Source organism: Vibrio sp. J2-4 (genome assembly GCF_021728155.1).
Lineage (GTDB): Bacteria > Pseudomonadota > Gammaproteobacteria > Enterobacterales > Vibrionaceae > Vibrio > Vibrio diabolicus.
The window spans coordinates 921,248-975,654 of the sequence record NZ_JAKKCN010000003.1; the positions used below are offsets into that span (position 1 = coordinate 921,248).

Here is a 54,407-nt window from a genome sequence, read left to right on the forward strand (position 1 = left end):
GAGTTAGAGCCAGGCCAAGCCTATCTGGATGCATTGAAAGAATACTTCGGCATTGAACTTGATGCGCAGTACGGCGATCTTCGTCCGTTGCCTGATGCGTAAAATTCTCCCGTTTTCAAAGCGTAGCGCGACGAGAACATTTTCATCACTATTTGTCTAAAAGAGGTCGACAGGAATACAGCATGGCGAATTGGGAAGGGGTCAGCGAATTTGTTGCTGTGGCGGAAACCAACAGTTTTACCGGAGCAGCAGCTAAGCTGAAAACATCGGTGGCACAAATCAGTCGTCGGGTATCAGCACTTGAAGAACGACTTGCGGTGAAATTGCTGCATCGCACGACGCGAAAAGTCTCCCTGTCTGAAGCCGGACAACTCTATTACCAGCAGTGTAAACATTTGGTGGAAGGGTTAGAACTGGCCGAGCTTGCCGTAACGCAAATGCAGACCGAACCGCGCGGTTTGCTGCGCGTGACGGCTCCTGTGACGTATGGGGAAATGAACCTCGCGCCGCTTTTGCATCAGTTTTTGGAAAAGTACCCCCGTGTAGATCTTGATTTAGTGCTGACCAACCAAAAGCTGGATTTGATTGAGCAAGGTGTGGACGTGGCGATTCGTCTTGGCCGCTTGCAAGATTCCAGCATGATCGCCAAGCGCCTTTCCTCACGTCAAACCTACGTGTGTGCCAGTCCGATGTATTTGGAGCGTTTTGGTGAGCCACATACGTTGTCGGAATTGGGACGGCATCAGTGCTTGGTTGGCTCGGTCGACTATTGGCACTTTAAGGAAAATAAACGCGATAAATCTTTACGCGTGTCGGGACGAATTAAATGCAACAGCGGTTTTGCTTTGGTGGACGCAGCGAAACGCGGTCTGGGTTTAGTGCAGCTGCCGGATTACTACGTTCAAGAAGCGTTAGACAGTGGTGAGTTGGTCGAAGTGCTGACCGATTACCGCGACGATCGCGAAGGCATTTGGGCGCTGTATCCGCAAAGTCGCAATTTGTCGCCAAAAGTGCGGTTATTGATCGACTTTTTGGCGCAAGAGCTTGTTGATTAGCGGTTTAAAGTGCCTCATTACAAGGTATGTTGCTAAAACGCCCGGTGATGCCGGGCGTTTTTATTAGGATGAGAGCTGGAATCGAATAGACATGAACCACTATTGGTTGGATTCCGCGTCTTCACGTTTAATCACTTTGTGCCCATCTTCAGACACGCCTTGCTTCCAATAGCTGCTGATGTAGATATTCTCGCGATCGACTTCTTTCTCATTGCGGAAATATTGGCGCAGCGCACGCATTGAATCGAACTCACACGCACACCATATCGAAGCGTTACCATCTAACCACTCGAGTTCGCGAACGCTATCAGCCAAGGCTTGCCCTTCGGTTAACCAAATCAACTCCATGCCTGCTGGCGCATGTAGGGGTTGGATGTCGGCTGGAGACATCACGCTGATCACTGCATAGCCTTTGGCCTCTTCTGGCAACGTACGAACTTTCGCAGAAAGCGCTGGAAGTGCCGTCATATCGGCAGCCATGAAGAACCAATCCGCCTCCGTATTTAAGTTGGAGATGCTACCCGGCCCCACGATGCTGATCGTGTCGCCTTTTTGCGCGGCCATTGCCCAACGTGCTGCAAATCCGCATTGCAGATCTTGCGTTACGTGTCGGACGAAATCCACTTCGATTGAGCTGGTTTCTGGATGAAAGCGTCGAATTGTGTAAGTGCGCATGATTGGTCGGTCGTCTTCTGACAGGATGCTCAGATCCGAGCCACCCATATCGTTAAACAGTAATTTGATGTAACTGCCTTCGCAGTCACGAGGAAAGTGGCTCAGCGCCTCACCTTGCAAGGTAATGCGCTGCATGTTTGGAGTAATTGTCTCTGTGTCTGTGACAACAATCGTTTTAGGTTGAGGCTTCTTCTTCATCTTTGACTCTACTCGATAATTATTCTCTTTCTCATTTAAGGTTATCAAGATCTCTCATAAGAGGGTAGTGTCTTTATATAAATTTACACTGTGAATTGAGCTGGATTATTGGAGTATTGCAGTGGTACTGGGGGCTGGGGCGAGCAAAATACGTAGAAAAAATAAGAAAGGGCACGCCAACATGCCCTTTCGAACTTAACGATGTAAAGGCTTACTGAGTCTGCTCAAGTAAATGTGTTTTTAGGAATCTATCCATCGCTTGGTAACCATCAAGACGGTTCTCCAAAGAGCGGAATCCGTGCCCCTCATTTTCCTTCACGATGTATTCGACCTCGACGCCTCGTTCGCGCAGTGCATCAACGATTTGGTCTGACTCGCTCTTCACCACGCGTGGATCTTGTGCACCTTGTAGGACCAATAAGGGTGCCTTAATTTGGTCGACATGGAACACTGGTGAGTAGGCTTTCATCATTTTCGCATCTTCAGGATCATTCGGATTGCCTACTTGCTCGTGTAACATTGCAAGGAATGGTGCCCAATAAGGTGGAATGGAGTCCATAAAGGTAAATAAGTTAGATACGCCAACGTAGTCGATTCCGCACTTATATAAATCAGGAGTGAATGTCACCCCCGCCAGAGTTGCGTAGCCGCCATAAGAGGCACCATAAATACATACGTTGCCATCTTGTGCGTAACCTTGTTCGGTAGCCCATTTGACACCGTCGGTAATGTCATCCTGCATGGATTGTCCCCATTGCTTAAACGACTTCTCCCAAAACTCGCGACCATAACCAGTTGAGCCCCTGAAGTTCATTTGCAGCACTGCGATACCGCGGTTAGCGAATAATTGCACCTCAGGCTGAAATCCCCAGTGATCACGAGCCCATGGACCACCGTGCGGGAGCACAAGCAAAGGCAGATCTTTGGCTTCTCGACCCTTCGGCAGCGTTAGGTACCCATGAATGGTATCTCCATCGCGAGCGGTGTATTGGATAGGCGTCATCTTCGCCATATGTTCTGGCTTATGCCATGGAGCGTTTTCTGCCAATTTCTCCAATTTGTCTGCTTTACGATCGTAGAAGTAGTAATTTGGTCGATCGACATCGCTGTAGGTGACGACAATCATTTTACTTTCATCTCGCGTCGCACTGGTTACAGAAATTTCTACATTTGGCAGTTTCTCTGAGAGGCGTTCGAAGGTTTGTTGGTAGGAATCATCTAAGAAGTGATAGTGGTTTTTATCTGTCACGTAAGAGACTGAAACCAGCTTATTAAGCGCTTCAGAGTAATGAGCGCTATTCACGTCAACTTCCGGATGAGAGAAGATTTCTCGTATTTCTTTATTGGCTTTTACATCGTATTCAACGATGGCTGATTTATCACGCGTAATTCGTGATGCCACATATAAGTTTTTGTTGTCCGGCGTGAATGAAATGGGGCTAAAGCTCTCTTTGAAAGTGAGATTCTTTAGCGGCTTAAATTCATCTTCAACCGTATCGCGATATAAAACGGAGGTATTAACACCATCTGATGTGGTGATGACACGAATGTTGCCATCGTGATCGGTACCCCATGAGCGCACATTGCCCGGGTTTTGCGCGACGAGAGTATTTTCGCCTGTTTTTAGATTATGTCGATAAACATCAAAGACTTGTGGGTTACGCTCGTTACTCGAAATCAAAATGTCATCGGGTTGATTGTCTAGCGTGTCGATAACGTATGCCACAACACCGGATGTCGGTGTGATGGTTTTCTCTTCGCCTGTTTTGACATTAACCGTCACGAGATAAAAGTTCTCATCTCCTCCCGTATCACGAGAGTAAATTACGGTGTCTTCGCCAACCCAGTAGTAGTATGCGATGTCGCGCCCTGTTACGGATGTGACGCGTTTTATCTGATCGGGGTTATCTGTGGGATAAACAAAGACGTTCTTACGGTCTTGCCATGGCTTCATCATTGAGATGTAGTCACCAGCAGGAGAGATTTGATAGCTAGAAACTTCGCTGTTTTTAAAGAAATAATCCACTGGATACTCGGGTGGAATCATTTCAGCATTGGTTGTGGTGGATGTTTGACTGCAACCCGCCAATAATAATCCAAAAGTGGCAGCAAGAATAAGCTTGCGAGTGTGCATTGTGTAACGCTCCTTGTGTAAAGGGCCTTAAGCTCATGAGCTTTTGGCCAGGGTGATAGATTCATCGCAGTTACTGCGAGCAAGCAACGAACATTAAAATAGCTGTGGCTTATGATTAGTGTGCTTTTAATAAATAGCGCATTGCTTCGCTACTATGACCCTGGCATTGTCCAAAAGTGGCGTTAGATTGTGATTATTGATTCAGTATCTACCTGAACTTTGTATTAGATCACGGTTTTACGGCTATTTTGTCTTCTATATCATTGGGATAGTCGACAGCAGTAAAAGCGCTGCCATCCCATAGTTAAACCCTTTTACACGCCTAGATGTGGTCAACCAGCGTTGAAGTTGCATGCCTGCCGCGGTCCAAAATGTTACCGATGGCAAGTTAGCTAAGCAGAAGATACCCGCGATAAAAGTCAGCTCTAGCCATGCGCCACCGCTGCTGTACACGGTAATAGCCGTTAACGCCATCGACCAACCCTTCGGGTTCACCCATTGGAATGCCACCGCCCCTAAAAAAGACATTGGGCGAAAATCGTGTTTTGCTTCGGTTTTGCCGCTCGTGGCGATTTTGTACGTCAAGTACAGCAAATAACTCAAGCTCAATACTTTCAAAATGGAGTGAGTAATCGGGTAAGCGTTGAAGAGACTCATCAAACCAATGCCTACTAAAATCAGCATGGCACCAAAACCGAAGGTAATGCCCAACATGTGTGGAATGGTGCGTTTAAATCCAACATTTGCCCCTGAGGTCATCAACATAATGTTATTGGGACCCGGCGTAAAAGTGGAGACAAAAGCGAACAACGCCAAAGCGCCCAGTTGATGATATTCCATAGATTGTTCCTTGAATCAGTTCTCGATAAGTTGAGAACAACTATAAGTAGAACTGAGGTCAATATTGTGCTTTTATTTGATGATTAGAAACTAAATAAGCAATGAAACATCATCATGGATAGATTTGACGAAAGAATATTGCAAGTGCTCAAACGAGACGGAAGAATCTCCAATGTGGAGCTGTCGGAACGCGTTGGTTTATCTCCGTCTGCAACCTTACGCCGAGTGCAAGATTTAGAGCGTAAAGGCGTGATCAAAGGCTACCGAGCAGTACTGGATAATCAGCAACTTGGCGTGGGTTTTGTCGCTTATGTGTCGATTGGTTTGGCCTCGCACTCTAAGCAAGCACAGCTTGGTTTTGAAGAACACGTGCGCTTTGTGGATGAAGTGGTGGAATGTCACAATATTACGGGAGCTAATGAATATTTAATACGCGTAGAAACGCAAAGTTTAGCCGCATATAAAGCGTTCCATGCCGATGTACTGGGTGAGTGTGAGCACGTCAAGTCGATCACAACCATGGTGGTAATGGACACACCGAAAGACGAACGTTAGTCGGTCAAGAGTGGCATGGTTTTGTGGCACATGAATTTGAAGTGACTCGAAAGAGTCAGTCGAGTATGAGATAAGTACACAACAAATGCTGGAAAGCAGATGGCACTCTTACAATTTCCACCTTTATTCTCACCTTCGAAATAATCTCATCCTGCTAGTTTTGCTTAAACCGCTTGTGTTCATGAGCGGCGAGTCAGCAAATTTAAGGATGAACGATGAAATCACATGTAACACTTCCTCTTTTGAGCTTAAGCGCTGTTGCCGCATTGAGCTCATTTAACGTCAACGCCCACGGCTGGGTAGAATTTCCAAGTGCTCGTCAGAATACGTGTTATCTAGACGGTGGTTTTTGGACCAATGAGATCCCCAACCAAGCGTGTAAAGCGGCTTTTGAAGAATCTGGTGCTTACCCGTTTGTGCAACGCAGTGAAATTGCAGCAAACGTACCAAATTACCGAGATATGGAGCATGTTAAAGCCGTAGTCCGTGACGGCGAACTGTGTTCTGCTGGAGATGCGGCTAAGAAAGGCTTGAACATTCCTTCTCCAAACTGGCAGCGCACCAATGTTACGCCAGATGCAAATAACCAGATTGAATTGGTGTTTTACGGCAAGGCGCCGCACAACCCATCATACTGGGAATTCTATCTCACCAAGCCGACCTATGATGATTCAAAACCGCTTACTTGGAGTGATTTAGAGCTGATCGACATCGCAGGTGATGTGTATGTTGATGCGGAAAAACGCTACCGTATTCAGGTGACTTTCCCAGCTGAGCGCTCGGGCGATGCGGTGCTTTATACTCGTTGGCAGCGCATTGATGTCGCTGGTGAAGGTTTCTACAACTGTAGTGACATTACGTTAAACGGAACAGGTACGACGCCGCCGACTGACCCCGTTGATCCAACCGAACCGGGTAATAATCTGACATCTCTGGGCTACTTTGTTCAGCAAGGTTTTGGACCAGTAGAAGCGGGTGACACCATCCGTTTCCGTACGTTTAATGCGACAGGCAATGAAATTGTTGATATTTCACTGCCAATCAGCGCAAACAATACGACGACTTGGGCGGCAGAAATTGCGGATCAATTTAACGCGCAGCAAACGGGCGATTGGTATGTGGGCATTTGGCATCAAGAGATGAACCACTACATGTTCGATAGTAAGAACGTGAATGCGAACCAAGTATTAGCGCCAAGCGCAGACTTCAGTTATGCGTTGTCACTGATCAAAGCGGATGTACCGCCACCAGTTGAACCAACCAACTTGTGGGACAAGACGGCTGTTTACGACCAAGGTGATGTGGTGACGCACAACGGTAAAGAATGGACTGCCCAGTGGTGGACGTCTGGTGAGGAACCAGGCACAACGGGTCAATGGGGTGTATGGCGTTAAGCCATTTATTCGGGCCCTGATCAATAAAACCCTTCTCATGTGAGAAGGGTTTGTTTTTTCAGTCTAAAACGACCACTTTGGTGGAGTGGTTGTCTTGAAAATCAGAGCACATATCGTTATTCGCTTGCTCTCCACTCGATCCAGTTGAGCATCGCGTAGTCTGCCAGTTTGAGCATCGGAATGTCTTCGTGTGTATCACCGTAGGCATAAATAGACTCAAACTCGTCGAGCGAAAACGCCGCCTTAACGCGCGAGACTTTTCTTTCTAAACTGCAATCACCTTGCTGGTAAAAGCCACTCAGTTTTGGCTGCTCTGAGATCAGTTCACTGCACAGCAAGTGGTAACCGTTCGCTTCACACCAAGGCTTGAGATACGCATTGAGTGATGCCGACACCACCACAATGGTATCGCCTCTGTGTTGATGCCAAGTCAACCTTTCCATCGCTTCTGGCCGTAAGTACAGCGGGATCACTTCATGGGCAAACTGAGCGCCAATCGCTTCAATTTGCTGCGTTTCTTTCCCTGAAAATGCAATAAAACTGCTGAGCGGACGCATAAGACGAGCGGGTAACACTCCGAGTTTGTACAGCGCATAAAATGGCATGATAGCGACCTTTCCTACTCGTTTGCGCAGGCCATAAGCAGAATAGTGGAGGAAAAGGCTAAACATATCCTCTCGGGTGATGGTGCCATCAAAATCAAACAGTGCCAGTGACGGCTTGGTAGTATCGAGCAAATTCAGCGCCTATTTTTCGATTTAAGATCGTTTTGTGTTTATTGATAAAACACTGCCAACCAAATGGTTTCTTGCGTTGGGTCAGTCCAGCTCACTTTGTGTTTGGTATGCGCTGGAATCGTAACGTGATCGCCTGCCTCAAGTCGTGTCACTACACCTGATTCAAAAGTCAGCTCTCCAGTTCCTTTAAGAACCAATACCCATTCATGTTCTTCTTGATCGTACCAGCCACTTTTGGGCGAGGTTTGCCCTGTTGAGACAATGCGTTCTATACGCAGGTTTTTGTGGGTCAGCAGGTCTTCGAACACTTCCTCGTCGAGGTTATTCGGTAAGTCTTTAAACAGGTTCATGGCCTTTCCTTAGATAATGATCAGTCCAAAAGGCGCAAGCAATTGCTCTTGTTGCCAATCACAAATTTTAACACCAAACAGAGAAACGCGGCGAACATCCAGCCCGTCTAGTTCGACATGAGTCAGATCACATTGCTCAACGTTAAAGGTTCCCCATTGTTCTGGCGAGAATTCGCAGCGAGATAAATCCGAGCCTTTAAGAGTTGCCCCCGCGAGGTTCGCTCCGTTCCAACGGTTTTCAAAGAGGTCACATTTTTCTAGTAACACTCGCTCGAAGTTACAGTAGGTGAGGTTGCAGCCAGTAATAAAAGCAGAACAGAAAAACATGGTGTTACTGACGCGATTAGCAAAGTTCGCACCTTGGAAGTTTGCCCCTTTGAGATCGCACTTACGCAGCTCCAAGCCCATACAATTTGCGCCGTTAAACAGGCTCATCGCCAACATACAGTTCGTGAAGCTGGCATCTTTTAAGTTCGCGAAGCGAAAACTACACCCTTCTAGCGCTTTGGATTCGATAAAGCGACAGTCGATGAACTTAGCATCGCGCAGATCGGCATGGTCGAAACTGCACATATAAAAGTGGCAGTTTTTAAAGGTGGCATTCTGAAAATCGTGGTGAGAAAAGTTTTCTCGTTCAAAAATGAGATCGGTTTTTAACATATCTTCTCCTTAGCTGCGAGCAGACTAGCACTCCAAGTGACTGATCTTCCAGAAAAATAACTTCTTGTATTTCAGTGTTTTACAAACCCCTCAAATCGCAATTTTAAGGGGTCAAACGAGCGTTTTAAGTGGGTTGTTTTTTGAAAATAGAAGACGTAGAGGAAGAAAAAAGTTTTTGCTGGCTACGAGCCCTAGCGAGAGGATTCGTGTTTTTGAGTAGGCATGGCTTCTCACACGCACAGTTTGCATTACAGAATTGTATCCGATTTGCATAATTTGTTGATCGGTATGGCGTTTCTCTATACAAAAAACCTATATTTTTCACAAATTGATTTCCATCAAAATAGTAGGGTTTCTATGTGCTAGATTGCGCGCAGCTCAAAAAAATATAGATGCCCGTGTGCTTCAAGGCGCTGAGTTTACTTGAAATCTAAGGCCAGTCAGCAGGCACACCTTTGGGTACGACATAACGAAGCCCTATAAAAGGAAATAAAAAATGAAAAAAACAATCTGCAGTCTAGCAGTGGTTGCTGCACTCGTGTCACCAAGTGTTTTCGCTCATAAACAAGGTGACTTCGTTCTTCGTGTTGGTGCGGCGTCTGTCGTTCCTAATGACAGCAGCGATAAGATTCTTGGTTCTCAAGAAGAATTGAAAGTGGATTCAAATACGCAGCTTGGTTTGACGTTTGGCTACATGTTCACAGATAACATCAGCCTAGAGCTTCTAGCAGCAACACCATTCAGCCACGATATTTCGACAGATTTGGTTGGTAGTGATATCGCGAAAACCAAACATTTACCACCAACGCTAATGGTGCAGTACTACTTTGGCGAGCCACAAAGTAAGTTCCGTCCATACGTTGGTGCAGGTCTCAACTACACCATGTTCTTTGATGAGGGCTTCAATAGCACGGGTAAAGGCGCTGGTCTTTCAGATCTTAAGTTGGATGACTCATTCGGTCTAGCAGCGAATATTGGTGTGGATTACATGATCAACGATCAATGGTTCCTCAACGCTGCTGCGTGGTACGCAAACATTGAAACAGAAGCAACTTACAAAGCAGGTGGAGCGAAGCAAAAAACCGACGTCAAAATTAACCCTTGGGTATTTATGATCAGCGGCGGTTACAAGTTCTAAGAAAAACCAGTAGTTACACGCACATTACTATTATTGGCATGACTTTGGGGGCGGTTACGGGGACTGCCCCTCTTTTTTATCCTCGTTTTGATTGCACATCATTTACTCAACTTAGCAACACGCAAAATTGGATCTTTACCTTGCAGATCATTTTATTGTCCGAAGATCGAAAAGTCCTACACTGATCACATAATTGAACAAGTGGACAATATAAATGAGCGACGACATCGCGAAGCATTCTTCCTCCAGATCTAAGCTGGTAAAAACTCTTTTCTTTACTCTCTGTGTTATCGCATTTGGTGCGATGTATTGGTCTTGGCAGTATTCAGACCGTCATCCAAGCACGGAAGATGCCTACGTTAGGGCAAAAATTTTGTCGGTAGCGCCTCAAGTCAAAGGCCAAGTGGTTTCTGTGGATGTCAAAGACTTCCAATCTGTTAACAAAGGTGACCTACTGCTGAAGATAGATTCACGTCCATATTTGTTGGCAGTGAAGCAAGCAAAAGCGGCATACCAATTGGCGGTCCAGCAACATGACGTTGCCGATAAGCAGGTAACTGAAGCTGTGGCGGGCTTAGATGCGGCGCGCTCTAACCTGACAGAAGCGCAAGTGGAGTACAAACGTACGGATTCTCTAGTGAAACGCAAACTGGCGTCGGACCAAGATTTAGATACGGCGAAAAACAAACTTGCTAATGCCCAAGCGAGCCTAGAGCAAGCGCGTGCGACGGTAGAAAAAGCCATTGCGAACCGTGGTGAAGAAGGCGTAGAGGCTGCGGTTGTTCAACAAGCGGCAGCGCAGTTAGCGCAAGCGGAGCTGAACTTGAGTTACACCGACATTACGTCACCAGTGGATGGCATTGCCGGAGAAATCAATACGCACGTGGGCTCGGTCGTTAGCGTGGGTCAAACGCTGTTCCCTGTGATTTTAAAAGACAGCTATTGGGTACGCGCGAACTTTAAAGAAACCGATCTTACGCATATCAAACCTGGCATGCATGCGGATGTGGTGATTGATATGTACCCAGACGTGGTGTGGAAAGCAACGGTAGCACAACTGTCGCCTGCGAGTGGTACATCGTTCTCCTTGATGCCACCAGAAAACGCAACGGGTAACTGGGTCAAAATCAAACAGCGTTTCCCTGTACGTTTGGCATTAGAAGTACCAGTCGATGCGCCGCAACTTCGCGTGGGTGCGAGCTCAGAAGTCACCATTGATTTGCAAAGTAGCGTGCAATGAGCCATCAAATTACGGCAGACAAACGGGGTATTGCCACCGTCGCCGTGATGCTTTCTGCCATCATGGTGTTAATCGATATGACCGTTGCGAACGTGTCGCTATCGCACATGATGGGCGCGTTGGGCGCAACAGCAGACCAAATTACTTGGGTGCTGACGGGTTACAGCATGGCGGAAGCGATCTTCATTCCGATGACCAGTTTCTGGGTGTCTCGCTTTGGTGAACGCAAAGTCATGCTGGTTGCTGTGATCGGTTTTGTGATTGCCAGTGCGCTTTGTGGGCAAGCACAGTCTCTTGAAGAGATGGTGCTATTTCGCATTATCCAAGGCGCTTTCGGCGCGTCGGTGATTCCATTGGCGCAGTCGACGTTAGTGCAGATTTATCCGTATGAGCAAAAAGGCAAAGCGATGGCAATTTTCTCCATTGGCATTTTGCTTGGTCCTATTCTGGGCCCAGTCGTGGGTGGCGTGATCACCGACAACATCAACTGGCGTTGGATTTTTTACATCAACTTGCCATTCGGTTTGATCTGTACCTCTTTGATTTATCGTTATATCCACATCGACAACAAATCCAAACCTAACTTTGACTGGTGGATCATCGGTTACATGGCGTTAGGTGTGGGCGCGTTGCAGTTTGTGTTGGATAAAGGGAATGAAGACGACTGGCTCGACTCACGCATGATTCAGACGGCGATATTGCTCGCAGTAATGGGATTGGTGATGTGGATCTATCGCAGCTGGAAAACCAAAAGTCCAATAGCGCCATTGTGGCTACTGAAAGACCGAAACCTTATGGTCTCGTCATTGATGATTGCCGTGGTGTCGATGGCGATGTTTGGTCTGACGACTCAACAACCGATGCTGTTGGAAAGCTTGCTGGATTATCCGGTCTCAACCACTGGCTTATTAATGGCACCGCGTGGGTTGGCGTCAGCGGCGATGTTAATTTTGGTGATTAAACTCAATCCGCAATTCGATCCCAGAATCAAAATAGTCTTTGGCTTGAGCTGCATCGGGATTGGTAGTTATTTGATGACGCAATACTCACTGCAGATCGATACATTTTGGATTGTGATGCCGAGTATGATTCAGGGGATGGGGCTTGGCTTAACCTTCTCGACGTTGTCCACCTTGGCGTATTTAACGATTCCGAAAGAGCAGTCTGTCGCGGCTGCGAGTATTTACAATCTGTTCCGTACCATTGGTAGTTCGTTTGGTATCTCTATCGCCACCACGTTCCAATATCGTGATAGTCAGCAGCAATGGCATGCGCTGGGAGAGGGTATAAATCCTTATAATCCTAACTTGCATGACTGGGCGGCCAATCAGGGGCTTTCCATTACCGACCCGGTTGCGTTAGACCAATACCAACAGATGTTGCAGCAGCAATCGCAAATGGTCGCGTTTGTGCACACCTTCCAGCTTGTGGGAGTAATGTTCGTGATCATGATGCCGATGCTGGTTTTCATCCGATCGCGTGAATAACAACAAGTTCAGGTGAACCGTGTAAGAGAACGCCTCTCAAGTTGTGTCAGCTTGAGAGGTGTTTTTTATTGGACGCTGTCAATGAAAGACGGACGTTTACTCAAACGTCACTTCGTCAAAATGCGGATTGGCTTTGAGCGCGCGCATTGCGACTAATTGTTCAGTCGGGAAGGCGGTGTGCTCGCCATCCATATCTAAAAACAAGCACTCTTGTCGCTGCATGTCGTAGCCTGTGTCGAACGCGTTGCCCTGATGAGTTTCACCATTTTTTAGCGTGATCTCGATAGGGAGCTTAAACATACAGGCGATTTCAATAAAATCGTATTGGCTGCAAGTCACCATAGTTTTCTCCTTTCAAACCGACGCAGTATTCAGAAGGTTTGAGAACCGTATCCTTAAATAGAAGACGTTTGATTGAAACTGAATCTTCATCTTACACCTCATTTTGGTCACGAAATAGACATACACGCACGTTTTAATAAACCTACTGTTGAGCGTTCGCAAGCGAGACAAAACTACGATATGTCTGAGACGATACTTAAGCGCACATACCTAACGAGTGAACAAAAGACACAAAAGCCAAGTTCACTGATTCCACCTCAAACCTACCATGCGCAGTTGGCGCACCGTGTTCACCACTCGCCTCAATTTGAAAACGGCCGCGTTAAAAACGAGATGCCAAATGTGCCTAGTCCGCAATCATTCTGGCAGGTGTGTTGGAGTTATCTTGGTGGTAGAACGCCGTTGAGTCCTAACCAACATCTGCCACATTCCCCAATTCAACCTACGCAGTTTGCGCAGCGAAGTGAATCGATGCGCCTTACTTGGCTGGGCCATTCCACTATGCTGGTGGAGGTCGATGGCATTCGAATTCTGACCGATCCGGTATTTGATTACGCTTCTCCGTTCATCGCAAAAGCGTGGTTTGAACGCAATATTCCCAATACTCACGCCAGAGATTGTTTGCCGATTCCTGAAATTATCGTGATTTCGCACGATCATTACGACCATTTAGAAGCGTCGACCATACGTTTCTACGCCGATAAACCCGTGACGTTTTATGTACCCTTAGGGGTTGGCAAGCATCTGATAAAGTGGGGCGTTTGCGCAGACAACATCGTGGAATTCGATTGGTGGGATAGCGTGCACTATGCCGGAATCGAACTGATTTGTACGCCCGCTAACCATAATTCGGGTCGTACTTATTTCGATAAAAACTCGACCTTGTGGGCTTCTTGGGTCATCAAAGGCAAAGAAGAGACGCTCTATTTTAGTGGCGATTCAGCTTACGACTCGCACTTTTCCGAGATCGCACAGCGATGTGGACCAATCGACATTGCCTGTTTGGAAGTGGCTGCTGATGTGAAAGGCCAAGGTTATCCGGTCGAAAACTGGGGGCACATGCAGGCTCATCATACCGTGCAAGCGTTTCGCGATTTAAATGCGAAAAAACTGTTGCCAGTACATTGGGCTACATACGAACTGTTTACTCACCGCTGGGACGAACCGATTTTAGATTTGCTTGCCCATTGTCAAAAAGAACATATAACGCTGCTGACGCCAATGCCGGGGGAGAGTTTTTACGTTCATCAAGAACATATAAATAAACAATGGTGGCGAGAAAAAGAAATATGTGAGCCAGATATAATTTTGACTTAATAACATGATCTTACTTCAATAATTATTTTATAAATTAACCTTGTTATTTTCAGAATATAACAAGGTTTTTACTGGTCATTGAAATTCAAAATTTCCATAGGTTCACTTTCCAATTGTGATCTCACGCTTTTATAAATCGATTGGTGTCATTTTTTGATACTTTTCATCTGAAAATTTGCGCTCTTATCAGAAAAGTTTTAGTAAAAATCTTTGCCATCTTAATTTTACTCTTCAAAACAATTATACTGACTATTATCTTGATAAGCCCATAGTGCAATGGCCATAACTTGTTCAGGGTGGGTAAAATGCGTCCAGTTAAAGAAAAGTAAAAAATTTTAATGGATAAGATATGTTTTACGCCAACAAGATAGAATATTGAGACCAAAATCACAAGAGTAGGACTCTCTTAAATTTATCATCATGGATGCTGAATAAATAAAATACAGGCATTGTTAGATGAATAATTCTGCAACGTATTTACTTGCTGCTTTACGAGAAAAAATAAAAGAAAAAGGCATTGGATATTCCGAGCTTTCTATTGGACTTGGAATCCCGCTTTCTACTATAAAAAGGCAGCTTCACAATACGTCTCTTGGTTTAGATAAAATCTTGTTGTACGCCACGCACCTTGATACGGATTTGGTTGAGTTATCCATGCGAGGTAAGCAGCTGCAGCAAGAGAGTGAACAGTTTATCACCGACACCAACAGTGAGATTTTTCATCAATATCCTCACTTATTTGATTTTCTTTATCTTTTGCGTCGACCTGAGTGGTCTTTAGAAGAGATCGCTCGGAGATACCAGCTGAGTGATACTTCCGTTGCGCTCTATTTACGTGCACTAGAAATGATGGATTACATTGAACTGAAAGGGGATAAAAACTATCAATTTAAAGATACAGGCCGCTTTATTTTTGAAGAAGGTTCACATTTAGACACGCTATTTGCACAGCGCTTTCGTGAAGAAGTGTTTAGCCACGATATTCGACCTCCAATTTGTGTTGGACGCATTGCGATTACCGAAGAACAAGAAGAAAAACTGGCAAATGAAGTGTACAACAAATTAATTGAGTTTGATGTTCAAAATAAAACCAGTGAAAACAGTCAACGCCTAAAAAACGTTTTACTCACTTTTACGCCTGGTAATCAGATATTTTTGGCTGACACAATTCCGAATATTAATGGCGATTTATTAAAAGCCATCACTGTCGCTAAAGAAAAATAAAAGAATAATTATCAGAAGCTTGTGCTTATTTAGTGCGAGCCGGGCTTCTGCACACTAAAAACACTCATTTATATAAATGAGAATATAAAAATAACGTAAATAATAGGGAAAAAGTATGTTTAAAAAGAGCACACTTGCCATTCTGATCGGGGCTACTATTTCGCTTGTTGGATGTGGTTCCAATGATAAAACTGAAATCCGTTTACCACAGGCGCCAACTTCGGAATTTACTAACGTGATTGATCGTACTGGTAATCCAACTTACCTGCGTGATTACGACAGTTATTCGAACCTGAAGTACAACGCGTTGACGGATAACGGCGCGTGGCATGGCCATTTGCTACCTGAAGATGCGGCGGGTTATGGCGCTTTCGGCGGTATTATGCAAGTGACGCAAGAGTACGCGCATTTTATGTCTGGCCAAACGTTCGACAAGCTCACGTTGACCGACAAAGTTAGTGGCCAAACTTACGACTTATCGAACGCAGAAGCGAAAGTCTATTCCATTCCAGGTGCGTTAGTGCAGGTGTTGGACTTGGAGGATATTCACGTGCAAATGGTGCTGCGCTTCGTAACTGATCGCTCTTCGCTGGTGGAAACGCTCATCACTAACAAAACTGATCGTGATATGAACTTGGCGTTGGAGTGGGACGGCGAGTTGGTGAAATACGCGCTGTCGACGCGCAAAGACCAAACCGTTGCGCAGTACTACCCAGATTACAAGCGCCAGATTTCGACCATCGAGAACGGCATTAAAATTAACTTTAGCGAGATGAAAGACAACTGGGCGATCCGTAATGACCGCGATGCCGAGTTCCGCATTACTCGTTCTCTACCGACGAAGACGTTCACCAACGAAACCTCATTCAGTTCTACCGCGGAGATGAGCCTACCAGCTGAGCAAACATCGGCGGTTTATACGGCGTATTCTAACCTGCATAATGCGAAAGAAGTGCAGTCAGAATCGTTGAAATTGCAAGATGTATTGGCGAATCCAACTCAATACATGGAAGCGTCGAAAGCGCGTTGGGACGGCTATTTAGCGAATGGTCTTATCAACAAAGAAGCGACAGCAGACCAAGCTCGCGTAGCGGTAAAAGCGATGGAGACCCTAAACGGTAACTGGCGCTCTGCGGCGGGCGACATTGAACAAGCGACAGTCACGCCATCGGTCACTGCGCGTTGGTTCTCTGGTAACTTAACATGGCCGTGGGATTCGTGGAAACAAGCGTACGCGATGGCGCATTTCAACCCAGATGTTGCGATGGACAACATTCGCACGGTATTCCAAGAGCAAGTTCAAGCTGATGACAAGATTCGTCCGCAAGACAAAGGCTACTTGCTGGATGTATTGACGTACACCAAACCTGTTAGTCGTGGTGGTGCTGGCTCTGAAAACTGGAACGAACGCAATACGAAACCATCGTTGGCGGCATGGTCTGTGATGGAGGTGTATCACGCTCTCGTGAACCAGTTTGATCGCCCAGAAGACGCGCAAAAATTCATTGATGAAATGTATCCGAAGTTGGTGGCATACCACGATTGGTGGCTATCAAACCGCGACCACAACCAAAATGGTGTGCCTGAATACGGCGCGGCAGTGGACCCAGCACACAACACGGAAGAAGGTGTGATGTACGTTTGGGTAGAAACGCGCGATCCTAACTTCACGACCATTATTCCGGCAGAAGACATCATCGAGCAAAACGGCAATTCTTATAAAGTAAAAGGCATGGCGTCTTACAATAAGATTCTTGATGAAGTGGATTACATGACGATTCACGTCGGCGCACAAGAAGCGGCTGGCTGGGAATCGGGCATGGATAACGCGGCTCGTTTTGGCTTTATCTACAACATCCACAACATGAATTCGCAAGCTGAAGACATCAGCAATCCAGACAAAAATGTGGATCAACTTGGTCGCTACGCGGCAAGTGCGTACGGCTTTGATAACAGCATCAAGCTGGAAGGCGAAGAGTGGGTGTACAGCAATACGTCAGCGGAAAACTTAGCGAAACTCGATCTAGCGAAGAAAGATTGGGAAGTTCGTTTTGCAGAAAACCGCACCAACAATAACGCTGCGGACGGCGAGCTGCTTGGCTTCTCTATGCTGCAAGAATCGGTGGATCAAGCCTCTTACATGTACTCAGACAACAAATACTTAGCGGAAATGGCGAAGTTGGTGTCCGATGGCGTAGAAGGTAAAGATCGTGCGCAAGAATTCCTTAACGGCGCAGAAAAAATCAAGACGTACATTAACCAATGTATGTTTGATGAAAGCACAGGATTCTTCTACGACATTCACTTAAATGTGGCTGAAGATGGCACTACTCCTGCGCCTCTTGCAAATGGCTGTGCGGGTTTGCCGATTGTAGAGCGTGGAAAAGGCCCTGAAGGTTGGTCGCCGCTGTTTAATGGTGCAGCAACGCAAGAGCATGCCGATAAAGTGATCGCGGTGATGCGTGATCAAGACGAGTTCAACACGCCAGATAAATTCCAAGGAACGGGTGTGCCTTTGCCGACCGCATCGCAAACTAACCCTGCTTACGGTAAAGATGTGTACTGGCGTGGTCGCGTGTGGCTAGACCAAGTGTACTTTGGCTTCCGTGCGATGGAAAACTACGGCTACAAAGAAGAAGCGATTGCGATGGCGAATGAGCTGTTTAACAACGCAGAAGGTATGACGGGTGACATGCCAATCCGTGAAAACTACAACCCAGAGACGGGCGCGGTACAAGGTGCGTCGAACTTCTCTTGGTCTGCGGCGCATTTGTACATGATGTACAACGGATTCTTCAAAAACTAGATCGCACACATTAGGCGCTTTGGATGACCCCCCTAGCATTCGTAGCGCTTAACGAACGATAATTTATTGATAAATAAGACAAACCGGACTGTATTGGCAGTCCGATTTTTTTATGTCTCTTGTCACAAAGATTTTAGTGCTGGGTCAGGGCGTGTTGCCATATCGAAAGCATCTCTTCACTAAACAAGTAAAAGCGCATGTCGAGTGCCGCGTATTCCGGTCTTTGACAAACGGCCATCGAGACTTCTGCTGCTTCTTGAGGTGGGTAACCATACACTCCGCAAGAAATCGCAGGCAGCGCCACACTTTGGCAGTGGTTGGCGAGCGCGAGATCCAGCGAACGTTGATATGCAGATTCCAACACCGCTTTTGGATCGGCGAATTTATCGTAAATCGGGCCAACGGCATGAATGACGTAACGCGCGTTTAAATTGCCAGCCTCAGTAATGCGTGCGTCACCAAACGGGCATCGAATACCGTCGACATCATCAACGGCATAACACGCATTGATAAGCGCAGGCCCTGCTGCGCGATGAATGGCACCATCGACGCCACCTCCGCCGAGCATTCTCGGGTTTGCTGCATTCACGATGGCATCGACATGTGCGGTGGTGATGTCGCCTTGGACTAACGAGATCGCGTTCATTTTTTTGAGCCTTCTACAATGGTGAGAAACAAATGGTCAGTAACAGAGTTAAGTGTAGCTTACTCATCAATCACTTGAGGTTTTAACTCGACGACATTTCCTTCCGGATCATGAATATAGAGTGAGCGACCGAACCCTTGTGCGCCGTAGCGCTTCGCAAACTCTTCGGTTTCAATGCCGTTCGAACGCAGATATTCCAGTATTTCATTTTCGCAAAAAGGCGCTAGTTGCAGGCAAAAATGGTCAATATTACGACCATTTTGAACTGGTGGCTTTCCGCCAAGTTGCCCTAACTCGCTGTCCACCGTCACCACATCAATCAATGCGTTACCAGCCCTAAGCTGGGTTAAACCAAGCTCCATTACTTCGCGCTCGACTGGGCAACCCAAAACATCTCGATAGAAATGCAACATGGCGTCGAGGTTGCACGTTCTTAACACGACATGATCAAGGGCTTGGATTGCGATTGGGTTGTTGGTGGGCATGCTTCACTCCTTTTGTGCGGTTATGGAAAAGTATACGACCTGAACGTCCATACTGATCGTTAAGCCATTTTTAACATACGCACCTTTGGTCATAAAGAGTGCGTTTAAGAAGAGAGAAAGAGTGTTTGGCGAAACGCCTTGATGTGCGACCGCGTCAGGCGTTTAGGCCTGTAGCAAATTGGTCACGCGCCCAAGCTCGCAAACGTTGATGGGAAGTACTCGACTCATCTCGTTTATGGAAAATCAGTTTATAGCTGACCGGCTCGGAAAACATTGGAGTTTGAATGACTTGCAGATTCAAAGCCGATTGCCATTTCTGCGCCAAAGACAGGGGAAGCACGCCTAAGCAATCGTGTTTCGCCACATAAAGCATCATGCCAGAGAGTGATGTTGTCATCATTTCCACATCACGCTCTTGCTGCCCTGGTTGGTGAACTTCGGTGTTGCTAACTGGGAAGTCTTCGTCTCCGACAAACCGACAGTGCTTTTCAGAATAAAACTGTTCTTGTTCGATTTTTCCTGCGATACGTGGGTGATCTTGACGACAAATCACCACCATTGGCTCTTCAAAAACTGATTCACTGATAAATGATGGGTCATGAATGGTCGTTGGGCTAATAATCAAATCGATCTGTTTAAGTCGTAGATCATTCAATAACGAAGGTAAATCCGTATCGGCGCAAATGCTGATCGTGTTGGTTGGTGTGATGCGGTAGATCAGCGCTTCGTTACAGCTCAGGCGGAAAGTGCTTTGATCGGAAATGGCATCATTGATCATCGCAAACGCCTGATGAAATTTAGGTAGCAACTGATGCGCTACAGAAGTGAGTTTGATTTGTCGCCCATCCTTCACAAATAACGATTTGTTGGTTTCTTTTTCCAAACGCTTCATGGATGCGCTAATCGCTGGCTGAGTTAGCCCTAGGTGCTCTGCGGCGCGAGAGTAAGATTGATATTCAGCAACAATTAAAAAGGTTTGGATTAGATTAAAATCCATACGATACCTAAATAAAAATAATCACTAGATTGAGTGGGTGGCTCTTTGATTTTTGGGCTTGATGTTCGCCCTAGACACCCACCTTGAAATAAGCCCCCTTAACGCACTTACGAGCTAAGGAGGCGACAGAGCAGTGGTTCGTTAAAACGAATTATTTAACTACTTTGATTTCAGGCATTTGATACTCACCACTTTGGATTGCATCGTCTGCGCCGTAGAAACGCATGATGGCGTAGAACGGTTTTTCAGGTACTGGCAAGAAGTTTGGATCGTCTGCACGGCCTTTCTCGTTCGCACTCATGTAAATGGTGTAGTAACCGTCTTTGTCCGCTTTCATGGTTCGGTCGCCACGGCTGTGACGGTTTAGGTCGTTTTTCGCCATCAAACGGTTGTCGTTGCCGTAAATAGTAACAGACCAGAATTCGCTGACGTTCGGCGCTTTAAAGCGCATCACGTAATCATGCTTCGAACCATCCAGTTTTTGACCAGTGCTGTCGAAATCTGATTTACGGTAAGACGCTTCGATAGGTGGTAAACCCCACTGACCAAGGTAAGTACCTTCTGCAAAAATATCGCGTGGCGCATCACCCAAGGTATCGCGTGTACCAAGCAACGTACGAGCATCTGTCATTTTAGGTGCAAGTTCGATGAGGTGTTCCATGCCTTTCTTCTCACCAACTTTTGCCAGTTTTAGCTGCTCAGGTGTGAAGTCAGTTTTGCATGGTTCAACGCCGATAGATTGGTATTTGTCCAACCACTGTTTGTCTGCATTGCCCATCGAGCCATCACATAGCACGAAGTTCACGCGTTCAAGCCATGTTGAATTTTTTGGATCTGGATACGTTCTTTGTACTGGTTTTGGCCCGTTCTTACCTAAATATTCCGATAGGGTACGAATGTTCCATTGGTCCATGTAGTTAAGCGCGACTTTTGCGTCTTCGTCATTCACTGCCATGATGCGACCCATCAGCTTCACAAGATTGCTGTCTACGCGAACCACTTCGTCGACAGACGCTGGCACTTCACCTTGCCAATCTTGTGCTGCAAACATGAACTGGCCGCCTTTTGTGCCGCGAGTACGAGAACTGAACGCTGCGTTGGTGTAGTGGCCCATGTCCATTGTGTGCAAGATCCAGTAACGGCCTTCATCCATATCAGGCACGCTCACAATGACAGGTTCTGCAGCAACATCTAACCAGCCCATAAGGTGAAGCGTATCGTTATTAATGGTTGGGTGAGAGGTGTAAGAGTCATCAGCTAGAGCACGAATATTCTGAAAGCGGTTGAGCGGATAGTTGTTTTCTACCGCCGTGTGATAGAAAAACTTGTACGCTTCATCGATAGAGTAGCCGTAGATATAAGCATCTTCTGCAAGATTAACATTGGTGTTAGCCGCAAATACAGGGCTGGCTCCTAGCGCTGATAATCCCAATAGAGTAACGAGTAATTTTTGTTTCATGGCTGGTTTCATCCATTTGGTTGTGAGGATATATTTCCAGCTAAGCTTAGTCGTTAACCCGTTTATTACAAAAATGAACTGTGGGTATTTAGTCTATATCAAAAGTGATATGGTTTGAGAAAAGCTAAAGAGATAACGTTGATGAACTTTGATTACAATTTGCTCAAGGTGCTTGCAGTGATTCTTGAAACACGCAACACCACAACGGCTGCGGAGCGTTTGTGCACCAGCCAGCCTGCTGTGAGCCGAAGCTTGCGTAAAATTCGGGATTTGTTTAACGACGACATTTTAGTGCGTAAGGGCACTAATATGGAGCTCACGCCGAAAGCCGAAGAGATCAAAGCGCAGCTTTCTGGGATCATCAACGACATCGACAAGCTGGTGAATGTTTCTCATAGTTTTGATCCCGCGACCGAAAGCAGTGTGCTGCGTGTTGCGATCAACTCGTCCATTGCGCAATGGTTTTCTGCCGCGTTTACTCAACTGCTAGCCAAAGAAGCGCCGTTTATGAACTTGGTGATCGAAGACTGGACGGAAACCACGCCAGACAAAATCGATGCGGGTGAAATCGCTTTTGGTATCAACTATTTCCCTATGGAGTTGCCGAAGCATCTGGTTCAGAAAAAAGGCGGGCGGGACGACTTTGCTCTGGTCTGCCGCGCGACGCATCCGCATGGTGGTAAACGCATGTACTTGGATGACATTTCAGAGTACGCGTACGCGGTTCACATCATCCAACATTGGAATGAAAAAGAAGATCACATCTCGCGCTTATTACAGCCTTTTTCAGTTGTCCCAAGAATTCAACTGCGTACCACGCACATCAACACCATTTTGAATTTGGTTGCGGATAGCGATGTGCTGTTTCCTTGTTCGCGTCACTTGATCAATCAGTTAGATAAGCGTTTTTCTTTTATCGAATTTGATGACGCGCTGCCGAAATTAGAAGGTAACTTCGGTTACGTTTACAGCGTAAAGCGCCGCAATGATCCGTTGATATTGTGGGTTAACAATACCGTTGAATCGTTGATGAAGTCGTTAGGCATTGAGTCGTAACAATGGTTGGTGAAACGGTTTGAGCAACCGGGTTCAATAACGCACTGATCCCGGTTGTGTTGCTTGATGTAATTACTCGTATTCAGAAGCGTAAGTTTCTTCATAAGTGTGCGAGTAAAGCTCGAACAGGTTGCCGAATGGGTCTTCTAGATAGACCATTTTCGCAGGCTTGTTATCGTCTTCTGGGTGGTAACGCATGATGTCCATACGAACTTTGCCACCCAACGCTTCAGTGCGCTTGATTGCGCCTTCAAAGTCGTCCGTCTGCAAACAGAAATGGAAGATACCGATGCGAGAAAAATCCACTTCATGGCGTTCTTGACGCTCTTTCATTTCAAATAACTCAAGTCCGATGCCATCGCTTGTCACTAGATGTGCAATGTTGAAGCCTTTAAAGCCCTCACCAAAGACCGCAATACACATTCTGCCAATTGCGGTTTCGCGTTCTTCAATCACTTTCGTGTTGCCCATAACGACTTTTAGACCAAGCGCTTGCGTGTAAAACTCAACCGCTTTATCCATATCTCCGACCATAATACCGACATGATTCATTTTCATTTGTTTGCTCCCAACATGTGTGCTTAAACGTTGTTTTGTTTCGATGTGGAGAGTATATGGTGCGGTTTTAATTACATGAAATTATCATAAATTATAAAAATAATAATTTTGTGTAATCATCATGGGCGGGGTTCGAGCTAATTGGCTAATGCCTCAACAGCTTGCTGTACCGAGGTGAAGTGAATTTTGATGATGCACCTTTGTGCGAGACTAAACTCATGCGACTGGATGAGCGACGTAACTTCCTCGACGGACAGAGTGCGTTCTCCCGGTTGTAAAACGGTGGTGTTCGAATCGTTGTATTGAAACCCGAACGTGTTGCCATTTGAGTCAATTACGTAATCATCTGGCCCCAAAATGAGCGCTTCGCATTCGGAATCAAGATCAGCATGAGAACGCAAATAGATAAGTTCATCGTCGCCATCGAGTTTCAATAAACATGGCCATGTAACCATGGGGCCTCCGGTGTAGTGGCTAAAATTGTTTCAATGTCTGAAAGGGCAAAGTGAGTGCTGGCAGCATTCAAGGTGTTGGCCTTAAACCGCAGTCAAAAATTACGTGTGTTGAGCAATAATCGAAAACAGCTCGTCAACCGTTCTTGCCACGTAATCTGGTTGCACGCTCCAATGCTCTGGCATCGCGCCACTGTACGCTGCTGCAACGGCAATCACCTTACTTTGGCTACCCAACTGCTGTTCGATGTTGCGTGCGAATTGCGTGTCGGCTTCATGGTCACCGATGTACATCAGCTGTCGATTTTCTGCGTGACCAAAAATCGACTCAACGCATTTGATGCCACTGTACGCATCGGGCTTTTGGTGCCCATTCGAGACGTCATCATACCCGACGATGGATTTAAACGGCGCGCTGATGCCGTTGTCGGACAGCACTCGACGAATATTGCTTTGTGAGTTTTGAGAACAAATGCCGTGAGGCAGCTGCACAAACTCTTTAATAACGCCATTAATGCCTTCAAACAGGGTTACTGGTGTTTGGTTTTTCTCTTGATGCTCTGCCCATAAACCACCAGCTTTTAGCATTTCATCATGGGACATGCCGTAGTAATCCACGTAGAGCTCTTGCCAGTTTTTCGCCGCGTGGTTTGCGTAGTGATAGTTGGCTTCTGAATGGAGATATTTCGGTAAATTATCGCCAGTTAAATGCGGAGCAACGATGGCTAAGATCGCTTTGGTGATGTCGATGTTTTTCGGTACAGAGTTTACGAGTGTCCCATCGTAATCCCACAATATGGCGTCTAATTTCATTCAACGTTCTCGTTGTTATTGATGGTTAAAAGCTGGAACCGGGTTGCTGCAAAAATGCTAACTCTTCAGGTGTGCTTTCTCTTCCCAAGATGGCGTTGCGATGTGGGTAACGTCCAAATTGGTCGATGATGGCTTTGTGTTTTAGCTCAAAATCGTAGTTATTTTCAAGCCCTGATGCGCGAAACAATTTCTCTGCTTCGACATGAATGAGGCGAGATTCGCTGTGCATAAAAGGCATGTACAAAAAGCTTAGTTGCTCAGGCACTAATTCTTGATCGTGTCCTAACCGAATTGCTTCTTGAGCCAATGCTAATGCGAGCGGGTCTTGCGCAAACGCTTTTGGGGTGTTGCGATACACATTACGTGAAAACTGGTCGAGGACGATGATTTCGGCCAATCGTCCTTGTGCGCTGTCACGCCAATTAAACAGTTCACAACGAGCGGCCTGTTCTAGTACCGAGGCAAATCGTGACGCAATATGTTTGTCCAGTTCTGGGTCGTTTTCAAACCAGTTTTGAGGCGTTAGCTCTTCGAACCAGAACTTGATGATTTGTTGATGCATGGCGCTTCCTTTTGTTGTGCCTTAATAGTAAAAAGCCAGAAGCGTGGCTTCTGGCTATTGGCGTGTTATCGACCGTAAGTCTCTACGATGTAACGTTCAAAATCGTCACACATTTGTTCGTCAGAGATGACGTTGCTTGCCAGTTCTTTACTGCCGTCGACGACTTTAATCGTCGCGTTCAGTGAAGCAACTGGTGCTCGTTCTCGTGTTGCAAGTGAGTCGATTTTCTTCTGCTGTACTTCCCACGCTTGCTCTGGCGATAGATTACATACATCTGCCAAGTACTTAGCATTGAACCCCTCGCCAGTCAGGCTGAAAATGGTTTCGTTGTGCGACAAATGATTGCCTGCATGCCAGTAGTGTTTTGCCAGCAGTGGGCCAATTTCTGGGTTATCCGTCAGATAGCCAAACTTCTCAAGGAAGTATGCACGGGTCTGGTACACCGCCATGTGCGCGAGTAGGTAACCTTGATACGCACAAGCCGCTTCGTCGGATAGCAAATGTGGAATCGCCATCAGTGGGCGAGGGCTGCATTCCAAACCAAGGATCTGTTTTTCACAATCGCGAGCCAGCTTAGTGATGCGCTCTGGCGTTAACTCGTCATCGCTAATTTGATATAACGCGCGTTCAAAGTACGGCACAACCAAGATGCTACGTTCTTCATAAGCTTTGAATGGCTGACGACTGTTGATCATCGCTTGAATGATCTCATCAGGAACCGGATTCCCTTCATCATCCAGTGCGTATTGTTTTAGCCAATCGGCATCGTTTAACAGGCTGTCACAGAACATCGACTGAGTTTCTGCATAAGCCATTGAAGTCGGCGCAAACTCCTGCGAGAAACAAGGTGCGTTCATTTTTACGTTCGCAAAGTGTGCTGCGTGGCCACCTTCGTGGAACAGCGTGTTGATACCATCGTAGCCGCTGCCCACTTGGTCTGGTTTGGCATTGCTGGTGAAGTTCACCTGTGCTGCGACCCATTCGCCTTGATTGTAGAAAGAAGGGATAGGGCCGTGGCAGAACCCGTTCGGGTACTTACCTTTGCGGTCTAACAAATCAAGCGTTAGCGTCGCGCCAGAGTAATCAATATTCAGACGACCAAACGATTCTACCCAGCGTCTCAGAGATTTTGAGAACGGCACGTATGGGTCAAGGTCACGCATGACGTCACCCGCGAACGAGTAAACAAAGTTGAAGCCTGTTAGCGCGCTTGCGCCTTTCTCTTTCGCCAAGTTTTCTAAGCTGTTTAGGTGCGCATCTCGCGTGCGTTGTTCGAAATCTTCCAAAATCTCGAATAGCTGCTCAGAGCTCATCTTTTCCGTTTTTTGCACGGAGTAATCAAAGAAGGTCGCATAACCCAGTGAGCGAGCGAACTGGTTGCGCAGTTTGATCAGTTCTATAAAGCCGTTTTGCAGTAGCCATTGTTCAAGGTTCAGCAACGCTTGGTGAGCCGATTGGCGAACTTCTTCATGATTGCTGGTGCGAATGGTTGAGCTCAATACTGGCAGTGAACCTTCTACTTGCTCGCCGTTTTCATCGGTAAACGTTTGTACGTGGTTCTGTTTTTTCTCGAACAGCTCAGCTTCAAAGGCAATGAGCTGATTTTTCAACGCTTGTGCTTTTTCGCCCTCGATTGCGTGAGATTCAAACATCGCCAGCCAACCAGAAAGACCCGTAATGGTTTGCTGTTTCTCTTGTGGGTCGGTAATTGAGTCCGCGGCTTCAAGCTGTTGTTTGATGGCAGTAATTTGCTCGGCGTTGCTCAAAAAGCTTGTCCATGCGGTTTGTGCTTGCGTCGAGCCATCATGGTCATCGCTGATCCCCATGTAAGTTTCCCAAAAGAAATCTTCTTTGGTGCGGTGAATCGCGAGGTAACGTTGATTGAGGTCGTTGAGATAATCCGTTGCGGTCATTTTGATCCTTCAAATGGTTGGGAGTAGACCCCTAATTATTGCACGCTTGTTGATAATAAAGGAGGGACAAATTAATTTGCTGGTAGTGTACTGCGTAAACGTGATTTTACTATTTGTTTACATTTTAATGAGTTAGCAAGAGTTGTTACGCGTTCGGAGTGCGCAGTGTTAAGGCTGGCACGGGTTTTACAGTTCATCAGTTAATTAATCTGCGAGGCGCTCTCGATGATCTTTGTCATGTGTAATAATATTTCTATATCGCGGCAGTACATATGGAAACGATATGATAAATAAGACAAAAGTTACGCTATTGGCGCTAGGTACGATTTTGGTTGGATGCTCTTCTGTCACGCCGCCAAGAAATGATGCGGTTGAGAACATTCAACAAAAGTGCTCTGTAATTTTAAGCAGTGATGTTTCAGGTGAACAGCGCTGGCAGACATACAATGGCTTGCTTGTAGAATATGCTGTGCATGGCATTAAAACTCAGGCGCAGTTAGAACGCTTTGAAGCGTTTGTGCAGCGAGTACAAAATGATGAATCTGGACAGTTAGTTACCGAGCTGATTGAAGTCACCGATTGGGGATGCTCAAACGGCAATTATCTTGAAGAGATGGGCTTGTTTATTCAAGAAGTTCAAAAGTAAAAAACCGAGCGTTAAGTCGCTCGGTTTTTCTGTTTATGGAGCGCTTTGTGCGCTGGCCCGTCAGGACGTTTACTCCTCTGGGTACTCGCCCATACCTTGCGTTTTACCTTCCGCTTTCCAATGCTCACCGGGGTCAAATGCTTCATCGCATAAATCTACGGTGTAGCCCATTTCTGTGATTTCCTTTAATGTGAGGTTATCTGCAATTTTTGCGACTTCACCCGATTTATTACGTAATTCCATGTTGTTTCCTCCTCTGTAGGTAGACGAGCGGTATCGATGCACAGTGACGAATGCATCGGTGACCTTTGTTCTAAGTATATAACTCTCAGCTCAAAATGAGGGTTTAATCCATTTTTATCGTGTGGTTAATTGAGTAATGCTTTGAGCTGCTTCAGTTATTTTTAACTGTATCGTCGCGACAGTTGGCTATTTGTGATTTATTGAATGATTAAATTGTCAATCTGGAAAATCGAAATGGTTATTCTCGACCACTCCCTAGCACAGCAAATTGTCGATCGAACCATGTCCATCATTGGTCACAATGTGAATGTGATGAACTCAGCAGGCATCATTATTGGCAGTGGCGATCCAAAACGCGTTGGGCAAGTGCATGATGGCGCGGTATTGGCGTTGAATCACGGCGATTCGCTAGAGCTGAATGAGCAGCAATGTTTGACGTTGCAGGGTGTCAAACCCGGAATCAATATGCTGTTGAAATTGCATGGTGACGTGGTCGGTATTGTTGGTGTGACAGGTGAGCCGGAGAAAATCCGAGATTTCGCCAAACTGGTCAAAATGACTGCTGAACTGACAATCGAGCAAGCTGCGCTGGTGGAAAAATTTCAGTGGGACAGACGTCATCGTGAAGAGTTTATTCTGGCTTGGATCAATGGCAAATTGACCGATGAAGAGCTGAAAGATTGGGCGATGCGTCTTTCTATCGATGTTACTCAACCACGGGTGGCAACGGTGATTGAAGTCTCGACACCGTCCGCCTCTAAAAGCATGAAGAGTGTGCGCAATATTGTTGAGTTGCTTGAATACCCAGAGCGTAACAACCTAGTTGCGATTGTCTCAGTGAATGAAATTGTGGTGCTGAAACCGTGTCATTCCGCCAAGCAGTGGGATAGCCAAATCGAAAGTGAACGCATTGATAAGTTGATGTCGCGTTTAAGCGATCACGATTCACATACGTTTCACATTGCGCTAGGGCAGTTGTTTAATGAGCCTAAAGATGTCGCGTTGTCATACCAAAGCGCGAAGCAGGTATTAGCCATTGGCAAGCAGTTCTACCCAGAGAAACGTAAGTACCTGTTCGACGAACTTCGTTTGCCTGTGCTGTTGGCGCCGTTGGCGGATATTTGGCAAGGTGAACAAATTATTGATGGCGTGAAACGGTTGAAAGAGAAAGACAAATCCGGGCAATTGCTGAAAACCCTAGATGCATTGTTTGAATGCAATGGCAATGTGACGGAGTGCTCTAAAATGCTGTTTATTCACCGGAACACAATGCGCTATCGATTAGAAAAAATCACCGAGATAACAGGGTTGCCAACCACCAATTTTGTGGGGTTAGCGGAGCTTTATATTGCGACTCGGCTCTCAAAAATGTCGTGATATTGTGCATTTGCACAATACGCGTCATTTTTTGACCACATCATTTGTCGATCCGCCTAAAGGAATTCGAAAGCAAACGATTAATAATTCATGCGTCCCTACATGTTGAGTGAGCCAACACGGACTCGCTCAGCAAAATAAGAATAAATGGAGTTATCATGAACCTTATATTAATCCTGCTTGGGGTGATCGCATTTATTGTGCTCACGACCACCAAATTCAAATTACATCCCTTTTTAGCGCTGATCATCGCAGCGTTCCTTGCGGCATTTGCTTACGGCTTACCGGCAGATAGCATTGCCAAAACCATTGCTTCTGGCTTTGGCGGCATCCTTGGTTACATTGGCTTGGTTATCGTTTTAGGTACCATCATCGGTGTTATTTTGGAAAAAAGTGGTGCGGCGATCACCATGGCCGATACGGTCATCAAAGTGTTGGGTGAGCGTTTCCCAACATTGACCATGAGCATCATTGGTTACATCGTTTCTGTTCCGGTATTTTGTGATTCAGGCTTTGTCATTCTGAACTCGCTCAAAGAATCACTCGCGAAGCGTTTAAAAACCTCAAGCGTTGCAATGAGTGTGGCGTTGGCAACTGGCCTATACGCAACACATACGTTTGTGCCGCCAACTCCTGGCCCTATTGCCGCTGCGGGTAACTTAGGCCTGGAATCTAACCTTGGTTTAGTGATTGGTGTGGGTGTGTTTGTTGCAGCAGTTGCGGCGTTAGCGGGTATGTTGTGGGCGAACCGATTCCAACATGTTGAACCAGATGGCATTGAAGCCGCAGATGAAATTCAGCATGACTGGCAAGCACTCAAAGCGTCTTACGGCCAACTGCCAACGGCGAGCCAAGCATTCGCTCCTATTTTTGTTCCAATCTTATTGATCTGTTTTGGCTCTATCGCGAAATTCCCAAGCTTACCGCTAGGCGAAGGTTTTGTGTTTGATGTTCTGACTTTCTTAGGACAGCCACTAACGGCATTGGTGATTGGCCTGTTCCTTTCTGTTCGCCTACTAAAATCAGACAACAAGATTGAAGAATTTGGCGAGCGAATCAGCCAAGGTATTACGGCTGCTGCGCCTATTCTTTTGATTACTGGTGCGGGTGGCGCATTTGGCGCGGTATTAAAAGCAACGCCGCTAGGTGAATACTTGGGTACGACGTTATCAGCGCTAGGTGTGGGCATTTTCATGCCATTTATCGTTGCGGCTGCGCTAAAATCGGCGCAAGGTTCGTCAACGGTTGCATTGGTGACCACATCGGCTTTGGTTGCGCCTATGCTTACGCAATTGGGGCTCGATTCAGAAATGGGCCGCGTATTAACAGTGATGGCGATCGGTGCTGGTGCGATGACGGTTTCTCATGCAAACGACAGCTTCTTCTGGGTAGTTTCGCAGTTTAGCCGCATGTCGGTGGGCTTAGCGTATCGCGCGCAAACCATGGCTACGCTCGTTCAAGGTGTCACGGCAATGGCATTGGTGTACATTTTGAGTCTCGTTCTCTTATAAGTTTCTGGAAATACGTATGAAAGTGGTAATTGCACCTGATTCATTTAAAGAAAGCTTAACCGCCAAACAAGTGAGCGAGGCGATCAAAACGGGTCTTGCTCGCGTATGGCATGATGCCGAGTTTGTTACGGTTCCGGTCGCAGACGGTGGCGAAGGCACGGTTCAATCTTTGATAGATGCAACTCAAGGCGAACAAGTCTTTACAACGGTGACCGCGCCATTAGGGAATGATGTTGAAGCGTTTTATGGCATCCTCGGTGACGGCGAAACCGCGGTTATTGAAATGGCGGAGGCCAGTGGGCTGCACCTTGTACCGAGTGACGCTCGCGACCCAAAACTGACCAGCAGCATCGGTACCGGACAGCTGATCAAACACGCGCTAGACCGCGGTATTCAACGCTTAATCATTGGTTTGGGCGGCAGCGCTACCAATGATGGTGGCGTGGGCATGTTGACCGCGTTGGGGGTAACGTTTCTTGATAAATCTGGTCATGCAATTACCCCAAATGGAGGCGGGTTAGCGGCGCTTGCCTCCATCGATATTTCTGGTCTTGACCCACGTTTAGCAACTTGTGAAGTGTTGGTAGCATGCGATGTTGATAACCCACTCTGTGGCGACAAAGGCGCATCGGCTATCTTTGGCCCGCAAAAGGGAGCGACGGTGTTAGACGTCACACTGCTCGATAACGCATTGCGCAAGTTTGGCGAGTTGACGGAACAAGCGACGGGTAAGCATGTACTGACTCGTGAAGGGGCGGGTGCTGCTGGTGGTATGGGCGCGGCCTTGCTCGGGTACACGCCAGCACGTTTGCAACCGGGAATTGAGATTGTGCTTGAAACGGTCAAGCTTGCTCAGCATGTTGCGGATGCGGATATCGTATTTACAGGCGAGGGTCGAATCGATCATCAAACCGCACATGGCAAAACGCCGATGGGCGTTGCTCAGGTGGCTAAGCAGTGTAATTTACCAGTCATTGCATTAGCAGGCTGTGTGGGCGACAACTATCAGGCGGTTTATGAGTGCGGCATTGATGCGGTGTTTGCTTGTGTACCAAGGGCAATGAGCTTGCCTGAGGCCATGAAAGAGGCCGACGTCAACGTTGCCAATTTAGCCGAAAACGTCGCGAGAATGTGGCAAATTAAGTCGCACTGAGGGCGATAACGATACGAAAAAACTCCACCTTTACGTGGAGTTTTTTGTTGTTACCAGTCTACGTATGCGGGCATAAGTTCATTTAGCAAGAGCGAGTTAACGAACATGCTTTGCTATCAACTTTGCCAGTGTTTGCATCGCGTGAATCCAATCGGTTTCACTACCAAAGTTTGCTACGCTGAGGCGCACGCAATGTCGATATTGTCCTTGAGTGCCAAATACGGTACCGGGAAGTAGGCTGATTCTGTGTTGATTACACGCTTGATACAACGCATAGCTGTCCGTTTCTTTGGGCAGGCGCAACCAAAGCAAGAACGAACCTTGCACGGCGTTGATCTGGTATCGATTTTTTAGAGATTCGTATTCATCTAAGTATTGATGAAGCATCTGGATAAATCGGCGCATGTTGTTTTGATAAACCCGACCCATTCGCGCAGTATGCGTTCGATACTTGCCTGACGTTAGAAACGTTGCCACGGCAGATTGCATCAGATTCAAACTGCCCATGTTCTCACACAGTAGATATTGCTCAATTTGATCTCGATATCGCCCCGCCAACATCCAACCAATTCTCAAACGCGAATCGAGCGTTTTGGATAACGAATTCACGTAAATTACGCGTTGCTTGTCATCGAGCAACCTCAAGCTTGGCAAAGGCTTGTTATAACTTAACCCGCCAAACACATCGTCTTCGATAATAGGAATATTGCCAGACGCCAATAGCAATTGCTGGCGCTTTTCTAGCGGCATCATGGCACCAGTTGGGTTGGTGAAGTTTGGCGTTACGATGATCGCTTTTATGTCCCATGTCGCCATTGCTTTTGCTAAGGCTTCGGGGCACATACCGTCTCGTGGGCAACTCGGAATTTCCACCACTTTGAGGCCGAGTGATTCGAGCATCAATAAATTACCAAAATAGCAAGGGGACTCCACCGCGACGATATCGCCTTTTTGTGTCGTTGCGCGCAGCGCTAGGCTAATTGCTTGCTGCGCGCCGTGCGTCACCATGATCTCATCCAACTTGGTTGGCGTGCCCAAATCTTGTGTGATTTTCGCCAGTTGTTTGATTAAGAGGTGATCACCGGGTGGCAATTGGTAATGGCTCGGTACATGCGTTTGCTGGCGGCTGTGGCGGCCAATCTCGGCGTACAAGCTTTTGATCGCGGGGGAGTCAATGTTTGGGTGGGCAGAGCCTGCGGGCAAACGCTCTTGGTATTCAGGGTACGTGAGGATTTCTTTGCAGATCGAGAGCAAATCCACGCGAGTCGGATCCGGAATTGAGCGAGAGGTCGGCAAGGCGATTTTTACTCGATAACCCGACTTGGGAACCGAGTACACCAAGTTTTGCGCTTCCAGCTCTTGATACGCACGAATCACGGTGTTTTTACTGACGCTTAATTCTTGGCTCAATGAGCGAATGGAGGGCAGTCGATCATCCACTTGGTAAACGCCACCATTGATGGCTTGTTTAAGGTGCTTTTCCACCACGAGGTACTTATTCCCTTCACCGCTTTCCAATAAATCTGTACCCATAAAAACACTTCCATCTGTCACTTTTTGAAAACACTGTACCTAATTACATTAACAGTATCTCAAAACATAAAACAAGCGTGAGTGAGGCGATCATGTTAATCCGAGCCATCCCTTTTGTATTTGTCATCCTTTGGGCGTCTGGATTTGTTGGTGCGCGTTTTGGTTTGCAGTATGCCGAGCCAGCGACACTACTTTCTATCCGTATGGCATTCAATGTCTTACTGTTTTTAGTTCTTGTGGCGATGTTGCGTAGAAGGTTGCCAACAGGAAGCGATTTTTGGCACAGCTGTGTGGTGGGTGTGTTGATCCATGGCTTCTATTTAGGCGGCACTTATTTCGCTATTGATTTGGGTATGCCTGCCGGGCTGAGTTCGTTGTTGGTGGGCATTCAGCCGATTTTAACCGCGGCTTTGCTGGTGGTGTTTGTTCGTGAGGAATTTAAACCCTCGCAATGGCTAGGTTTGGCTCTTGGCTTTGTCGGCATCGCTATGGTGCTGATGGGAAACATGGAGTGGCAGTCTGAGCAACATAAGTTCTTAGCCATTGGAGTCTGTTTACTGTCTTTGGTTGGTATAACGTTAGGGACGCTGTATCAGAAAAAACATTGCCAACAGGTGGATATGGTTGGTGGTGCGACGGTGCAATATTTGGCCGCACTCATCATGTTTCTGCCTGTTGCGATGCAGTTTGAAACCATGCAAGTTCAGTGGGAACTGGAGTTTATTTTGACCGTGTTGTGGTTGGTCGTCGTGCTCTCTTGTGTGGCTATCCTACTGCTGCTGTACATGGTGAGAAATGGCGCGTCTTCGAGTGTGGCGTCTGTGTTTTACCTCGTGCCGCCAACAACCGCGATTCAAGCTTGGCTCGCGTTTGGTGAGTCGTTTGATTGGATGGGCATTTCTGGCTTTGCATTGGCGGCCACGGCGGTCTATCTAGTGGTTAAAAAGCCAGATCTGACGATAAAAAAATCGGTTCAAACAGAATATACCTAAATTGGGTAGGGACATTCACGTGCCAGTGAGTACAATTCTGCTTCATCTTAATCCGTGGAGCAGAGTGATGACGGCAAAGCCAGACCGAATGACCGCGATGCGTAATATCATCGAGCAAGTAAAAGCTGAACTACCGATTTACGAACCGGAAACCTTTGTGTGTGGGCCGGAAGGGCAGTGCATCGGTTGTCCAAAGAAATTATTAGAAATGGTCGATTCAGAGGTTACTTATTGGGAGTCGGCAATGGAGCGGGGTGTGATTCCGCAGTTTGATGAGATCCGTCGTTTCGGGAAGATGTGCACTAACGTACGTCGCGGACTTGTTCGTAATAACGTTCCACTACTCGGGTAATCTACTTCAGTAAATAAGTGATTGATAAATAAAGTCCTAAAATTGACACATAAATGTGTGCGTTTGCATAGTAACTTGGCGAGCGGTCTCAACTTTGGCCCATGACTCTTGTTTGTCATCTACTAGGGCTTTAAACGTTTTAAATCAGCGATATATTGGCAAGGTCTCACATGGATGTGAGGCAAACGACCATTCATTCTGCTGAGATAAAAAAGTGAGATTAAAGGGATTTACTCTGATGGAAATCACCATAGTGCTCGCCACTTTGGCTTTCATCGCTTTGGCTGCGTTGCCAACACTACTCCACATTCATCGCCAAGCCTATGCGTCGATGTTACACAGTTCCAATTCGTCATTGGGTACCGCGCTTAAATTTTTTAACGCCCGAGTGGTGATAGACAATGCTGCCGAGCAAAACCAAGTCCACTATATTGATAGGAACGTAAAAACCTTAAGTGGTATGCCAGAAGCGAGCGCCAATAGCATTGGCGCGTTATTAGAAATCGATTTGCCGCAGAGTGGCGTGTCCAAAATTGATGTTCCCTGCAAAGGCAGTGACTTTTGTATTATTGGTCAGCAACACCCAAATAGTACCCACTTTGTGTCTATTCCCGATTATCAATTTGTCGACCAGTCAGGTCTTGATCGGGTGGTGTACATTTGGCCGCAAGGGTATACCTTGGCAGAAGAGGCATGCTATTTCTATTATGTAAATCAAGCATCCACAGAGTCTATCGTCCGAGGGCACGTTACTGAGGGTTGTTAGGCGCGCTTAACATCATCTTCTGACTCATCAACACTTCGCCATTGGGGAGAGTGACTTCTCCTAGTTCACCATGGTGCTCAAATCCAAATCGTTCGTACAACGCTATCGCGGCAAGGTTGTCCTTATAAACATTAAGTACAATGGTGTCGTAACCATATTCCCAGGCACTTTTAAGTGCGACAGACAATAGCTGCTTACCTAGCCCTTTTCCTCTGAATGTTCTATCAATATGAATACCTAAAATGCCTGTGCTAGTGAGTTGACCGCCTTCATAACCGCACAGTTCGGCAGGAAAAATCTCTACACTACCAATCAGAACGTGATGGTCCAAAGCAACAAATTGAGGAATCGATTCAAGTTCTACGCGACGTAAAATATTGGTCAGGGTGTCTTTATCTGGAGCCGGACTGCGCAGGTATTTACCTTCGGCATAGACTCGGTTCCACAGTTCGGTAAAGCGCTCGATATCGCTTACCTGGATGGGTCTGATTTGCATTCATCTTCCTTGATTAGTGCAGGTTAGTGATGGTTAAGGTACGAGTTCAGATAAACAGCGAATTTGATTCGGAATGGGATCGGCTGGCGCATTGGCTCCTGTTGGATTAAACCAAATCGTATTTACGCCAGCTTGCATTGCAGGGTAAATGTCTTTATAGGGCAAGTCGCCAACCATAGTTAACTCACTCACGTTAACCCCTAGCTGTTTTGCGATAGCAAGATAAAAATCAGGTTGGTTTTTAGCGATGCCGAGATTGGCAAAACAAAAGTAGCCATTTAAGTACTGGTCTAAGTCGACGCGGACGAATGCACGCTGAATCTCTTCCATGTTGGAATCAGACGCACTGGTCGCAATGTAAATAGCATGATTTTGGGAAAGTGTTGCCAGTGTTTCTTTGGCCAGAGGAATCGTTTCTACGTGTTCCCAATCGCACATTTTTCCTTGTGCGTGAGGGAAATCCACCATTAAGGTGTTCCCCCAATCGAAAAGATAAATCATGTTCGAATCTCCTTTATCCGCACATCATATCGTCTTTTCTAAAATCAGGGGATAAATTGCATCGATAAATGCGATTTAGGTGGCTTTAGTCGTGAAAAGCGCTTAATTGTCGTTATCGTTACAAATGTTTCAGCATAATACGTGAGTTAGTTTTAAAACCTTGTTTGTTGTAAAACCGCTGTGCTGATTGATTGAATTCCATCACTTCTAATCGAACTTGTGTAGCATTGGCATCGCGAGCCCATTGCTCACAAGCCTCAAGTAGTTGGCGACCGATGCCTTGTTGCTTTTGCTCCTCATCGACAACAATCGTTCCTACTCGACAAATAGGATCTTTTATCAGAAAGCTGACGGTTTCATTCTGAGTGATCATCGCGGTTAAAAAGCCGACTACCTCCTTTTCATGTTCTGCGACTAAAAACAAGCGTTCATCATTCTCGAGAGCCTGAGTGAGGAACGCTCGGTCGTCTTCCGAAGGTGCTACAAAAGCTTCAGGCGCATTGGCAAAATGCAGTGCGTTGATTTGTAGGTTTAATTCAAAAATTGCATCCAAATCGTCGGGACTTGCTTGTCGAATGTTGACTTCCATTTTACTTACCGCCTGAAAGATCGATAAAAGAGCCTGTAACATAAGAAGCTTCATCACTGAGTAGCCAAGCGATCGCATTCGCCACTTCTTCTACCGTACCGCCCCGTTTCAGTGGAATTTGAGGGCTGAGCCTATCCACGCGGTTTGGTTCTCCACCATCGGCGTGCATATCGGTATAAATGAAACCAGGTCGAACGCCATTGACGCGAATATTTCGGTCTGCCAATTCAAGCGATAGCCCTTTGGTTAAGGTATCCATTGCGCCTTTTGATGTGGCGTAATCGACATATTCAAATGGTGCGCCTGAGCGTGATGCCCCAGAAGAAACATTCACAATTGCGCCACCAGTACTGAATCGCTTCGCCGCTTCTCTACAACAGAGAAAGCAGCTATTCACATTAGTGTTCATTACTTTCTGAAAGCGTTCCAAGCTGATTTCCGCCAACGGTGACTGAGTAAATAGAATGCCAACGTTGTTGACCAAATGGGTGACTGAGCCTAGTGCGTTTTCTGTTGCATCGAAAAGGTTGAGCACTTGTTGCTCGTCAGATACATCGGCTTGAACGGCGATCGCTTTTCCGCCATTTGCTTGTATGTCTCTGACCACTTGGTGAGCTGCTTCACTTTGCGCACGGTAATTAACACACACGGCATAGCCTTGCTCGGCCAGTTTTTTCGCCGTTGCGGCTCCAATGCCTCGGCTTGCGCCTGTAACGATGACTACTTTATTCAAAATACATCCTTATTTTTGTAGCGAGTAGATTTTGTCGGCGTAACGCTTGTCGCCAATTTGGTATGCGTCAGGAATGACTTCAGATAGCTCGAATCCGCACTTCATGAGAACACGCTCTGAAGCAATATTCCCTTCAGTGACCGTAGCGGAAAAGCGGTCGATGTCATGTGTTGCTCTCGCCCAATTTAGAAGCGCTTGAAGGGTTTCTGTTCCAAACTGTCGGCCATGAAATTCAGGCAAAAGTAAGTAACCCACCTCTGCGTTACCTTCTTCAATGGCAAGGCCAGTGACGCCAATCGGTTGTTCAGATTGCTTATCGAGTATGATGAGGCAAAGCCAGTGCTGACTGTCTGGTGTCCATGGTAATAATCGCGAAGCAAATTTTTCTTTTATTTGTTTTTCGCTCGGGCGATCAAAACAGAGCTCAATGATCTCTGGTTCGGAATGTAATCGCTGAAATAGTTCCCAATCGCTGGCTTCGATAGGTCTTAATTGGCTTCGGTGAGTCTCAATATAAACTGACATGCGTGTCCTTACAGCATTTATGTAGAGAGCCAGTTTCTCATCCTCTTATCTCTTTAATCAAACGGTTGCACTTACAAAAGTGATTTGTGTGGTGAATGTCTAGTTGGGGAATGAATTCTTACTGAATATTCATTTGTGGGATGAAAATAACGAAATTTCATACTTGAGATACATAGAGCAACACGGAAATGATGTGGATCAAGAGAGAACTACCCATAAAGTAGTATTTTGCGATCTATAATTACATTTTATTTGGAAGTGTTGCTAATTATGTCAATAAAAAAACGATATGTTGCACTGCTGGTTGCTGCCGGCATTGGTGTGGGCTGGTTAACATTAGGTGGTACTGCAGCGGTAATGCATTACACCTCTGATACTGAGTTCTGTCTCTCGTGCCACTCTATGGAAATCCCTTACAAAGAGTATCAAGGCTCAGTGCACTTCAGTAATGCGAAAGGCATTCGTGCCGAGTGTTCTGATTGCCACATCCCACAAGAACCGATGGACTACCTGATCACGAAGATTCGTGCATCGAAAGACATCTACCATGAGTTCGTGACTGGCAAGATCGACACGCCAGAAAAATACGAAGCGCACCGCAAAGAGCTTGCGGAGATGGTGTGGGAGCAGTTCCGTGAAAACGACTCTGTAACGTGCCGTTCTTGCCACGACTTTGACGCGATGGAAGAATTTGAGCAATCTCGCGATGCAGCGAAAATGCACGAGTACGCAAAAGCGAACGATCAAACGTGTATCGATTGTCACAAAGGCGTTGCTCACTTTGCACCAGAAGCTGAGCTAGACAGCAAGGCATTTGAAACGTTGATGAGCTTCACCACAAAAACATCACCTGGTGCCAAAGTCGTTTACCCTGTGACTGAAATCGCAATGGGTGAGATGGGTAAAATTAACCCAACGACGAAGTTAGAAGTAATCAGCTCTGAAGGTGATGAGCGTACTGTTAAGTTGGACGCATTCCAAATGAAAGGCGCAGAGCAAGTGCTGTACATGGGTGAAGGTCAACGTGCAATCGTAGCAACGCTAACCGAGCAAGGTCAGCAAGCTCTTGAGGGCGGTGAGTTTAAGGCCGACGTTTACGGCAACGAATGGCGCGCAGTGTCACTAACAGGCACGATCGATTCTCCGGTTGTGGATACACTTGACCCAGTTTGGTCATACGCAGAAGAGCTAGACAACGTTTATTGTGCAACTTGTCACGCGAAAATTCCTTCAAATCACTTCACAGTGAACGCTTGGGGACCAGTGGCGAAGAGTATGGGTGATCGAACAGACATCACTGCCGAAAACCTAGAAATTCTTACTAAGTTCTTCCAGCACCACGCGAAAGATGTGGTTGGTCACTAACGATAAATAGAAGGATAAGATTATGACTAATTTAACCCGTCGTGGATTTCTAAAAGGCACAGGTATGGCGGCTGGCGCCATGGCATTTACTTCTTTTTCGCCTATGTCTGTTGCGTCTTCAAACCAGCGTGGCAAGGGCATTTTGACAGCGGGCCGCATGGGCCCAATGTTATGTGAAGTGAAAGATGGCAAGCTAGTATCGACTACTAATGCTCTTCCACAAACTGTACCAAATAGTCTACAAACTACTGGGCCTGACCAAGTGCATACCAAGGCGCGTGTGAAGTACCCAATGGTACGTAAAGGCTACTTGGCAAACCCATCGTCGCCAGAAGGTGTGCGCGGTAGTGATGAGTTTGTGCGTGTGTCTTGGGATGAGGCTTACAAGCTGATCCACGAACAGCACATGCGCATTCGTAAAGAATATGGCGCGGCTTCTGTGTTTGCTGGCTCTTACGGCTGGCGTTCAAGTGGCGTGCTGCACAAAGCACAAACCTTGCTGCAACGTTACATGAGCATGGCGGGCGGCTATTCAGGCCACTTGGGTGACTACTCAACGGGTGCTGCGCAGATCATCATGCCGCACGTTGTGGGCTCTATCGAAGTGTACGAGCAACAAACTACATACCCAGTGGTACTAGAGCACAGCGATGTGGTTGTGCTTTGGGGCTTAAACCCAATCAACACTCTAAAAATCGCGTGGAGCTCAACAGACTGTGCTGGTCTTGAATTCTTCCATCAATTGAAAAAATCAGGCAAGACGGTTATTGCGATTGACCCTATTCGTTCTGAAACCATCGAGTTCTTTGGTGAGAATGCGGAGTGGATTGCTCCTCACCCAATGACCGACGTAGCAATGATGATGGGTATCGCACACACCTTGGTGAAACAAGGTAAGCACGATAAAGCCTTCCTCGATAAATACACCGCAGGCTACGATAAGTTTGAAGCGTACCTGATGGGCGAAGAAGACGGCGTAGAAAAATCAGCAGAATGGGCATCACAAATCTGTGGCGTACCTGCGAAGCAACTTGAGCTACTGGCGGACATCTTCAGTAAAAACCGCACCATGTTGATGGCTGGTTGGGGTATGCAGCGCCAACAATACGGTGAGCAGCGTCACTGGATGCTGGTTACACTGGCAACGATGTTGGGTCAAATCGGTTTACCGGGCGGTGGTTTTGGTTTCTCTTACCACTACTCAAACGGTGGTAACCCTGCTCGTGACGCTGGCGTGCTTCCTGCGATTTCAGCATCACTGGGTGGCGGCTCTTCTGCGGGTAACGACTGGGCGGTATCTGGCGCGGTGCAAAGCTTCCCTGTGGCGCGTATTGTCGAGGCGTTGGAAAACCCAGGTCAATCCTACCATCACAACGGTCATAAACTGACGTTCCCAGATATCAAGATGATTTGGTGGGCAGGTGGTGCGAACTTTACTCACCACCAAGACACCAACCGCTTGATTAAAGCGTGGCAAAAGCCTGAGCTGATCGTGATTTCAGAACCTTATTGGACAGCAGCGGCGAAGCATGCGGATGTCGTTCTGCCAATCACCACATCGTTCGAGCGTAATGACTTAACGATGACAGGCGACTACAGTAACCAACACTTGGTGCCAATGAAGAAAGTGGTTGAGCCGCAAGGTGAAGCGCGTAATGACTTCGACGTATTCGCGGACATGGCGGAGATGCTAGCACCGGGTGGCCGTGATGTGTACACCGAAGGCAAAACCGAAATGGAATGGCTGTACGGCTTCTACAAGGCGGCGCAACAAGGTGGCCGTGGCTCTCGCGTAGCAATGCCGAACTTCAGCAAGTTCTGGGAAGATAACCAACTGATCGAGATGAAGTGGAACGAGAAGAACGCACAGTTTGTTCGTTACGCGGATTTCCGTGAAGACCCGATCATGAATCCGCTAGGTACGCCAAGTGGTAAGATTGAAATCTTCTCGAAAACGATTGAAGGTTACCAGTTGGAAGACTGTCCTCCACACCCAACGTGGATGGCACCAACCGAGTACACTGGCAATGCAAAAGATGGCGAGTTGCAGCTAATGACCGCGCACGCAGCGCATCGTCTACACAGCCAGTTTAACTACGCGAAGATTCGCGAAGAGTACGCAATTGCAAACCGTGAGCCTATTTGGATTCACCCTGAAGATGCGAAAGCGCGTGGTATTAAAACGGGCGATCTAGTTCGTGCGTTTAACAACCGTGGCCAAGTATTGGTTGGCGCAGAAGTGACTGACCGAATCAAGCAAGGTTCAGTGTGTATTCATGAAGGCGGTTGGCCGGATTTGGATCCGAAAACCGGCATTTGTAAGAACGGCGGTTGTAACGTGTTAACGTTGGATATTCCGACCTCTCGACTTGCAAACGGCTGTGCGGCGAACTCGGCATTGGTTCGTATTGAAAAATACACAGGCCCAGAATTAGAACTAACAGCCTTTGAACCACCAAGAAATGGCTAAAAAAAGTAGCGCTTGAAAGCAAGAAGCCAGCGAATCGCTGGCTTCTTTTTTATCTAGTCATCGTTCACATTAGCGCGAAGCGAGAGAAACAAACGGCATCTGTTTCTTAATCTGAAATGTCGGGAGTAAAGTAAATACAATCGCGACAAACAAGACCGAACCTATTAAATCTTCAGGGCGATGCATGCCCAGCCATAAGCGGCTATATGCGACGCTCATTCCCCACATCCACAATGACAGTGCAGAGATATAGCACTTGTTCTGTAAGAACAACCCACCAAAGAAAGCCAGACAAATCGAAACGAAAATCGTATGGCCGGACGGGAAAGAATAGTCTTTCTCGCCTTGCCAATGCCGCGTCCGCCAATCACTGACGTGTTCAGAAATCTGGTTAATTACGTTGGCTTGTTGCTTTGTCTCCAACTGATAAAACGTTTCTGGTGTTTCAATCAATTGTTCTGCTGCGAGCAATTCCGTGTACGGGCGCGGGCTTTCTGTCATCAGTTTTAGCCCCGTTTTGCTGGCAAAGCCAATCACAAGTAACAACCCTAACATTGAGAGTTTTTGCATCCACTCAGTGCGACTTGGCTTAAAGCGAAATAAAGAAAGCAGTAGCAGCGTTAAGGTAATTAAAAAGCCTTTGCTGCCAGCAGAATCTGTGAGCAAAGTAAAAGTAATACCCATCCTTTCAGGCACCTGTGAAGTGAGATTGTGATAAGAGCCAAACAGCGACATTGGGATGATGCCAAGAACAAACAAGGCGAGCATCATCAATCCATATTTTTTGGTTTTCATTGAGAGCGTTTTGTTTTTATTGAGGGTTATTCAACCACGTGAAAATAAGGGGCTTATCTTACGTTATCTGGCGTGAAAAACTTATCAACGCTTTGTCAATTTGACGAGAGAATGAAGGCTGAGTGATGAATTGATGACATTTATCCGGAGGGTAAAGGCGCTCATCCTTAAGCGTTGGGGGCTTAATCCATCAGAGAACGTAAGTATTCTGCTGCTTTGGTTGGGTTTTCTGCATGACAAATGGCAGAAACCAAAGCCAAACCATGCACACCTGTCGCACTCAGGGCAGGAATGTTGGTTTCGTTGATGCCACCAATAGCGACGATTGGTAAGGACGTGGTGTTCAGCGCCATCTTCAAACCTTCAATACCCCAGTGTTTTTTGGTGTTGGTTTTGGTTGGTGTAGCGAAGATGGCACTCAAGCCGATGTAATCAATGGGCAGAGACCCCGCCTCTGCCAACTGCTCTTCAGTCTCAATCGATAAGCCGAGAATTTTGTTTGGTCCAATCAACTCGCGAGCGATAGTTGCGGGCATATCTGATTGCCCCAAGTGGACACCATCAGCATCAACAGCAAGGGCAACATCAACACGATCATTGATGATTAACGGGACTCCAGTGCCTTCAAGGATCGTCTTTACGGCTTGAGCTCGTTCAATAAATGCACGAACGTCACCATGTTTTTCACGCACCTGCACCATGGTGACCCCACCTTCTACCGCCTTTCTTACAACGTGTTTGAGAGTGGATAAATCTTGTTGGTCGTCGGTGACCAAATACAAACGATAGGCGTTCATTGTGTTTCCTTTCGCCTCCCACTTTCGTTGGAGTGAGAGGCGTTTAAAGCATTGAGAAGCGAATTATCTCACTTGTAATGTAAGACGTGTTGCAAGTGTTTCTTCATCCAGTTGGTAAAGCTCATCCAAAAGATGCATTTGCAAGCTACCTGGCCCTCGCGCTTGCTCAGCCGCAATTTCACCCACAACGCCAAGCACCGCTGCCGCAGCAAGGCCTGTTTCGTCGCCGATTGCTGCGAAAGCGCCAGTCAGTGCCGTCAGTGTGCAGCCCATGCCCGTCACGTAAGGCATCATCTCGTGACCATTATTCAACTGGACGGTTTGCTCTTTTGTCACGATGTAGTCAGTTTCGCCGGAGATGACCACGCTCGCTCCGTATTTTTCAACTACGAAGTGAGCCGCCCCAAGGGCTGCATCACTACTGTCGAGTGCATCTACACCTTTGCTTTGCGCTTGCTCACCAGCGAGAGCAATGATTTCGGAAGCATTACCACGAATGATTAACTTGTTTGCAAGGCGGGCGATTTCGCGCGAGGTTTCGGTGCGCAGTGAACTTGCACCGCAACCGACAGGGTCGAACACAACGATTTTACCGTTCGAGTTGGCTTGCTCGACGGCATAGCTCATGCGCGGCGTCCAAACGCTGTCTAGGGTGCCGATGTTGATCACCAAAGCGCCAGCAAACGACATCATTTCTGCCATTTCTTGCTTTGAATGCGCCATGATTGGCGAAGCACCGATAGCCAATAAAGCGTTCGCCGTGTTGTTCATCACCACGTAGTTGGTAATGTTCACGACTAAAGGCTTTTTCTGACGCACTGCGGTTAATGCTTGAGTGATTTGTTCTATTAACATGAGATTCTCCAATTAACCTTATTGTGCGTTTAGACCTTGTTGCCAAAACGCCACTTCCATACGCGTTGCGGTTTTGAAGACCTGAATCAGGTTTTGACCGCGCTGGCTGTGGATGTCGATTTCAGCCAGCAACTGGTTAAAGTGTTCGGCCCCACTTGCCACGCCTGATTGGAACTCTTCACCGCCGTACAAGTTAATCCAACTTGCGTAAGGATTGCCTTCGAATACCGTGTTTTCATCTTCAATCAGCATTTTACCAATGACGGCGTAGCCGATGGAGCAAGGGGCGAGCGCGGCATACAAGTCAACTAAGTCGCCCGTCATGCCTGCATCCAATACGTAGCGCGTGTAAGCCACCGTGCCAAAATCTTCCGGCTCGTTTTCGAGATCAGATTCCGTCAATCCCCACTGACCGCAGTAGGTAACATGGTGGGCAATCTCTGAATCTAAAAGCGCATGTACGCTTGGTAGTGCGCGGCGCATGTCGTCTAACGTACGTGCTTTGTAGATTGCCAGCGCATAAGCTCGCGCGTACTGTTTTAGGAATAAGAAATCTTGCTTCAAGTAATGTAGAAAACAAGGTTGAGCCAGTGTGCCTTTGGCCAATTGCTGCACGAAGGCATGTTCTGTGTATTCTTGCCAATCTTGGCGGCAAGCGTCGATCAAATCTTGGTATTTCATAATGAGACTGCCTCGTAATTAGTCAAAGCTCGGTACGTAATCTTTCGCTTTTGGTAGCGTTTCGATGATTTTTTGTGAGTACATGAACTCGGCGTAATCGTCATAGCGCTTTAGATCGACGGCTGATGGACGAAGAGCGAAACGAGTTAGCGTGTCGTTCCAAGCGCGTTGGTTGAGCTCGTTGTTGAGCGTGTCTGGTGAATAAGCCACAAACTCTTTCCACGACTCTTTTGGATGGTTAACGATGTAAGTGGTTGCTTGTTCTAGTGCTTTGTTGAATGCCTTGATGGCTTCTTTGTCGTAGGTTTTCGCATTGGCTACGAAGACTAACTCGTCATACGCTGGCACGCCGTGTTCTTCAGGGAAGAAGGCCTTAGCTTTATAACCTTCTAATGCAAGTTGGTTGGTTTCGAAGTTACGTAGACCGCCCCAAATCGCATCCACCTTGCCAGACGCAAGAGACGAAGACAGCGCCCAACCTACGTTGATGATTTGTACGTCAGAAAACTTCACGTTTTCTTGCGCTAGCATGGTGCCGATTGTCGCTTCTTCGTTGCCTGCGATCGCAATACCGATCTTCTTGCCTTTCAAGTCGCCAAGGTTTTCATTCTTACCGTTATCCAGCACCATCAACGTGTTGAGGGGAGTAGCAATCAAGGTCGCAGAGCGAATTAATGGCAAGCCAGCCGCTACGTCGATGGTCAGGCTAGGTTGGTATGAAATCGCCATATCGACTTTGCCAGCCGCAACTAGTTTGGGTGGAGTGCTTGGGTCGGCGGGTTCTTGGATATTGATCTTCAAACCTTGCTGTTTAAAGTAGCCGCGCTCTTGTGCGATCACGATAGGGCCATGGTTCGGGTTAACGAACCAATCCAGCATTAAAGTAAGCTCCTTTTCGGCAGCAAGTACGTTAGTTGAAACGATTGAAGCGAGCAGAGCAGCAGCGCTCATGAGTTTGTTTTTATTCACGGGGTTCTTCCTTTTTCTTTCCCTATTTGTTTTCCCAGGGAATAGCTTTTTTCAGTAATTTGTCAGTGGTGAAATAGAGTGCGATAGACAGCGCGGCGAGGATGAATAGTGCCGCGAACATCTCATCGATGATCATGCGTGCGTTGGCTTGCAGCATCAGATAGCCTAGGCCCTCACTTGAGCCGACCCATTCACCTACCACAGCACCAATCGGCGCAATAACCACGGCAACGCGAATACCAGACGCTAACGTTGGTAGGGAGGCAGGTAGTTGAATATGGCGCAGTAATTGCCATTTCGATGCGCCCATGGTTTTGGCAAGATCGAGATAGCCGGTGGGGGTGTTGCGCAGTCCGTCATAACAACAAGTTGTTACAGGGAAAAAGATGATGATCGCCGCCATTACTACTTTCGATGCAATGCCGTAACCCAGCCAAAGCATGAGCACTGGCGCGATAGCAAATACTGGAATTGCTTGGCTAGCAATCAGAATTGGGAGTAACCAACGCTTCAGCGGCTCGAACATCAGCATTTGTAAAGCGAATAGCAACCCCATCGATAAGCCGAGTGCGAGGCCAAGAAGGATCTCTTGCGCGGTGACCCAAGTGTGTTTGAGTAGCACGTCGTATCGAGTGATTAATCTATCCAATACTTCTATTGGCGAAGGCAAGATGAAGCTTGGCATGTCAAACACCACTACAATGAGTTGCCACAAACCTAAGATCACGGCTGCGCTGGTCAGCAGACGCAACGCCGGATGAGTTACGCGTTCCTTTTTACTAATACGCGCCGAAACGGAGTTGTACTGAGTCATATCACTCATAGTCTTTCTCCAACTGATCCAAAATCGCCTGCTGTAGCGCTGCGCACTCTCCATTGAGAGATCTTGGTGGCTTGGAGTCCGGAACAACCAAGTGCTGCGCTTGAGCAGGCGTGCCTTGCAACACATAGAGTTGGTGTGCCAATCGCACCGCTTCTTGCGGATCGTGCGTAATCAAGACAACGGTTTTGTCCTTAAGTAACTCGGCAGAGAGAGTTTGCAATTTGTGGCGAGTGACCGCATCTAGCGCGGAGAAAGGTTCATCCATCAAAACCAAAGGTTTGTCTTGCATCAGAGTGCGAGCAAGGGCTACGCGCTGTCGCATACCTCCGGAGAGTTGAGCGGGTTTGGCGTAAGCGTAATCTGCCAACCCAACGTGCTCTAACAAGTTGAGAGCGCGTTGTTTCTCATCCGCTGGATTTGAATTGGCGTGAGAAAAGCGCGAGCTGAGGCAGACGTTATCCAGCACGTTAAGCCACGGTAGCAATAAATCCTGCTGAGCCATGTAAGCGATACGGTCATGCAGTGCAGCGCCATCGGTTGTGATGAGTTCGCCATGCCAGTCAACTTGGTCATCCAGTAGGCCAGCTAAGTAACGCAATATTGTGGTTTTCCCGCAGCCACTTCGTCCGAGTAATACCGTCCATTGACCGACAGGAATGGTCATGTTCACTCCCGCTAAAGTCGGTGTTTGGCTGTCTTTGTATTGCAAACTGGCGTCGGAAAGCTGAATGCCAATCGCGTTAGCGAACATAAGTATGACCCGAAAAAAAGTGATTCACAGGGCCGTGACCTTTCCCCACTTCCAATTCATCAGCGTGTGCGATAGCTTGGCTGATGTACTGCTTACCAAGGTGCACCGCTTTGTGCAGGTTGTTGCCTTGACTAAGGTAAGACGCAATGGCGGAAGACAGTGTACAGCCCGTACCGTGGGTGTTTTTGGTCGGAAAACGCTTGGCGCTGATTAACTCCGCACTGTTTTGCATGATCAGCAGATCGTTGCTGTTTTCATTTTCTTCAAGATGACCGCCTTTGAGCAGAATAGCTTTGGCACCAAGTGCACGAAGGTCGGTAATCATATCGTTCATTTCAGATTCTGATTGAGGCACTGGCTTACCCGTCAGTGCTGCACCCTCTGGCAGGTTAGGGGTGATGATGTCTGCCAGTGGAATTAACTCTTCTCTTAATGTGCTGATTGCTGATTGCTCAAGTAGCAAATCACCGCTGGTGGCGACCATGACGGGATCAATCACAAGATGTTTAGGTTGGTATTGCTTAATCTTGTTAGCAACGACTTTAATGATGTTCGAATCCGCCAGCATGCCGACTTTTACCGCCACAATATTGAGATCGGTAAACACTGCATCGAGTTGGCTTTCAACGTGATCAAGAGGAATAGGGAAAATCGCAGAAACGCCTTGCGTGTTTTGTGAGGTGATGGCGGTAATCACTGAGCAGGCAAAGCTGCCAGTGGCGGACATCGCTTTGATATCGGCTTGGATGCCTGCGCCGCCGCCGCTGTCGGAGCCTGCGATGGTTAAGACAACTGGGGTGGTTATAGGTGATTGTGCCTGGTGTAAAGATGGCTGTGATTGCTGCGTCATGGTCGCTCCTACTACAAGACGTATAGGAACTGACTTTGACCGTTGTGGATAGATCGATTGTTCGATCGTTTCGCTCGCCGAAGAGGAGCGGCGAAAGGCAAAGTGCGCATAGTTCCCTACGTCAGTGCTAACTGAATCAGGTTCAACGGGTCTCGAATCTCGATCTCAGCCAACGCTTATCGCGTGGCCCCCCGACTATTTCGCTCGGATGATAGCAGGACCCTTGTAGAAGGGATACGTTTTTTGAGAGTAATTATTATTGAGTATTCAATTATGCGAGGTGAGTGATAGAGTAAGCATCTAAATGGTTCGTCGTGTGGAATTTACTAGTGCAACGCTCTGGTGAAAGAGCTGAACCTGGAATATTTAATAAATAATCGTGGTCTCGTTAAGCAAGGATTAGCACAAAACAAGGTTAAAAAACTGTTAAAATTTAACGCGTTGCCAATTTAACTTTGTTGAACTTTTCGACAGTTAATTAGGAAGGCTAAGACGATCATCGAGCAAGGAGACTTCATGCTTAATTCTGCAACAGCGAAGTCAGTGATCGATCATGCACTCTTTTTGGGGGCTGATTTCGCTGAACTATTCGTTGAACATCATCAAACTAACACCGTCCAGATCGCATCTGGTGAGGTGGACAAGATCAATTCGGGGATTGATTTTGGTATCGGCATTCGCCTCTTCTTCGGTCACAAAGTGCTTTATGGATACACCAATAGCACGGACGAAGCCGAGCTAAAACGCGTAACGTCATTGCTTGCGGCAAAAGACAAGCGTGAACAAATCGCGTCAGCAGGTTCTTTGAATTTGAACCGCTACCCAATCCAACACGGTTGCCGCATGCCGTTAAGTCAGGATGCCAACTTAGATTCAAAAATCGCGTTTCTATTGAAAGTTGACCAAGCTGCGCGTGCAGAAAGTGAGTACATCAGCCAGTTCATTGGTAGTGTGCTTCAGCGCGAGCAGCAAGTGTCTATCTTCAACTCAGAAGGTTTGCATGTAGACGATACGCGTCACTACATTCGTGTGGCGGGTAACACCGTTGCTCAAAAAGGTAATGAGCAGTCTTCTGGTATGGAAGGTCCTGGCGCTCTTGCTGGTTGGGAGTTCAGCGAACAGCTTGATGCGAAAGAGCTGGGTCAAACTATCGCGCAGCAAGCGTTAGTGAAACTTGGCGCTGATGCTTGTCCATCAGGTGAAATGCCAGTGGTGATTGGTAACGGCTTTGGCGGCGTTATCTTCCATGAAGCGTGTGGCCACTTACTCGAAACCACTTCGGTTGCGAAGAAAGCGTCCGTATTCCACGACAAGATGGGCGAAATGGTTGCTCACACCGCAGTGAATGCAGTTGATGATGGCACCATGACCAACGAATGGGGCTCGATTCATGTTGATGACGAAGGCATGAAGACTCAGCGCACTCAATTGATCAAAGACGGTAAGCTAACCAGCTTTATGGTCGATAAAATGGGTGGTATGAAGACAGGTTATGAGCCTACGGGTTCTGGTCGTCGTCAGAACTACAAGTTCGCACCAACCTCGCGAATGCGTAACACCTTTATTGAAGAAGGCGAGCATTCACTTGATGACATGCTGGCAGGTATCGAACGTGGTATCTATGCGAAGAAGATGGGTGGTGGCTCGGTTCAACCGGGAACAGGTGAGTTTAACTTTGCTGTTCGTGAAGCTTATCTCATTGAAAATGGCAAAATTACCAAACCTCTGAAAACAGCAACGCTGATCAGTACGGGCCCTAAAGTGTTGAAAGAAATCAGCATGGTCGGTAAAGACATGGCGCTTGCGCCGGGCATGTGTGGTTCAGTAAGTGGTTCAGTACCAACAACAGTCGGTCAGCCAACACTGAAAGTAGATAATATTCTGGTAGGAGGCGGTAACTAATGAGCCAAGAAAAACAACTTCTTAATGCGGTTGATTACGTCCTATCAGAAGCAAAGCGTCAAGGCGCAGAAGCGGACGTCATTGTAAACCGCAACAGCAGCTTTTCTCTGAAAGCGAACCAAGGAAAGCTGGATGAGTACAAAGTAAGCTCAAGCCAAGTTCTGGGTGTTCGTGTTGTGAAAGATGCTCGTGTCGCGACAAGTTATTCTGAATCACTAGAGCAACCAAGTTTAGATTTGATGCTCACAAACGCGCTGCAAAGTGCTCGCTTTTCCAAGCAAGATGAACATCAAACCATCAGCTGCGTAAACAGTAAAATCACCACTGATATTGCAGAAATTGCGCAAGACGATACCACATCGGTCGATGAGAAAATTGAACTGTCCCTTGCGCTTGAGCAAGGTGTTGTGGCTCTGCCTCACGCTTCAAGCTCACCATACAATGGTTACAGTGACGGTGAAACTCAGCTCATCATCGCGAATACTCAAGGTACGTTATGTCAACATTTCGAGCGATCGTTCACTTGTTACGCGTATACCTTGTTTGAAAAAGACGGCAAACAGTCGATGGCGGGAAGAATGTCGCTAGGTCGCCGTTTTGATGAGTTGGATCCAGCTTATTGTATAGAAGGCGGTTACAACCTTGCTCGCGATCTTCTTGAAGGCGCTCCGGTTGCGACAGGTAACTATCCGGCCATTTTCCACATCAATGCTTTAAGCAGCCTGTTTGGTGCATTCGGCAGTGCGTTTTCTGGTGTGAGTGCGATGAAAGGCATCTCGCCACTGGGTGACAAGCTTGGTCAAAGCGTTGCAAGTGAACTGATCACCTTTACCGATGCGGCTTACATGCCAAATGGTATGGCAATCGCAAGTTTTGATAGTGAAGGCTTTGCTACTCAAGACAATGTGTTGATCGCCAATGGCCAACTGAATACGCTATTGCACAATAGCCAAACAGCGAGTTATTTGGGTGCAGTGTCGACGGCAAGTGCATCTCGCTGTGCAAAATCGAGCCTAGACGTATCGGCAAATCATAAAGTGATTGCGACAGGCAACAGCAGTGCGCCAGAAGTCAAAGTAGGTGAATACCTAGAATTAGTCGAACTGCAAGGGGTTCACTCTGGTGCAGATGCTGTCAGTGGTGATTTCTCATTTGGTGCGAGTGGCTTCTTGTGCCGTGATGGAGAGCGCGTTCAACCAGTTCGTGGGATCACGGTAGCCGGTAACTTCTATAAGATGCTGCAAGAAGTAGAAGCTGTGGGTGATACGCAGCTTATTAATGATAGCCGCACTTTCTTCGCGCCAGATGTGCGTTTTGCTCGATTGAGCATTGGCGGTAAGTAAGCGCGGCATAGAAAGTCAGAAACAAAAAAGAGGACTCAATCGAGTCCTCTTTCATCATCTAGCAACATATACGCGAATAACTAGAATTCGCGGATATCCAGTTCGTTGTGGATCAATACCACACACTGAGAAGCAAACAGCATCTTAGGTCCAAGGCTGATTTTCTCAGTACCTAGGCGCTTCAAGCTGTTGAACGACTTCTTCGGCATCGGAATGTGGTCGGTTAGCAAGAAACATGGGTTTTCACCAATTTCTGCATCACGAACAAATTCGCCTTTCTTGTCCAACATATAAAGTTGGTGGTCTTCTGCCAGTTCTTGAACCAAGCGTTCGAAGCTCACTGTACGAACCGTAATACCCGGCTCAACTTCACGAAGCTGCTCTTTACCCATACCAACAGATGCGTCCAACGCACGGGCAACGGCAGCGATCAACGTTGACTCGTGAAAACCACCAATATTGGTAATGTCGTTTGAACGAATGGTAATCGTGCGCGAGTAATCCTTCGTGCTCTCTAATACCAAGTGGACAACCACATCTTCACGGTGAGATTGTGCCACGAACATGGTGTTCATCATGGTATGAGCAAGGATCTCGGTATGCGCCTCGTTACCAACACCTTCTAATAGTGCTTTGCTGGTCGTTGGCGCCGCGCGAGCTCGTAAAACAAAAGAGCGCATGAATTTAGCCTCTATATAGGAAGAGTGAATGCGCGGAAGTATATACCCAAGCAGGGAACGGATGCGAGTTTAATAGTAAATGTGAACTTACTTACAAAGCTTCGATTGTCGTGCGGAGTGTGCTGGTTAGAATAGGAGGCAACCCTGTTAGGAGCGGTATATGGAAATCAAAAAGATAAATAAAGACATTTATAAAAAGAAAGTAAAACTGGTGATTGGCGGTTTTGTTGCGTTGCTCGCTATCTCATCTCTTGCCTTTAGTACCTTGCTTATTGTTTTGTTTGGCAACACTGAAGTCGTACCTGAACAATCAACGGGAAACTTTCATTGGAATTTGATTGGTGTCCTTCTCGCAGTCGCAACTTCCCTCTCTTTATTGAATCAAATTAAAACTCGACCATACATGGAAGAGGTGCTGTACGTTTGGAAGCTCAAGCAACTGCACAATAAAATATTTCGTAAACTAAAAAGCATTAAAGCAGCCGCGAGCAATGACGATGTAAAAGCGCTCACTACGCTTAAGTTCTATTACAAAACTCAACAACAAGTGTTTGAGTTAGACAACAACACATTGACGATGAATAGTGTAAATAAAGAATTAGAGGCAATTGAGCAAATCGAAGCGGCGCAATCACTGGATCTTGATATCACCAGCTTTAAAGAGAGCTGGGTAGACACATACTGATTGCCTATTTGCTACTTGAAGTTAACAACTGAGTGCTAAAAATAAGCGTTTGAGTGAGATTTAATCATTCGACGCTTTTTTTTAGTTTTTTTTCTAAAAAGGGGTTGCCAAGAAAAATCATCTCCCTATAATGCGCCTCCGTTGTCAGGGCAAAGCGGAAACGCAAAAGCGGTTGGCAACAAGGCGAAAGAAAAGCTTCTAAAAATTAATTTAAAAAAGTGTTTGACACTGAAAGTTAATTCCTTAGAATACGCCTCCACTTCGATAGCAAAGCTTACGAAGCAAGCTCTTTAACAATATAGACCTATCAATCTGTGTGGGCACTCGTTGATGATAATCCAATTAGAAGCTTCGGCTTCAAATTAGGTTTCAATGAAACGAAGTGACCATTCGAATTGGAAAGCAGCCTTGAGCTGTTTTATTTCACTTTTTAAAAGTGAAAACCAATAAGAGCACAGTCAATTCAAACATTACTTTATGTAATGTTCAGTATTCATTGAGCCGACAAAATCTTAAATTGAAGAGTTTGATCATGGCTCAGATTGAACGCTGGCGGCAGGCCTAACACATGCAAGTCGAGCGGAAACGAGTTATCTGAACCTTCGGGGAACGATAACGGCGTCGAGCGGCGGACGGGTGAGTAATGCCTAGGAAATTGCCCTGATGTGGGGGATAACCATTGGAAACGATGGCTAATACCGCATGATGCCTACGGGCCAAAGAGGGGGACCTTCGGGCCTCTCGCGTCAGGATATGCCTAGGTGGGATTAGCTAGTTGGTGAGGTAAGGGCTCACCAAGGCGACGATCCCTAGCTGGTCTGAGAGGATGATCAGCCACACTGGAACTGAGACACGGTCCAGACTCCTACGGGAGGCAGCAGTGGGGAATATTGCACAATGGGCGCAAGCCTGATGCAGCCATGCCGCGTGT

General features: G+C 46.8%; 54 protein-coding genes, 1 rRNA gene, 1 pseudogene and 1 riboswitch (1 of these 57 cut by a window edge). Of the genes and pseudogenes, 24 read left to right on the top strand and 32 right to left on the bottom strand.

Going from position 1 to position 54,407, the window contains the following annotated elements; translation table 11 throughout:
• Together L3V32_RS14305 and L3V32_RS14310 are read left to right on the top strand one after the other, a co-directional pair.
• Window positions 1-102, top strand: partial view of an arylamine N-acetyltransferase gene (locus L3V32_RS14305; RefSeq protein ID WP_065645258.1) — the final stretch only. It extends 705 nt beyond the left edge of the window; the window shows 102 of its 807 coding nt (coding positions 706-807); its start codon lies beyond the left edge, outside the window; its stop codon occupies window positions 100-102.
• Window positions 103-182: 80 nt separating this feature from the next.
• Complete coding sequence (locus L3V32_RS14310) at window positions 183-1,055, top strand: LysR family transcriptional regulator (protein WP_020841645.1); 873 nt, start codon at window positions 183-185, stop codon at window positions 1,053-1,055.
• 99 nt (window positions 1,056-1,154) lie between these two features.
• On the opposite strand, the gene L3V32_RS14315 is transcribed toward L3V32_RS14310, so the two are convergent.
• The 3 genes from L3V32_RS14315 to L3V32_RS14325 form a co-directional block, all read right to left on the bottom strand.
• The gene (locus tag L3V32_RS14315; RefSeq protein WP_031854241.1) at window positions 1,155-1,928 is read right to left on the bottom strand and encodes a siderophore-interacting protein; all 774 of its coding nucleotides are present in this window, start codon (window positions 1,926-1,928) and stop codon (window positions 1,155-1,157) included.
• 211 nt (window positions 1,929-2,139) lie between these two features.
• The gene (locus tag L3V32_RS14320) at window positions 2,140-4,062 is read right to left on the bottom strand and encodes a S9 family peptidase (RefSeq protein ID WP_237284566.1); all 1,923 of its coding nucleotides are present in this window, start codon (window positions 4,060-4,062) and stop codon (window positions 2,140-2,142) included.
• A gap of 255 nt (window positions 4,063-4,317) precedes the next feature.
• Window positions 4,318-4,902 (bottom strand): LysE family translocator, encoded by a 585-nt coding sequence (locus L3V32_RS14325; RefSeq protein WP_048625534.1) that lies wholly within the window; start codon window positions 4,900-4,902, stop codon window positions 4,318-4,320.
• Between the two features lie 114 nt (window positions 4,903-5,016).
• On the opposite strand from L3V32_RS14325, the gene L3V32_RS14330 reads away from it, so the two are divergent.
• Together L3V32_RS14330 and L3V32_RS14335 are read left to right on the top strand one after the other, a co-directional pair.
• The gene (locus L3V32_RS14330; protein ID WP_029862756.1) at window positions 5,017-5,457 is read left to right on the top strand and encodes an Lrp/AsnC family transcriptional regulator; all 441 of its coding nucleotides are present in this window, start codon (window positions 5,017-5,019) and stop codon (window positions 5,455-5,457) included.
• Between the two features lie 215 nt (window positions 5,458-5,672).
• On the top strand, window positions 5,673-6,851 hold the full coding sequence (locus L3V32_RS14335; RefSeq protein WP_237284567.1) for a lytic polysaccharide monooxygenase: 1,179 nt from the start codon (window positions 5,673-5,675) through the stop codon (window positions 6,849-6,851).
• A gap of 116 nt (window positions 6,852-6,967) precedes the next feature.
• Here L3V32_RS14335 and L3V32_RS14340 read toward each other — a convergent pair whose 3' ends face one another.
• From L3V32_RS14340 to L3V32_RS14350, 3 genes are read right to left on the bottom strand one after another with little or no spacing between them, the layout of a single operon-like run.
• The gene (locus tag L3V32_RS14340; RefSeq protein WP_237284568.1) at window positions 6,968-7,588 is read right to left on the bottom strand and encodes an HAD-IB family hydrolase; all 621 of its coding nucleotides are present in this window, start codon (window positions 7,586-7,588) and stop codon (window positions 6,968-6,970) included.
• 38 nt (window positions 7,589-7,626) lie between these two features.
• Window positions 7,627-7,938, bottom strand: a complete 312-nt coding sequence (locus L3V32_RS14345; RefSeq protein WP_140073536.1) for a cupin domain-containing protein — start codon at window positions 7,936-7,938, stop codon at window positions 7,627-7,629.
• 9 nt (window positions 7,939-7,947) lie between these two features.
• Window positions 7,948-8,598: a Qnr family pentapeptide repeat protein gene (locus L3V32_RS14350; RefSeq protein ID WP_005391967.1), complete on the bottom strand. Its 651-nt coding sequence runs from the start codon at window positions 8,596-8,598 to the stop codon at window positions 7,948-7,950.
• Window positions 8,599-9,094: 496 nt separating this feature from the next.
• Between L3V32_RS14350 and ompW the strand changes: the two genes are divergently transcribed.
• The 3 genes from ompW (at window position 9,095) to L3V32_RS14365 (ending at window position 12,463) form a co-directional block, all read left to right on the top strand.
• Window positions 9,095-9,736 (top strand): outer membrane protein OmpW, encoded by a 642-nt coding sequence (gene ompW / locus L3V32_RS14355; RefSeq protein WP_054575255.1) that lies wholly within the window; start codon window positions 9,095-9,097, stop codon window positions 9,734-9,736.
• Window positions 9,737-9,950: 214 nt separating this feature from the next.
• Complete coding sequence (locus tag L3V32_RS14360) at window positions 9,951-10,976, top strand: HlyD family secretion protein (protein WP_237284569.1); 1,026 nt, start codon at window positions 9,951-9,953, stop codon at window positions 10,974-10,976.
• On the top strand, window positions 10,973-12,463 hold the full coding sequence (locus L3V32_RS14365; protein WP_005383288.1) for an MDR family MFS transporter: 1,491 nt from the start codon (window positions 10,973-10,975) through the stop codon (window positions 12,461-12,463). The genes L3V32_RS14360 and L3V32_RS14365 overlap by 4 nt, the downstream gene beginning before the upstream one ends.
• A 96-nt stretch (window positions 12,464-12,559) precedes the next feature.
• On the opposite strand, the gene L3V32_RS14370 is transcribed toward L3V32_RS14365, so the two are convergent.
• A complete protein-coding gene (locus L3V32_RS14370; RefSeq protein WP_005460845.1) occupies window positions 12,560-12,805 on the bottom strand; it encodes a Rho-binding antiterminator in 246 nt (81 codons plus the stop codon).
• A 180-nt stretch (window positions 12,806-12,985) separates the two neighbouring features.
• Between L3V32_RS14370 and L3V32_RS14375 the strand changes: the two genes are divergently transcribed.
• The 3 genes from L3V32_RS14375 to ygjK all read left to right on the top strand — a co-directional run bounded on the left by L3V32_RS14375 (window position 12,986) and on the right by ygjK (window position 18,152).
• Window positions 12,986-14,122 (top strand): MBL fold metallo-hydrolase, encoded by a 1,137-nt coding sequence (locus L3V32_RS14375; RefSeq protein ID WP_237284607.1) that lies wholly within the window; start codon window positions 12,986-12,988, stop codon window positions 14,120-14,122.
• Window positions 14,123-14,578: 456 nt separating this feature from the next.
• Window positions 14,579-15,346, top strand: a complete 768-nt coding sequence (locus tag L3V32_RS14380; RefSeq protein WP_048625540.1) for a hypothetical protein — start codon at window positions 14,579-14,581, stop codon at window positions 15,344-15,346.
• A gap of 115 nt (window positions 15,347-15,461) precedes the next feature.
• Window positions 15,462-18,152 (top strand): alpha-glucosidase, encoded by a 2,691-nt coding sequence (ygjK, locus tag L3V32_RS14385; RefSeq protein ID WP_237284570.1) that lies wholly within the window; start codon window positions 15,462-15,464, stop codon window positions 18,150-18,152.
• 133 nt (window positions 18,153-18,285) lie between these two features.
• Here the strand turns inward: ygjK and L3V32_RS14390 are convergent, their stop codons facing one another.
• From L3V32_RS14390 to L3V32_RS14405, 4 genes are all read right to left on the bottom strand, one after another.
• Window positions 18,286-18,798 carry a macro domain-containing protein gene (locus L3V32_RS14390; protein ID WP_140245940.1) on the bottom strand — a complete coding sequence of 171 codons (513 nt, stop codon included), beginning with the start codon at window positions 18,796-18,798 and terminating at the stop codon, window positions 18,286-18,288.
• A gap of 59 nt (window positions 18,799-18,857) precedes the next feature.
• A complete protein-coding gene (locus L3V32_RS14395; protein ID WP_021821230.1) occupies window positions 18,858-19,283 on the bottom strand; it encodes a VOC family protein in 426 nt (141 codons plus the stop codon).
• Window positions 19,284-19,437: 154 nt separating this feature from the next.
• Window positions 19,438-20,280, bottom strand: a complete 843-nt coding sequence (locus L3V32_RS14400) for a LysR family transcriptional regulator (RefSeq protein ID WP_237284571.1) — start codon at window positions 20,278-20,280, stop codon at window positions 19,438-19,440.
• 151 nt (window positions 20,281-20,431) lie between these two features.
• Window positions 20,432-21,739 (bottom strand): DUF1254 domain-containing protein, encoded by a 1,308-nt coding sequence (locus L3V32_RS14405; protein WP_237284572.1) that lies wholly within the window; start codon window positions 21,737-21,739, stop codon window positions 20,432-20,434.
• Window positions 21,740-21,880: 141 nt separating this feature from the next.
• Here L3V32_RS14405 and L3V32_RS14410 point away from each other — a divergent pair, with 141 nt between their 5' ends.
• A complete protein-coding gene (locus L3V32_RS14410) occupies window positions 21,881-22,795 on the top strand; it encodes a LysR family transcriptional regulator (protein WP_237284573.1) in 915 nt (304 codons plus the stop codon).
• Window positions 22,796-22,867: 72 nt separating this feature from the next.
• Here L3V32_RS14410 and L3V32_RS14415 read toward each other — a convergent pair whose 3' ends face one another.
• The 5 genes from L3V32_RS14415 to L3V32_RS14435 form a co-directional block, all read right to left on the bottom strand.
• Window positions 22,868-23,353 (bottom strand): VOC family protein, encoded by a 486-nt coding sequence (locus L3V32_RS14415; protein WP_005391929.1) that lies wholly within the window; start codon window positions 23,351-23,353, stop codon window positions 22,868-22,870.
• A gap of 137 nt (window positions 23,354-23,490) precedes the next feature.
• Window positions 23,491-23,808 (bottom strand): DUF4144 domain-containing protein, encoded by a 318-nt coding sequence (locus L3V32_RS14420; protein ID WP_237284574.1) that lies wholly within the window; start codon window positions 23,806-23,808, stop codon window positions 23,491-23,493.
• 99 nt (window positions 23,809-23,907) lie between these two features.
• Window positions 23,908-24,618: an HAD family hydrolase gene (locus tag L3V32_RS14425; RefSeq protein WP_237284575.1), complete on the bottom strand. Its 711-nt coding sequence runs from the start codon at window positions 24,616-24,618 to the stop codon at window positions 23,908-23,910.
• Window positions 24,619-24,643: 25 nt separating this feature from the next.
• Window positions 24,644-25,180 (bottom strand): DUF924 family protein, encoded by a 537-nt coding sequence (locus L3V32_RS14430; protein WP_237284576.1) that lies wholly within the window; start codon window positions 25,178-25,180, stop codon window positions 24,644-24,646.
• Between the two features lie 65 nt (window positions 25,181-25,245).
• Window positions 25,246-27,093 carry a M3 family metallopeptidase gene (locus L3V32_RS14435; RefSeq protein WP_237284577.1) on the bottom strand — a complete coding sequence of 616 codons (1,848 nt, stop codon included), beginning with the start codon at window positions 27,091-27,093 and terminating at the stop codon, window positions 25,246-25,248.
• A gap of 283 nt (window positions 27,094-27,376) precedes the next feature.
• Between L3V32_RS14435 and L3V32_RS14440 the strand changes: the two genes are divergently transcribed.
• The gene (locus tag L3V32_RS14440) at window positions 27,377-27,739 is read left to right on the top strand and encodes a hypothetical protein (RefSeq protein WP_047009761.1); all 363 of its coding nucleotides are present in this window, start codon (window positions 27,377-27,379) and stop codon (window positions 27,737-27,739) included.
• Window positions 27,740-27,808: 69 nt separating this feature from the next.
• Here the strand turns inward: L3V32_RS14440 and L3V32_RS14445 are convergent, their stop codons facing one another.
• Window positions 27,809-27,982, bottom strand: a complete 174-nt coding sequence (locus L3V32_RS14445) for a hypothetical protein (RefSeq protein ID WP_005391896.1) — start codon at window positions 27,980-27,982, stop codon at window positions 27,809-27,811.
• A 234-nt stretch (window positions 27,983-28,216) separates the two neighbouring features.
• Between L3V32_RS14445 and L3V32_RS14450 the strand changes: the two genes are divergently transcribed.
• The 3 genes from L3V32_RS14450 (at window position 28,217) to L3V32_RS14460 (ending at window position 32,023) form a co-directional block, all read left to right on the top strand.
• Window positions 28,217-29,359: a sugar diacid recognition domain-containing protein gene (locus L3V32_RS14450; protein WP_237284608.1), complete on the top strand. Its 1,143-nt coding sequence runs from the start codon at window positions 28,217-28,219 to the stop codon at window positions 29,357-29,359.
• A 158-nt stretch (window positions 29,360-29,517) separates the two neighbouring features.
• On the top strand, window positions 29,518-30,870 hold the full coding sequence (locus L3V32_RS14455; RefSeq protein WP_065645272.1) for a GntP family permease: 1,353 nt from the start codon (window positions 29,518-29,520) through the stop codon (window positions 30,868-30,870).
• 16 nt (window positions 30,871-30,886) lie between these two features.
• Window positions 30,887-32,023 carry a glycerate kinase gene (locus tag L3V32_RS14460; protein ID WP_237284578.1) on the top strand — a complete coding sequence of 379 codons (1,137 nt, stop codon included), beginning with the start codon at window positions 30,887-30,889 and terminating at the stop codon, window positions 32,021-32,023.
• Window positions 32,024-32,119: 96 nt separating this feature from the next.
• On the opposite strand, the gene L3V32_RS14465 is transcribed toward L3V32_RS14460, so the two are convergent.
• The gene (locus tag L3V32_RS14465; RefSeq protein ID WP_186437921.1) at window positions 32,120-33,556 is read right to left on the bottom strand and encodes a PLP-dependent aminotransferase family protein; all 1,437 of its coding nucleotides are present in this window, start codon (window positions 33,554-33,556) and stop codon (window positions 32,120-32,122) included.
• A 92-nt stretch (window positions 33,557-33,648) separates the two neighbouring features.
• Between L3V32_RS14465 and L3V32_RS14470 the strand changes: the two genes are divergently transcribed.
• The 3 genes from L3V32_RS14470 (at window position 33,649) to L3V32_RS14480 (ending at window position 35,666) form a co-directional block, all read left to right on the top strand.
• Window positions 33,649-34,548, top strand: coding sequence for a DMT family transporter (locus tag L3V32_RS14470; RefSeq protein WP_046875578.1), 900 nt, complete (start codon window positions 33,649-33,651; stop codon window positions 34,546-34,548).
• A gap of 67 nt (window positions 34,549-34,615) precedes the next feature.
• Window positions 34,616-34,900 carry a hypothetical protein gene (locus L3V32_RS14475; RefSeq protein ID WP_046875577.1) on the top strand — a complete coding sequence of 95 codons (285 nt, stop codon included), beginning with the start codon at window positions 34,616-34,618 and terminating at the stop codon, window positions 34,898-34,900.
• A 238-nt stretch (window positions 34,901-35,138) separates the two neighbouring features.
• Window positions 35,139-35,666 (top strand): hypothetical protein, encoded by a 528-nt coding sequence (locus L3V32_RS14480; RefSeq protein WP_005391876.1) that lies wholly within the window; start codon window positions 35,139-35,141, stop codon window positions 35,664-35,666.
• Here L3V32_RS14480 and L3V32_RS14485 read toward each other — a convergent pair.
• The 5 genes from L3V32_RS14485 to L3V32_RS14505 all read right to left on the bottom strand — a co-directional run bounded on the left by L3V32_RS14485 (window position 35,650) and on the right by L3V32_RS14505 (window position 38,510).
• Window positions 35,650-36,162: a GNAT family N-acetyltransferase gene (locus L3V32_RS14485; RefSeq protein ID WP_074190229.1), complete on the bottom strand. Its 513-nt coding sequence runs from the start codon at window positions 36,160-36,162 to the stop codon at window positions 35,650-35,652. The genes L3V32_RS14480 and L3V32_RS14485 overlap by 17 nt on opposite strands.
• Window positions 36,163-36,195: 33 nt before the next feature.
• Complete coding sequence (locus L3V32_RS14490) at window positions 36,196-36,663, bottom strand: HAD family hydrolase (RefSeq protein WP_237284579.1); 468 nt, start codon at window positions 36,661-36,663, stop codon at window positions 36,196-36,198.
• A gap of 118 nt (window positions 36,664-36,781) precedes the next feature.
• Window positions 36,782-37,252, bottom strand: a complete 471-nt coding sequence (locus L3V32_RS14495) for a GNAT family N-acetyltransferase (RefSeq protein ID WP_237284580.1) — start codon at window positions 37,250-37,252, stop codon at window positions 36,782-36,784.
• Between the two features lies 1 nt (window position 37,253).
• Window positions 37,254-37,985 (bottom strand): glucose 1-dehydrogenase, encoded by a 732-nt coding sequence (locus tag L3V32_RS14500; RefSeq protein ID WP_006740993.1) that lies wholly within the window; start codon window positions 37,983-37,985, stop codon window positions 37,254-37,256.
• Between the two features lie 9 nt (window positions 37,986-37,994).
• Window positions 37,995-38,510, bottom strand: coding sequence for a GNAT family N-acetyltransferase (locus L3V32_RS14505; RefSeq protein WP_237284581.1), 516 nt, complete (start codon window positions 38,508-38,510; stop codon window positions 37,995-37,997).
• Window positions 38,511-38,780: 270 nt separating this feature from the next.
• Between L3V32_RS14505 and L3V32_RS14510 the strand changes: the two genes are divergently transcribed.
• Together L3V32_RS14510 and L3V32_RS14515 are read left to right on the top strand one after the other, a co-directional pair.
• On the top strand, window positions 38,781-39,875 hold the full coding sequence (locus L3V32_RS14510) for a NapC/NirT family cytochrome c (RefSeq protein WP_237284582.1): 1,095 nt from the start codon (window positions 38,781-38,783) through the stop codon (window positions 39,873-39,875).
• A gap of 22 nt (window positions 39,876-39,897) precedes the next feature.
• Window positions 39,898-42,345 (top strand): trimethylamine-N-oxide reductase 2, encoded by a 2,448-nt coding sequence (locus tag L3V32_RS14515; RefSeq protein WP_237284583.1) that lies wholly within the window; start codon window positions 39,898-39,900, stop codon window positions 42,343-42,345.
• 69 nt (window positions 42,346-42,414) lie between these two features.
• Here the strand turns inward: L3V32_RS14515 and L3V32_RS14520 are convergent, their stop codons facing one another.
• The 8 genes and pseudogenes from L3V32_RS14520 to thiD form a co-directional block, all read right to left on the bottom strand.
• Window positions 42,415-43,140: a phosphatase PAP2 family protein gene (locus tag L3V32_RS14520; RefSeq protein WP_237284584.1), complete on the bottom strand. Its 726-nt coding sequence runs from the start codon at window positions 43,138-43,140 to the stop codon at window positions 42,415-42,417.
• Between the two features lie 182 nt (window positions 43,141-43,322).
• Complete coding sequence (thiE, locus tag L3V32_RS14525; protein WP_237284585.1) at window positions 43,323-43,937, bottom strand: thiamine phosphate synthase; 615 nt, start codon at window positions 43,935-43,937, stop codon at window positions 43,323-43,325.
• 63 nt (window positions 43,938-44,000) lie between these two features.
• A complete protein-coding gene (gene thiM, locus L3V32_RS14530) occupies window positions 44,001-44,792 on the bottom strand; it encodes a hydroxyethylthiazole kinase (protein WP_237284586.1) in 792 nt (263 codons plus the stop codon).
• 18 nt (window positions 44,793-44,810) lie between these two features.
• Entirely contained in the window at window positions 44,811-45,473 is a 663-nt protein-coding gene (tenA, locus tag L3V32_RS14535; RefSeq protein WP_006740999.1) for a thiaminase II, read from the bottom strand.
• Window positions 45,474-45,491: 18 nt separating this feature from the next.
• Window positions 45,492-46,442, bottom strand: a complete 951-nt coding sequence (locus L3V32_RS14540; RefSeq protein ID WP_237284587.1) for an ABC transporter substrate-binding protein — start codon at window positions 46,440-46,442, stop codon at window positions 45,492-45,494.
• Between the two features lie 22 nt (window positions 46,443-46,464).
• Window positions 46,465-47,199: pseudogene (locus tag L3V32_RS14545) on the bottom strand (ABC transporter permease); the annotation flags it as partial.
• 58 nt (window positions 47,200-47,257) lie between these two features.
• The gene (locus L3V32_RS14550) at window positions 47,258-48,016 is read right to left on the bottom strand and encodes an ABC transporter ATP-binding protein (RefSeq protein WP_237284589.1); all 759 of its coding nucleotides are present in this window, start codon (window positions 48,014-48,016) and stop codon (window positions 47,258-47,260) included.
• A complete protein-coding gene (thiD, locus tag L3V32_RS14555; RefSeq protein WP_237284590.1) occupies window positions 48,006-48,866 on the bottom strand; it encodes a bifunctional hydroxymethylpyrimidine kinase/phosphomethylpyrimidine kinase in 861 nt (286 codons plus the stop codon). The genes L3V32_RS14550 and thiD overlap by 11 nt, the downstream gene beginning before the upstream one ends.
• Before the next feature lie 96 nt (window positions 48,867-48,962).
• A riboswitch (TPP riboswitch) is annotated at window positions 48,963-49,070 on the bottom strand.
• 312 nt (window positions 49,071-49,382) lie between these two features.
• Between thiD and L3V32_RS14560 the strand changes: the two genes are divergently transcribed.
• A complete protein-coding gene (locus tag L3V32_RS14560; protein WP_048625558.1) occupies window positions 49,383-50,768 on the top strand; it encodes a TldD/PmbA family protein in 1,386 nt (461 codons plus the stop codon).
• Window positions 50,768-52,111, top strand: coding sequence for a TldD/PmbA family protein (locus L3V32_RS14565; protein ID WP_237284591.1), 1,344 nt, complete (start codon window positions 50,768-50,770; stop codon window positions 52,109-52,111). Before L3V32_RS14560 ends, L3V32_RS14565 begins: the two co-directional genes overlap by 1 nt.
• An 80-nt stretch (window positions 52,112-52,191) precedes the next feature.
• On the opposite strand, the gene trmY is transcribed toward L3V32_RS14565, so the two are convergent.
• The gene (trmY, locus tag L3V32_RS14570) at window positions 52,192-52,791 is read right to left on the bottom strand and encodes a tRNA (pseudouridine(54)-N(1))-methyltransferase TrmY (RefSeq protein ID WP_005459965.1); all 600 of its coding nucleotides are present in this window, start codon (window positions 52,789-52,791) and stop codon (window positions 52,192-52,194) included.
• 160 nt (window positions 52,792-52,951) lie between these two features.
• Between trmY and L3V32_RS14575 the strand changes: the two genes are divergently transcribed.
• Both L3V32_RS14575 and L3V32_RS14580 read left to right on the top strand, forming a co-directional pair.
• Complete coding sequence (locus tag L3V32_RS14575) at window positions 52,952-53,476, top strand: DUF3087 domain-containing protein (RefSeq protein WP_237284592.1); 525 nt, start codon at window positions 52,952-52,954, stop codon at window positions 53,474-53,476.
• Window positions 53,477-53,990: 514 nt separating this feature from the next.
• A 16S ribosomal RNA gene (locus L3V32_RS14580) occupies window positions 53,991-54,407 on the top strand; the annotation flags it as partial.

What these genes read in the sequence shown, in the direction of transcription:
- L3V32_RS14310 (WP_020841645.1), top strand. Translation starts at nt 183, where the DNA reads ATGGCGAATTGGGAAGGGGTCAGCGAATTTGTTGCTGTGGCGGAAACC.
- L3V32_RS14315 (WP_031854241.1), bottom strand. Translation starts at nt 1,928, where the DNA reads ATGAAGAAGAAGCCTCAACCTAAAACGATTGTTGTCACAGACACAGAG.
- L3V32_RS14320 (WP_237284566.1), bottom strand. Translation starts at nt 4,062, where the DNA reads ATGCACACTCGCAAGCTTATTCTTGCTGCCACTTTTGGATTATTATTG.
- L3V32_RS14325 (WP_048625534.1), bottom strand. Translation starts at nt 4,902, where the DNA reads ATGGAATATCATCAACTGGGCGCTTTGGCGTTGTTCGCTTTTGTCTCC.
- L3V32_RS14330 (WP_029862756.1), top strand. Translation starts at nt 5,017, where the DNA reads ATGGATAGATTTGACGAAAGAATATTGCAAGTGCTCAAACGAGACGGA.
- L3V32_RS14335 (WP_237284567.1), top strand. Translation starts at nt 5,673, where the DNA reads ATGAAATCACATGTAACACTTCCTCTTTTGAGCTTAAGCGCTGTTGCC.
- L3V32_RS14345 (WP_140073536.1), bottom strand. Translation starts at nt 7,938, where the DNA reads ATGAACCTGTTTAAAGACTTACCGAATAACCTCGACGAGGAAGTGTTC.
- L3V32_RS14350 (WP_005391967.1), bottom strand. Translation starts at nt 8,598, where the DNA reads ATGTTAAAAACCGATCTCATTTTTGAACGAGAAAACTTTTCTCACCAC.
- ompW (WP_054575255.1), top strand. Translation starts at nt 9,095, where the DNA reads ATGAAAAAAACAATCTGCAGTCTAGCAGTGGTTGCTGCACTCGTGTCA.
- L3V32_RS14360 (WP_237284569.1), top strand. Translation starts at nt 9,951, where the DNA reads ATGAGCGACGACATCGCGAAGCATTCTTCCTCCAGATCTAAGCTGGTA.
- L3V32_RS14365 (WP_005383288.1), top strand. Translation starts at nt 10,973, where the DNA reads ATGAGCCATCAAATTACGGCAGACAAACGGGGTATTGCCACCGTCGCC.
- L3V32_RS14370 (WP_005460845.1), bottom strand. Translation starts at nt 12,805, where the DNA reads ATGGTGACTTGCAGCCAATACGATTTTATTGAAATCGCCTGTATGTTT.
- L3V32_RS14375 (WP_237284607.1), top strand. Translation starts at nt 12,986, where the DNA reads ATGTCTGAGACGATACTTAAGCGCACATACCTAACGAGTGAACAAAAG.
- L3V32_RS14380 (WP_048625540.1), top strand. Translation starts at nt 14,579, where the DNA reads ATGAATAATTCTGCAACGTATTTACTTGCTGCTTTACGAGAAAAAATA.
- ygjK (WP_237284570.1), top strand. Translation starts at nt 15,462, where the DNA reads ATGTTTAAAAAGAGCACACTTGCCATTCTGATCGGGGCTACTATTTCG.
- L3V32_RS14390 (WP_140245940.1), bottom strand. Translation starts at nt 18,798, where the DNA reads ATGAACGCGATCTCGTTAGTCCAAGGCGACATCACCACCGCACATGTC.
- L3V32_RS14395 (WP_021821230.1), bottom strand. Translation starts at nt 19,283, where the DNA reads ATGCCCACCAACAACCCAATCGCAATCCAAGCCCTTGATCATGTCGTG.
- L3V32_RS14400 (WP_237284571.1), bottom strand. Translation starts at nt 20,280, where the DNA reads ATGGATTTTAATCTAATCCAAACCTTTTTAATTGTTGCTGAATATCAA.
- L3V32_RS14405 (WP_237284572.1), bottom strand. Translation starts at nt 21,739, where the DNA reads ATGAAACAAAAATTACTCGTTACTCTATTGGGATTATCAGCGCTAGGA.
- L3V32_RS14410 (WP_237284573.1), top strand. Translation starts at nt 21,881, where the DNA reads ATGAACTTTGATTACAATTTGCTCAAGGTGCTTGCAGTGATTCTTGAA.
- L3V32_RS14415 (WP_005391929.1), bottom strand. Translation starts at nt 23,353, where the DNA reads ATGAAAATGAATCATGTCGGTATTATGGTCGGAGATATGGATAAAGCG.
- L3V32_RS14420 (WP_237284574.1), bottom strand. Translation starts at nt 23,808, where the DNA reads ATGGTTACATGGCCATGTTTATTGAAACTCGATGGCGACGATGAACTT.
- L3V32_RS14425 (WP_237284575.1), bottom strand. Translation starts at nt 24,618, where the DNA reads ATGAAATTAGACGCCATATTGTGGGATTACGATGGGACACTCGTAAAC.
- L3V32_RS14430 (WP_237284576.1), bottom strand. Translation starts at nt 25,180, where the DNA reads ATGCATCAACAAATCATCAAGTTCTGGTTCGAAGAGCTAACGCCTCAA.
- L3V32_RS14435 (WP_237284577.1), bottom strand. Translation starts at nt 27,093, where the DNA reads ATGACCGCAACGGATTATCTCAACGACCTCAATCAACGTTACCTCGCG.
- L3V32_RS14440 (WP_047009761.1), top strand. Translation starts at nt 27,377, where the DNA reads ATGATAAATAAGACAAAAGTTACGCTATTGGCGCTAGGTACGATTTTG.
- L3V32_RS14445 (WP_005391896.1), bottom strand. Translation starts at nt 27,982, where the DNA reads ATGGAATTACGTAATAAATCGGGTGAAGTCGCAAAAATTGCAGATAAC.
- L3V32_RS14450 (WP_237284608.1), top strand. Translation starts at nt 28,217, where the DNA reads ATGGTTATTCTCGACCACTCCCTAGCACAGCAAATTGTCGATCGAACC.
- L3V32_RS14455 (WP_065645272.1), top strand. Translation starts at nt 29,518, where the DNA reads ATGAACCTTATATTAATCCTGCTTGGGGTGATCGCATTTATTGTGCTC.
- L3V32_RS14460 (WP_237284578.1), top strand. Translation starts at nt 30,887, where the DNA reads ATGAAAGTGGTAATTGCACCTGATTCATTTAAAGAAAGCTTAACCGCC.
- L3V32_RS14465 (WP_186437921.1), bottom strand. Translation starts at nt 33,556, where the DNA reads ATGGGTACAGATTTATTGGAAAGCGGTGAAGGGAATAAGTACCTCGTG.
- L3V32_RS14470 (WP_046875578.1), top strand. Translation starts at nt 33,649, where the DNA reads ATGTTAATCCGAGCCATCCCTTTTGTATTTGTCATCCTTTGGGCGTCT.
- L3V32_RS14475 (WP_046875577.1), top strand. Translation starts at nt 34,616, where the DNA reads ATGACGGCAAAGCCAGACCGAATGACCGCGATGCGTAATATCATCGAG.
- L3V32_RS14480 (WP_005391876.1), top strand. Translation starts at nt 35,139, where the DNA reads ATGGAAATCACCATAGTGCTCGCCACTTTGGCTTTCATCGCTTTGGCT.
- L3V32_RS14485 (WP_074190229.1), bottom strand. Translation starts at nt 36,162, where the DNA reads ATGCAAATCAGACCCATCCAGGTAAGCGATATCGAGCGCTTTACCGAA.
- L3V32_RS14490 (WP_237284579.1), bottom strand. Translation starts at nt 36,663, where the DNA reads ATGATTTATCTTTTCGATTGGGGGAACACCTTAATGGTGGATTTCCCT.
- L3V32_RS14495 (WP_237284580.1), bottom strand. Translation starts at nt 37,252, where the DNA reads ATGGAAGTCAACATTCGACAAGCAAGTCCCGACGATTTGGATGCAATT.
- L3V32_RS14505 (WP_237284581.1), bottom strand. Translation starts at nt 38,510, where the DNA reads ATGTCAGTTTATATTGAGACTCACCGAAGCCAATTAAGACCTATCGAA.
- L3V32_RS14510 (WP_237284582.1), top strand. Translation starts at nt 38,781, where the DNA reads ATGTCAATAAAAAAACGATATGTTGCACTGCTGGTTGCTGCCGGCATT.
- L3V32_RS14515 (WP_237284583.1), top strand. Translation starts at nt 39,898, where the DNA reads ATGACTAATTTAACCCGTCGTGGATTTCTAAAAGGCACAGGTATGGCG.
- L3V32_RS14520 (WP_237284584.1), bottom strand. Translation starts at nt 43,140, where the DNA reads ATGAAAACCAAAAAATATGGATTGATGATGCTCGCCTTGTTTGTTCTT.
- thiE (WP_237284585.1), bottom strand. Translation starts at nt 43,937, where the DNA reads ATGAACGCCTATCGTTTGTATTTGGTCACCGACGACCAACAAGATTTA.
- thiM (WP_237284586.1), bottom strand. Translation starts at nt 44,792, where the DNA reads ATGTTAATAGAACAAATCACTCAAGCATTAACCGCAGTGCGTCAGAAA.
- tenA (WP_006740999.1), bottom strand. Translation starts at nt 45,473, where the DNA reads ATGAAATACCAAGATTTGATCGACGCTTGCCGCCAAGATTGGCAAGAA.
- L3V32_RS14550 (WP_237284589.1), bottom strand. Translation starts at nt 48,016, where the DNA reads ATGTTCGCTAACGCGATTGGCATTCAGCTTTCCGACGCCAGTTTGCAA.
- thiD (WP_237284590.1), bottom strand. Translation starts at nt 48,866, where the DNA reads ATGACGCAGCAATCACAGCCATCTTTACACCAGGCACAATCACCTATA.
- L3V32_RS14560 (WP_048625558.1), top strand. Translation starts at nt 49,383, where the DNA reads ATGCTTAATTCTGCAACAGCGAAGTCAGTGATCGATCATGCACTCTTT.
- L3V32_RS14565 (WP_237284591.1), top strand. Translation starts at nt 50,768, where the DNA reads ATGAGCCAAGAAAAACAACTTCTTAATGCGGTTGATTACGTCCTATCA.
- trmY (WP_005459965.1), bottom strand. Translation starts at nt 52,791, where the DNA reads ATGCGCTCTTTTGTTTTACGAGCTCGCGCGGCGCCAACGACCAGCAAA.
- L3V32_RS14575 (WP_237284592.1), top strand. Translation starts at nt 52,952, where the DNA reads ATGGAAATCAAAAAGATAAATAAAGACATTTATAAAAAGAAAGTAAAA.